Source organism: Psychrobacillus sp. PGGUH221 (assembly GCF_042055255.1).
In the GTDB taxonomy this organism is placed as follows: Bacteria; Bacillota; Bacilli; order Bacillales_A; family Planococcaceae; genus Psychrobacillus.
Window position 1 is genome coordinate 173,015 of the sequence record NZ_JAQMHQ010000001.1, and the last position, 57,671, is coordinate 230,685.

54 protein-coding genes, 1 riboswitch and 1 other annotated feature (2 of these 56 running past the window's edge) are annotated in these 57,671 nt (G+C 34.4%); of the genes, 13 read left to right on the forward strand and 41 right to left on the reverse strand.

Features of this window, described 5'->3' with window-relative positions; translation table 11 throughout:
* From PGC35_RS00860 to PGC35_RS00895, 8 genes are all read right to left on the reverse strand, one after another.
* Window positions 1-1,306: the 5' portion of a TrkH family potassium uptake protein gene (locus PGC35_RS00860; protein ID WP_053590199.1), read on the reverse strand. The gene continues 47 nt to the left of window position 1, outside the view; only the first 1,306 of its 1,353 coding nucleotides appear in the window; the start codon lies at window positions 1,304-1,306; its stop codon lies off the left edge, out of view.
* Between the two features lie 106 nt (window positions 1,307-1,412).
* Window positions 1,413-2,180: a TerC family protein gene (locus PGC35_RS00865; protein ID WP_275784407.1), complete on the reverse strand. Its 768-nt coding sequence runs from the start codon at window positions 2,178-2,180 to the stop codon at window positions 1,413-1,415.
* A riboswitch (yybP-ykoY riboswitch) is annotated at window positions 2,181-2,339 on the reverse strand. It lies immediately after the preceding gene.
* Between the two features lie 62 nt (window positions 2,340-2,401).
* On the reverse strand, window positions 2,402-3,490 hold the full coding sequence (locus PGC35_RS00870; RefSeq protein ID WP_375217824.1) for an SDR family oxidoreductase: 1,089 nt from the start codon (window positions 3,488-3,490) through the stop codon (window positions 2,402-2,404).
* Between the two features lie 446 nt (window positions 3,491-3,936).
* Window positions 3,937-7,002, reverse strand: coding sequence for an efflux RND transporter permease subunit (locus tag PGC35_RS00875; protein ID WP_375217825.1), 3,066 nt, complete (start codon window positions 7,000-7,002; stop codon window positions 3,937-3,939).
* Between the two features lie 344 nt (window positions 7,003-7,346).
* Window positions 7,347-8,921 (reverse strand): peptide chain release factor 3, encoded by a 1,575-nt coding sequence (locus PGC35_RS00880; RefSeq protein ID WP_275784416.1) that lies wholly within the window; start codon window positions 8,919-8,921, stop codon window positions 7,347-7,349.
* 167 nt (window positions 8,922-9,088) lie between these two features.
* Complete coding sequence (locus tag PGC35_RS00885; RefSeq protein WP_375217826.1) at window positions 9,089-10,138, reverse strand: M42 family metallopeptidase; 1,050 nt, start codon at window positions 10,136-10,138, stop codon at window positions 9,089-9,091.
* A 386-nt stretch (window positions 10,139-10,524) separates the two neighbouring features.
* Complete coding sequence (locus tag PGC35_RS00890; RefSeq protein ID WP_056827514.1) at window positions 10,525-12,717, reverse strand: sensor domain-containing protein; 2,193 nt, start codon at window positions 12,715-12,717, stop codon at window positions 10,525-10,527.
* Between the two features lie 231 nt (window positions 12,718-12,948).
* Window positions 12,949-14,337 carry an aldehyde dehydrogenase gene (locus PGC35_RS00895; RefSeq protein WP_375217827.1) on the reverse strand — a complete coding sequence of 463 codons (1,389 nt, stop codon included), beginning with the start codon at window positions 14,335-14,337 and terminating at the stop codon, window positions 12,949-12,951.
* Between the two features lie 316 nt (window positions 14,338-14,653).
* Here PGC35_RS00895 and PGC35_RS00900 point away from each other — a divergent pair, with 316 nt between their 5' ends.
* Window positions 14,654-14,797 (forward strand): hypothetical protein, encoded by a 144-nt coding sequence (locus PGC35_RS00900; protein WP_197275637.1) that lies wholly within the window; start codon window positions 14,654-14,656, stop codon window positions 14,795-14,797.
* Between the two features lie 56 nt (window positions 14,798-14,853).
* Here PGC35_RS00900 and PGC35_RS00905 read toward each other — a convergent pair whose 3' ends face one another.
* The gene (locus PGC35_RS00905; protein ID WP_375217828.1) at window positions 14,854-15,696 is read right to left on the reverse strand and encodes a DNA-3-methyladenine glycosylase family protein; all 843 of its coding nucleotides are present in this window, start codon (window positions 15,694-15,696) and stop codon (window positions 14,854-14,856) included.
* Window positions 15,697-15,742: 46 nt separating this feature from the next.
* Here PGC35_RS00905 and PGC35_RS00910 point away from each other — a divergent pair, with 46 nt between their 5' ends.
* Window positions 15,743-16,465: a thermonuclease family protein gene (locus PGC35_RS00910; protein WP_375217829.1), complete on the forward strand. Its 723-nt coding sequence runs from the start codon at window positions 15,743-15,745 to the stop codon at window positions 16,463-16,465.
* A gap of 628 nt (window positions 16,466-17,093) precedes the next feature.
* Here the strand turns inward: PGC35_RS00910 and PGC35_RS00915 are convergent.
* Window positions 17,094-17,681 (reverse strand): phosphatidylglycerophosphatase A family protein, encoded by a 588-nt coding sequence (locus PGC35_RS00915; RefSeq protein ID WP_053590209.1) that lies wholly within the window; start codon window positions 17,679-17,681, stop codon window positions 17,094-17,096.
* 167 nt (window positions 17,682-17,848) lie between these two features.
* Between PGC35_RS00915 and PGC35_RS00920 the strand changes: the two genes are divergently transcribed.
* Genes PGC35_RS00920 through PGC35_RS00930 form a run of 3 tightly spaced genes read left to right on the forward strand, consistent with a single transcriptional unit; the run spans window position 17,849 to window position 19,591 of the window.
* Entirely contained in the window at window positions 17,849-18,571 is a 723-nt protein-coding gene (locus tag PGC35_RS00920; RefSeq protein WP_053590210.1) for an alpha/beta hydrolase, read from the forward strand.
* Between the two features lie 60 nt (window positions 18,572-18,631).
* Entirely contained in the window at window positions 18,632-19,147 is a 516-nt protein-coding gene (locus PGC35_RS00925) for a YjcG family protein (RefSeq protein WP_053590211.1), read from the forward strand.
* 3 nt (window positions 19,148-19,150) lie between these two features.
* A complete protein-coding gene (locus PGC35_RS00930) occupies window positions 19,151-19,591 on the forward strand; it encodes a GNAT family N-acetyltransferase (protein ID WP_056827521.1) in 441 nt (146 codons plus the stop codon).
* A 446-nt stretch (window positions 19,592-20,037) separates the two neighbouring features.
* On the opposite strand, the gene PGC35_RS00935 is transcribed toward PGC35_RS00930, so the two are convergent.
* The 11 genes from PGC35_RS00935 to PGC35_RS00985 all read right to left on the reverse strand — a co-directional run bounded on the left by PGC35_RS00935 (window position 20,038) and on the right by PGC35_RS00985 (window position 28,107).
* The gene (locus PGC35_RS00935) at window positions 20,038-21,396 is read right to left on the reverse strand and encodes an arsenic transporter (protein WP_375217830.1); all 1,359 of its coding nucleotides are present in this window, start codon (window positions 21,394-21,396) and stop codon (window positions 20,038-20,040) included.
* A 274-nt stretch (window positions 21,397-21,670) separates the two neighbouring features.
* A complete protein-coding gene (locus PGC35_RS00940) occupies window positions 21,671-22,348 on the reverse strand; it encodes a hypothetical protein (protein WP_056827525.1) in 678 nt (225 codons plus the stop codon).
* A 204-nt stretch (window positions 22,349-22,552) separates the two neighbouring features.
* Window positions 22,553-24,244, reverse strand: coding sequence for a hypothetical protein (locus PGC35_RS00945; protein ID WP_375217831.1), 1,692 nt, complete (start codon window positions 24,242-24,244; stop codon window positions 22,553-22,555).
* 69 nt (window positions 24,245-24,313) lie between these two features.
* Window positions 24,314-24,790: a hypothetical protein gene (locus PGC35_RS00950; protein WP_053590216.1), complete on the reverse strand. Its 477-nt coding sequence runs from the start codon at window positions 24,788-24,790 to the stop codon at window positions 24,314-24,316.
* 212 nt (window positions 24,791-25,002) lie between these two features.
* Complete coding sequence (locus PGC35_RS00955; RefSeq protein ID WP_275784448.1) at window positions 25,003-25,317, reverse strand: hypothetical protein; 315 nt, start codon at window positions 25,315-25,317, stop codon at window positions 25,003-25,005.
* Window positions 25,318-25,401: 84 nt separating this feature from the next.
* Window positions 25,402-25,647 carry a stage VI sporulation protein F gene (locus PGC35_RS00960; RefSeq protein WP_082355238.1) on the reverse strand — a complete coding sequence of 82 codons (246 nt, stop codon included), beginning with the start codon at window positions 25,645-25,647 and terminating at the stop codon, window positions 25,402-25,404.
* Between the two features lie 31 nt (window positions 25,648-25,678).
* Window positions 25,679-25,822 (reverse strand): YjcZ family sporulation protein, encoded by a 144-nt coding sequence (locus PGC35_RS00965; RefSeq protein WP_082355239.1) that lies wholly within the window; start codon window positions 25,820-25,822, stop codon window positions 25,679-25,681.
* A gap of 68 nt (window positions 25,823-25,890) precedes the next feature.
* Window positions 25,891-26,256, reverse strand: coding sequence for a stage V sporulation protein AE (gene spoVAE / locus PGC35_RS00970; RefSeq protein WP_056827533.1), 366 nt, complete (start codon window positions 26,254-26,256; stop codon window positions 25,891-25,893).
* Between the two features lie 2 nt (window positions 26,257-26,258).
* On the reverse strand, window positions 26,259-27,266 hold the full coding sequence (locus tag PGC35_RS00975; RefSeq protein WP_375217832.1) for a stage V sporulation protein AD: 1,008 nt from the start codon (window positions 27,264-27,266) through the stop codon (window positions 26,259-26,261).
* Window positions 27,260-27,715 carry a stage V sporulation protein AC gene (spoVAC, locus tag PGC35_RS00980; RefSeq protein ID WP_053590220.1) on the reverse strand — a complete coding sequence of 152 codons (456 nt, stop codon included), beginning with the start codon at window positions 27,713-27,715 and terminating at the stop codon, window positions 27,260-27,262. The genes PGC35_RS00975 and spoVAC overlap by 7 nt, the downstream gene beginning before the upstream one ends.
* On the reverse strand, window positions 27,715-28,107 hold the full coding sequence (locus PGC35_RS00985) for a YhcN/YlaJ family sporulation lipoprotein (protein ID WP_375217833.1): 393 nt from the start codon (window positions 28,105-28,107) through the stop codon (window positions 27,715-27,717). Before PGC35_RS00985 ends, spoVAC begins: the two co-directional genes overlap by 1 nt.
* Before the next feature lie 130 nt (window positions 28,108-28,237).
* Between PGC35_RS00985 and PGC35_RS00990 the strand changes: the two genes are divergently transcribed.
* Window positions 28,238-28,753 carry a CotY/CotZ family spore coat protein gene (locus PGC35_RS00990; RefSeq protein ID WP_053590222.1) on the forward strand — a complete coding sequence of 172 codons (516 nt, stop codon included), beginning with the start codon at window positions 28,238-28,240 and terminating at the stop codon, window positions 28,751-28,753.
* Window positions 28,754-28,855: 102 nt separating this feature from the next.
* Here PGC35_RS00990 and PGC35_RS00995 read toward each other — a convergent pair whose 3' ends face one another.
* The 6 genes from PGC35_RS00995 to PGC35_RS01020 all read right to left on the reverse strand — a co-directional run bounded on the left by PGC35_RS00995 (window position 28,856) and on the right by PGC35_RS01020 (window position 33,643).
* On the reverse strand, window positions 28,856-29,245 hold the full coding sequence (locus tag PGC35_RS00995; RefSeq protein ID WP_056827539.1) for a hypothetical protein: 390 nt from the start codon (window positions 29,243-29,245) through the stop codon (window positions 28,856-28,858).
* Between the two features lie 60 nt (window positions 29,246-29,305).
* The gene (gene mgtE, locus PGC35_RS01000; RefSeq protein ID WP_275784802.1) at window positions 29,306-30,652 is read right to left on the reverse strand and encodes a magnesium transporter; all 1,347 of its coding nucleotides are present in this window, start codon (window positions 30,650-30,652) and stop codon (window positions 29,306-29,308) included.
* A gap of 199 nt (window positions 30,653-30,851) precedes the next feature.
* Window positions 30,852-31,751 (reverse strand): RluA family pseudouridine synthase, encoded by a 900-nt coding sequence (locus tag PGC35_RS01005; protein WP_375217834.1) that lies wholly within the window; start codon window positions 31,749-31,751, stop codon window positions 30,852-30,854.
* Window positions 31,748-32,554 (reverse strand): NAD kinase, encoded by an 807-nt coding sequence (locus PGC35_RS01010; protein WP_375217835.1) that lies wholly within the window; start codon window positions 32,552-32,554, stop codon window positions 31,748-31,750. Before PGC35_RS01010 ends, PGC35_RS01005 begins: the two co-directional genes overlap by 4 nt.
* Complete coding sequence (gene yjbM, locus PGC35_RS01015; protein WP_053590227.1) at window positions 32,554-33,231, reverse strand: GTP diphosphokinase; 678 nt, start codon at window positions 33,229-33,231, stop codon at window positions 32,554-32,556. The genes PGC35_RS01010 and yjbM overlap by 1 nt, the downstream gene beginning before the upstream one ends.
* A gap of 28 nt (window positions 33,232-33,259) precedes the next feature.
* Window positions 33,260-33,643 (reverse strand): UPF0738 family protein, encoded by a 384-nt coding sequence (locus PGC35_RS01020; protein WP_053590228.1) that lies wholly within the window; start codon window positions 33,641-33,643, stop codon window positions 33,260-33,262.
* A 98-nt stretch (window positions 33,644-33,741) separates the two neighbouring features.
* On the opposite strand from PGC35_RS01020, the gene PGC35_RS01025 reads away from it, so the two are divergent.
* From PGC35_RS01025 to PGC35_RS01045, 5 genes are all read left to right on the forward strand, one after another.
* On the forward strand, window positions 33,742-34,317 hold the full coding sequence (locus PGC35_RS01025; RefSeq protein WP_375217836.1) for a CYTH domain-containing protein: 576 nt from the start codon (window positions 33,742-33,744) through the stop codon (window positions 34,315-34,317).
* A 6-nt stretch (window positions 34,318-34,323) separates the two neighbouring features.
* Complete coding sequence (locus tag PGC35_RS01030; RefSeq protein WP_275784465.1) at window positions 34,324-34,971, forward strand: lytic transglycosylase domain-containing protein; 648 nt, start codon at window positions 34,324-34,326, stop codon at window positions 34,969-34,971.
* A 156-nt stretch (window positions 34,972-35,127) separates the two neighbouring features.
* A complete protein-coding gene (locus PGC35_RS01035) occupies window positions 35,128-35,526 on the forward strand; it encodes a globin domain-containing protein (protein WP_056827547.1) in 399 nt (132 codons plus the stop codon).
* Entirely contained in the window at window positions 35,523-36,338 is an 816-nt protein-coding gene (locus PGC35_RS01040) for a DsbA family protein (protein ID WP_375217837.1), read from the forward strand. Before PGC35_RS01035 ends, PGC35_RS01040 begins: the two co-directional genes overlap by 4 nt.
* 1,595 nt (window positions 36,339-37,933) lie before the next feature.
* Entirely contained in the window at window positions 37,934-39,283 is a 1,350-nt protein-coding gene (locus tag PGC35_RS01045) for an IS1182 family transposase (RefSeq protein ID WP_375217838.1), read from the forward strand.
* A gap of 161 nt (window positions 39,284-39,444) precedes the next feature.
* Here the strand turns inward: PGC35_RS01045 and pepF are convergent, their stop codons facing one another.
* From pepF to PGC35_RS01095, 10 genes are all read right to left on the reverse strand, one after another.
* Complete coding sequence (gene pepF / locus PGC35_RS01050; RefSeq protein WP_375217839.1) at window positions 39,445-41,265, reverse strand: oligoendopeptidase F; 1,821 nt, start codon at window positions 41,263-41,265, stop codon at window positions 39,445-39,447.
* A 62-nt stretch (window positions 41,266-41,327) separates the two neighbouring features.
* Window positions 41,328-42,482, reverse strand: a complete 1,155-nt coding sequence (locus PGC35_RS01055; RefSeq protein WP_375217840.1) for a competence protein CoiA — start codon at window positions 42,480-42,482, stop codon at window positions 41,328-41,330.
* 121 nt (window positions 42,483-42,603) lie between these two features.
* Window positions 42,604-43,272, reverse strand: coding sequence for an adaptor protein MecA (mecA, locus tag PGC35_RS01060; RefSeq protein WP_053590236.1), 669 nt, complete (start codon window positions 43,270-43,272; stop codon window positions 42,604-42,606).
* A 280-nt stretch (window positions 43,273-43,552) separates the two neighbouring features.
* Complete coding sequence (gene spxA, locus PGC35_RS01065) at window positions 43,553-43,948, reverse strand: transcriptional regulator SpxA (protein WP_053590237.1); 396 nt, start codon at window positions 43,946-43,948, stop codon at window positions 43,553-43,555.
* Window positions 43,949-44,339: 391 nt separating this feature from the next.
* Window positions 44,340-45,551 carry a putative glycoside hydrolase gene (locus PGC35_RS01070; protein WP_375217841.1) on the reverse strand — a complete coding sequence of 404 codons (1,212 nt, stop codon included), beginning with the start codon at window positions 45,549-45,551 and terminating at the stop codon, window positions 44,340-44,342.
* Window positions 45,552-45,666: 115 nt separating this feature from the next.
* Window positions 45,667-46,608, reverse strand: coding sequence for an ABC transporter ATP-binding protein (locus PGC35_RS01075; RefSeq protein ID WP_053590239.1), 942 nt, complete (start codon window positions 46,606-46,608; stop codon window positions 45,667-45,669).
* Window positions 46,608-47,672: an ABC transporter ATP-binding protein gene (locus PGC35_RS01080; RefSeq protein ID WP_056827556.1), complete on the reverse strand. Its 1,065-nt coding sequence runs from the start codon at window positions 47,670-47,672 to the stop codon at window positions 46,608-46,610. Before PGC35_RS01080 ends, PGC35_RS01075 begins: the two co-directional genes overlap by 1 nt.
* A 16-nt stretch (window positions 47,673-47,688) precedes the next feature.
* Entirely contained in the window at window positions 47,689-48,708 is a 1,020-nt protein-coding gene (gene opp3C, locus PGC35_RS01085; protein ID WP_375217842.1) for an oligopeptide ABC transporter permease, read from the reverse strand.
* Window positions 48,708-49,640 carry an oligopeptide ABC transporter permease gene (opp3b, locus tag PGC35_RS01090; RefSeq protein WP_375217843.1) on the reverse strand — a complete coding sequence of 311 codons (933 nt, stop codon included), beginning with the start codon at window positions 49,638-49,640 and terminating at the stop codon, window positions 48,708-48,710. Before opp3b ends, opp3C begins: the two co-directional genes overlap by 1 nt.
* Before the next feature lie 208 nt (window positions 49,641-49,848).
* On the reverse strand, window positions 49,849-51,552 hold the full coding sequence (locus PGC35_RS01095; protein ID WP_375217844.1) for a peptide ABC transporter substrate-binding protein: 1,704 nt from the start codon (window positions 51,550-51,552) through the stop codon (window positions 49,849-49,851).
* 336 nt (window positions 51,553-51,888) lie between these two features.
* Between PGC35_RS01095 and PGC35_RS01100 the strand changes: the two genes are divergently transcribed.
* On the forward strand, window positions 51,889-52,134 hold the full coding sequence (locus PGC35_RS01100) for a DUF3899 domain-containing protein (RefSeq protein WP_231687572.1): 246 nt from the start codon (window positions 51,889-51,891) through the stop codon (window positions 52,132-52,134).
* Window positions 52,135-52,186: 52 nt separating this feature from the next.
* Window positions 52,187-52,402, forward strand: a binding site (T-box leader).
* 44 nt (window positions 52,403-52,446) lie between these two features.
* Window positions 52,447-53,433, forward strand: a complete 987-nt coding sequence (gene trpS, locus PGC35_RS01105; RefSeq protein WP_375217845.1) for a tryptophan--tRNA ligase — start codon at window positions 52,447-52,449, stop codon at window positions 53,431-53,433.
* Window positions 53,434-53,709: 276 nt separating this feature from the next.
* Here the strand turns inward: trpS and PGC35_RS01110 are convergent, their stop codons facing one another.
* From PGC35_RS01110 to PGC35_RS01125, 4 genes are all read right to left on the reverse strand, one after another.
* A complete protein-coding gene (locus PGC35_RS01110) occupies window positions 53,710-55,569 on the reverse strand; it encodes an oligopeptide ABC transporter substrate-binding protein (protein ID WP_375217846.1) in 1,860 nt (619 codons plus the stop codon).
* Window positions 55,570-55,648: 79 nt separating this feature from the next.
* A complete protein-coding gene (locus PGC35_RS01115; protein ID WP_375217847.1) occupies window positions 55,649-56,548 on the reverse strand; it encodes an ABC transporter permease in 900 nt (299 codons plus the stop codon).
* A gap of 29 nt (window positions 56,549-56,577) precedes the next feature.
* The gene (opp4B, locus tag PGC35_RS01120) at window positions 56,578-57,540 is read right to left on the reverse strand and encodes an oligopeptide ABC transporter permease (protein WP_375217848.1); all 963 of its coding nucleotides are present in this window, start codon (window positions 57,538-57,540) and stop codon (window positions 56,578-56,580) included.
* A gap of 1 nt (window position 57,541) precedes the next feature.
* A protein-coding gene (locus PGC35_RS01125) for an ATP-binding cassette domain-containing protein (RefSeq protein WP_053590249.1) crosses the window boundary here: on the reverse strand, window positions 57,542-57,671 show its final stretch. The gene runs 818 nt beyond the window's last position; only the last 130 of its 948 coding nucleotides appear in the window; its start codon lies off the right edge, out of view; the stop codon is at window positions 57,542-57,544.

The following is a 57,671-nucleotide window of genomic DNA, read 5'->3' on the forward strand; positions in this document are numbered from 1 at the left end:
TACTCTTTCCACCTAATGTATATAAAAATGAGATCAGACCAACTCGTCCAATAAACATTAATATCATAATTGTTACCTTCCCAATAATTGATAGATCTCCAGTAATACCAAGCGACATTCCACAAGTACCGAAAGCAGAGGTTATTTCAAATAGTAAAGATGTAATTGGAATATCCGGTTCAGTTATAGAAAGTAGAATAGTTGCGGCAAACACCATACCTAGAGCTAAAATTATTACTGCATATGCTCGAAAAATATCAATTAAATGAATTTCACGATGAAAAATTTGAATATTGTCTTTACCTCTTGAAAAATTGATTAAAAATAATAGTGCAATGGCAAAAGTTGTCGTACGTATCCCGCCACCTACTGAGCTTGGGGATGCACCAATGAACATCAAAACACTAATTAAAAAATTTGTACCTTCTTGGAATAATGTAATATCTACTGTTGTTAAACCTGCTGAACGAGATGAAACAGAATGGAAGAAAGCTGTAAAAAACTTTTCATGCCAAGCCATTCCTTTCATTGAATTAAACATTTCAAGTAAAAGAATCATTAGTGTACCAAACATCAGAAGAATTGCATATGTGATTGTTGTCAGCTTTGTAAATAATGAAAAACGAAAATTTTTATTTTTGTTTGAAAGAAATTCTTTTACTTCAATTAAAACTGGGAACCCAATTGCTCCAAAAACAATTAACATGCTAGTAATTATTTGAACAAAGTAATCATGATGATACGGTATTAAAGATTCACCTGTTATATCGAACCCTGCATTGGTTGTGGCCGAAACAGACGTAAAGATCCCATGTACCATCGCTTCCTTGAATGTATCATAATATTGTGTGAAATATAAAGTTAATATAACTGCTCCTATAAGTTGAATTAACAATAAAATTTTAACAATTTCTTTTATTAAGTTCACTACACCTGATAATTTAGGCTGATTATGATCAACCATTATTAACTGTCTTTCGCGAAGCCCAATTTTTTTTCCCGAAACTAACCAAATAAATGTCCCTAACGACATAATTCCAATTCCACCTAATTGGAGAATCAGTAATAACATAAAGTATCCAAATACACTATATGTTTCAAGAATATTAATCGCTGTTAAACCAGTGACACTAACTGCACTTACTGCGGTAAATAAACTATCAATAAAATCCACATGAACCCCTGGCCTATGAACACCTGGTAAATTTAGAAGAATTACTGATACAGCAATAGCAATAAAATAATACGTTACGATTACTTGAGCTGGAGTAAATTTAAACTTTTGTTTAACTTGAAATGTTCTCATAAATAGTTTCCTTTCAATAAGCACATGCCTGTTTTCTCATTGTAAGAAAAAAAAGCATAAAAAGATAGCACTAACCACTATCTTTTCATACTTTTACAATTTATTACTACGCATCTTCTTTTTTGTTTTTAACTACTCCGAATATATATCCTAATAGAGCTATACCCAGCAAGACTGTCCAGAAAGTAATTTCCCATGGTGCAGAGTGTGGGAAATCATGAGGTAGAATTCCAACTTTGTCATGAGACATTGTCAATACTGCTAATTTTACCCCTACCCAACCAACGATTAAAAATGCTGCTGTTTCAAGTGAAGGGTACTTTTCAAGTAATTGAACAAATTTGTGCGCTGCAAATCGCATAATGATTAGACCAATGACACCACCTGCGAACATAACGGAGAATTGACCAGCATTTATACCACCTATATCAAAGTCGCCTACGTACGGTAAAGTAACTGCAATTGCTACTGCTGCAAGCATAGAGTCTATTGCAAAAGCAATATCTGCAAGCTCAACTTTTAATACTGTCATCCAAAATCCAGAACCTTTTTTTGGTTCCATTCCTTCTACATCGATATGTGGACCTGGTTTTTTGCGTTGATCATAAATATGTTTTATCGAAATGAATAGTAAGTAAGCTGCTCCTATTGCTTGAACTTGCCAAATATTCACTAAGAATGTAATCATGAATAATGCTAAAAATCTAAAGACAAAAGCACCTAATAACCCGTAAAATAACGCTTTTTTCTGTTGTTCTTTTGGTAAGTGTTTTACCATTACAGCCATCACGACTGCATTATCAGCTGCAAGTAAACCTTCTAGACCTACTAAAACTAGCAAGACCCATGCATACTCTAAAAAAACTGTTTCCATAAATATCCTCCTTTTTTGCAAATAAAAAGACCCATGCCTATTAAAAGGCAAAGGTCTTGCTAAGCAATTTTAAAAATTACTATCATAACCGATGGCTTACGCCATGTAATGACGATTATGAAATAGGTTTCCCTATAGCTACTCCCCTTTGACATATGTCAAAAGTATATCCATTTATGTTATTCATTATAACGATTACAAATTAATTTGTAAAGGTAAATCTACTTTATTTGAATGTGATACAATTTGTCGTCTTTATGTCCGTTATAAAATCCAATCATAGATGGGATAGATTCGATAAAATCTGGGCATGTAATGTTTCCTTTTTTTAATATACTATCAGCTACAGTAGTATCAAAGGAAGCATCCCATGTTAAATAATCTAATGTTTCCTTTTCTACTTGTAATAGCTTTCTAACTAGATATAAAGAAACAGATGCTTTTGCAAGAAATAATGGTATTCTCCCTTTTGGATATTTCCCTGTTATTTCTTTTACAAATGCACGATACACTTCTTCAACTGGATATGGTTTTGGATCAGTCAAATGCAACGTTTTTGAAAGGGCATCCTCACTAAAACAGCTATATATGGAAGCTTGTGTTATATAATCACTAGGTACAACATTAATAAAAGAATGTGACTTTCCTAAGTAAGGTAACACGGGCAACCATTTTAGATTAGTAATCATATTAATAAAGAAATATGGCCCATCAAATTTAATTGTTTCCCCCGTCACAGAATTGCCCCTTACAATTCCAGGTCTGATTATAGTGACAGGAACGGACTCTTTTAGTTGTTCTACTAGCAATTCCGCCTCATATTTTGTTTCTTCATAATAATTTTTAAAACCATCTGGTCTAATAAGCTCTGTTTCTAATAGTTTCCCTTCTCTTTTACCTGCAACATAGGCTGTACTAAAGTATATATATCTCTTTAGATTAGGAAATTGCACAACTACTTTATTAAACATGTCTGTTCCATGAACATTCACTTTCCAAGCGATATCTTTTGGAACTGCTAAATCATAAATTGCTGCTAAATGCCAGATATACTCTACTTTTTCTCGTAGCATGTTTAATGTTTCATTTTTCAATCCGGCATTAGGTTCTGTAATATCTCCTTCCACAATAATGATCTGTTGATTTGGTATTTCATCTTTATAGATTTCTGCTATCATTTCTTTCGCTTTATCTACTTGAACTGGAAGAACGAGTACGTAAATAGATGAAAAAGCTTTTTGAAGGCGAAGCTCTTTTATAATATTTTTAGCTAAAAAACCAGGAAAACCGGTTATTAGTGCGTTCGACATTTAGACCCACCCCTTGTATAAATATTAAAAAATGAGCCATCGAGAAGACCCTTCGTTTCTTAGAGAAGACACGAACACGGATGTGCGCTCGCCACACGCTACGCATGAGCCTCTGCAGGATGAGTCGCTCCTTTGCCGCCTCCCTCATCCTTTACGGGGTCTCATTCTTCGCGTTTCTGCGGCGTGTAAGGCGCACATCCTGGAATCATCGGATGAACTAAAAACAATTTAATGAAAGTTAAGCCTACATCCTGTTTTCAAGATTATTGATTAACACTTCATTTGAGTACTTTATTCCTTATCAAGCAGAATACACTGGCATTCGCCCTTGTCAGCCGCATGACGTGCAGTATGAGACAGCGAAGTTTACTTTGCGGTCAGCGCGAATGTCTATAGTTAGAGATGTATCCTTCCGAGACTATGCATAAGTAGTACTTTAATTTGGCCTAATCTTGAGTTGTCGCACGTTTTCTTGTTTCTTTATCAAACAAACTATAAATTACCGGAACAACATATAAAGTTAAAAAAGTAGAACTAATTAATCCTCCAATTACTGTAATGCCCATTGGTTGATTGATTTCTGTTCCTTCCCCAATACCTAGCGCAAGTGGTACTAACCCTAAGATGGTCGTTAACGCAGTCATGAGAATAGGTCTTACACGATCTCGTACCGAGGTTGTTATAGCTTCGTATGATGCCATCCCCTCTGCTTTTCGCTGATTAATATATTCTACCAATACAATTCCGTTATTAACTACAATTCCTACTAAGATAAGAATCCCTATTACTGCTGAAATACTTATTGGTGTATTTGTTGTAAATAATCCAAAGAATATTCCAATGACAATTAGGGGTACTGTAAACATAATAACAAATGGATACTTGTATGATTCAAACTGGGCAGCCATTACAATGAATACTAAAACAACTGCCAATAAAACCGCCAAGATCATATCGTTTGTTGCATTATCTAATAATTCCCGATCTCCACCAAATGAAATAGAAACATTGTTTGGCAATTGTGCTCTTTCAATTGCAGCATCTACTGAATCAGACATTTCCCCTAATGAAATATTAGAATCATATTTAACAGTAAATGCAACTGCCCCCGCTTGATTCACTCTACGAATTGTTAAAGGTCCCTCTGCAACCTCTATATGTGCTACTTCCTGTAAGGTAATGTATAGACCAGATGGTGTTCTAAGTTTTAATTGCTTTAGTTGGTCTACGCTATTTCGATAATCTTCATCATAATTAACATATACACCATATACTTCTTCTTGCTCTGAAATAATCTGCGTTGCTATAACTCCTCTTGTTATATTATTGACGGTTTGGGCTATTTGGGCTGGAGCAAGGCCATACTCAGTAGCTGCATCTCTCTTCACCGTCATTTGGACTTCATCAATTGTCTCCGTTAAATCATTTCTTATTTTTGTTATTCCATTTATCTTCTCTATTTCTTTTGTCACTTTATTTACCGCATTATTTAGCTGTTCTTTATTTGCTGAAGTTATTGTAAAAGATAGTGAGTTTGGTGCTGATCCAGCAGCCGTTTGTAAATTAAAGTTTACTTCGACATTTTCTCCAACTGCTTCTATTACCTTAGGTTGAACTTCATCTACAAAAGTAAAAATGGAACGCTCTCTTTGATCTAATGGTATTAGCTTAACAGATATTTCCGCCAAATTAGATCTGGAAGTCCCTCTTGACTGTCCCTCTTGATTGCCGCCTACAAAACTTACATATACTTCTACATCTTTTTCCTTTTGTAATTGTTCCTCAATTTTTTTTACTACTTCGTCTGTTGCAGCTATTGAAGAACCATTTTCTAGCCTAACGGCGATCGTAACAAACCCTTCATCTGTTGCAGGTAAAAATTCTGTTCCCGTACGGAATAAACCAACAGTTGATATTACTAACAAGATTGCCGTAATGGAAAGGATAATCGCTCGATGAGACAATGCCCATCCTACAGAACGCTCAAAGTTGTTGTATGCTTTCGACCGTCTTCTTTTTGCCTCCAGATTTCCCTTTGGCTTCTTCAGCATTCTACTTGCCATCATGGGAATAACTGTTATCGCAACTACTAAGGAAGCAAATAAACTAAAGGATATAGTGAGAGCAAACTCTGTAAAAATTTGACCTATTAATCCAGAAAGAAAGACAACAGGCACAAACACGGCGACAGTTGTTAGTGTGGAAGCAGTAATTGCTCCTATGACTTCTTTTGTTCCAACATAAGTGGCTTCCTTAGGATCTTTACCTAACCCTAAATGCCTTTCAATATTCTCTATTACTACAATGGAATTATCGACGAGCATTCCAATACCAAGCGCTAACGCACCTAGCGTCATAATGTTTAAGGAGAAGCCTGCAAAATACATTAAAACAAATGTCACTATGACAGAATAAGGAATTGCAACACCGACAATAATTGGACTTCTTATACCTTTTAAGAAGACAAATAATATTAACATTGCGAGAATACCGCCACTTATAAGCGTGGTGCCAATATTATCGATTGCAACCTGTATGTAATCTCCTTGGTCGAATAATAGATTTGCTTTAACTCCGTTAAATTCTTTTTTCGATAGCTGCTCCTCTAATGCTTGCTGAAAAGCTTTGGATACATTAGCCGTATTTGCACTTGATTCTTGGAAAACAGATAGTAAAACTGCTGGTTCATTATTCGCTCTTGTTTCAGTGTTTAAATCCTGTTCGGTCAACTCTACAGTAGCAACATCTGCAATAGTTACTTTTTTCCCATCAAGTGGATTAACTGTAATCACTAGATTTTTGATATCGTCTATACTCGTTAATGTACTAACTATTCTAGTTGTAAGTGATTTTTTATCATTTGTTTCCACTGGATTTCCAGGAAAAGAAATATTATTTGCTTGGATAAGTTGAACAATATCGTTTTGTGTTAGTCCTTTTTCTTCTAATGCATTCGGATTTAATAATATTTGTACTTCTTCCACGAGAGAGCCAGATATATTAACATTAGCTACTCCATCAGTACTGATCAATTCTTTTTCTAATTTTTCTGCGATTAAGCGAATATTGCCGTCAGCACTTGTCCCACTAAGTGACAACTGAATAATCGGAAATTGTGCAGGGTCAAACTTTAAAAACTGTGGTTTTAATGCGCCTTCCGGCATGGTAGTTAAATCAATACGTTGTAAAATATCTAATTCAATATCATCCATATCCGTAGACCATTCAAATTCCAATAAGATGAAATTTGCGCCTTCTTGAGAAGTGCTCTTTACTGACTTGATTCCCGGTAAAGTACTTAAAGAGTCCTCTAATGGTTTCGTTATTTTTTCATTTACTTCTACCGAGCTTGCTCCAGGATAACTTGTTACTACTACAGCAACTGGAGGATTTAAGTCGGGAATTAAAGTTACTGGAATTTTAAAGAATGAAACTCCTCCAAGTATAATAATAAGAAACATGATAACTGTGGTAAATACAGGTCTTTTTATGGAGAAATCACTTATTTTCATTTTTTAGGGACCACCTTCTATTTTGCTAATACTATCATATGCCCTACAAAGGCAGAGTTCAAATTTATAATAAACAAAATCTTTACGGAAAATGCGTTTGTTGTCTAGTTTTGGAATATGGAGGGAGGGTTGTGCGATTTAGAATATATATATTGCTTTTCAATGAAATTATATCGTGATTATGCAAGTTACCGTGGTATATATTCTTGAAGGATTATTCATGACTTCCGTCGCTCTCCTACGATTATTCGAGATATAACTTTCAGAGAATAGTAGAGTATGGTTTCTTTCATGTCCATAAAAAAAGAGGTCACTTTATTTAAAAAGTGCCTCCCTCTACGATATTAAAGAAGATTATACAATTTTATATGCTCGTATTTATCTTGGAACCATCTAGTAGCGAACTCGTTTTCAAATAAGAAAACATAGTTGTCATAGCGATCTCTCACAAGCATACTTCTAGGACCTGTCATGGATTCTTTCACATCTTCTTCATTTTCAATCCAACGTGCTACTTTAGATCCAATTGGTTCCATCCGAACTTCCACATTGTATTCATTTCTCATACGGTGCTCAAACACTTCAAATTGGAGCTGTCCAACTGCTCCTAAAATGACTTCTTCTGTATGAAGCGTTTTATAGTATTGAATTGCTCCCTCTTGTACAAGTTGGAGGATTCCTTTATGAAAATGCTTGGATTTCAACACGTTTTTAGCTGTTACTTTTACAAATAGTTCCGGGGTAAATTGAGGAAGTTTTTCATAATTAAATCCTTTTTTCCCTCCGACTACTGTATCACCTATTTGATAGTTTCCTACATCGTAAAGTCCAATAATATCACCAGCTACTGCTGTTTCAACAGTTTCTCGGTCATCAGCTAAAAATTGTGTGGACTGCGTCACTTTGAAGTTTTTACCAGTACGAGCTAGTGTTACATTCATACCTCTCTCAAACTTTCCAGATACGATTCGGACGAATGCGATACGATCTCGGTGAGCAGGATTCATATTAGCTTGAATTTTAAAGATGAAACCAGAGAAATCTTCGTTAATAGGATTAACTTCTTCCCCGTTATCCGTTTTACGCGGCTGTGGAGTAGGGGCAAATTGTAAGTAAGTCTCTAAAAATGTTTGTACACCAAAATTGGTTAATGCACTACCGAAGAATACAGGAGTTAAATCTCCTGAAAGGACTTTTTCTTTGTCGAAGTCATTTCCTGCTTCATCTAACAACATGATGTCTTCCATGGCCTGTGTATAATAAGAAGTTTGTTTCATCGAATGATCAACAGCAAGCTCCCCATCGTCATCTAATGGAAGGTATCGTTGGTCATCTTCCACCCGGAATTGTTCAATGCGTTTGTTATATCGATCGTAAATTCCTAAAAATTCTTTTCCCATGCCTATCGGCCAGTTCATTGCGTAAGATTGGATTCCTAAAACTTCCTCTAATTCTTCCATAAGCTCTAGAGGCTCTTTCCCTTGTCGGTCAAGCTTATTTATAAAAGTAAAAATCGGAATTCCTCTCATTCGACAAACTTTAAATAGTTTTAAAGTTTGTGCTTCAATCCCTTTTGCTGCATCGACAATCATAACCGCACTGTCAACAGCCATTAGCGTTCGATACGTATCTTCACTGAAATCCTGATGTCCTGGTGTATCGAGAATATTAATACGACAATTATTAAAGTCAAATTGCATGACAGAAGATGTAACTGAAATACCACGTTGTTTTTCGATTTCCATCCAGTCAGATGTTGCAAATTTTCCAGATTTCTTCCCTTTTACAGTTCCCGCGTCACGTATAGCTCCACCGAAATATAAAAGCTTTTCGGTAATAGTCGTTTTACCAGCATCCGGATGGGAAATAATCGCAAAGGTTCTTCGTTTTAATATTTCATCTTTTAATTGTAAGTCCATATATTTTGTATCTCCTTCTTATTTACTTTTTTATCATATGGATTTGAGCGTGAAAATACAAGTAAAAAAGAACCAGTCAACGGTTTTTCTGCATATTTTATCGCAGAATTAGTTGCTGATTCTAATCATTTTAAGAAACAGGTATTTAATTTATCTCTAAATAATTCTTACAATAGTTTTGAGTTTACATATGCAAATAAAAGTTTAGCAGTTTGTTCTAATGATTCCACATGCGTACGCTCATAGGCATGTGATGCCTCAATACCTGGTCCGAATAATGCATGCTTTACGTCAAATCCAGCTCGGATGGCAGCAGAAGCATCAGAGCCATAGTGTGGATAAATATCTAATTTATAATCAATATTTTCATGTTTAGCTAGATCTACTAGTTGTCTCGTTAACTCATAATGGTATGGACCAGAAGAGTCTTTCGCACAAATAGAAACAGTATATTCATCTGAAGCTTGCCCATCACCTATTGCTCCCATGTCAACTGCAATATATTCAGTTACTTGTTCTGGTATATTCGAGTTTCCTCCATAACCAATTTCCTCATTATTTGAGATATAAAAGTGAGTAGTGTTAGGGAGTGTCACTTTATTTTCTTGAATGTATTTAATCAATTGAAGTAACAACGCTGTGCTCGCTTTATCATCTAAATGGCGAGATTTTATAAACCCGGATTCTGTTTCTTCAAAACGAGGATCAAAAGAAACAAAATCACCAACTTCAATACCTAACTTACGTGTTTCTTTCGCATTTGTCACTTTTTCATCTACACGAACTTCTATATTATTTTCATCTCGTGGTAATCCACTAGCATTCTTATATACATGAACAGTAGTTTGGTGCATAAGAATCGTTCCACGTATTCTTTTACCATCCGCAGTATGAATTGTACAATACTCTCCTTCTACAGCATTCCAATTGAAGCCACCTACCATTGTAAGTTTTAATCTTCCACTCGACTTAACTTCTTTCACCATAGCTCCAAGTGTATCGGTGTGCGCAGTAAGCAAACGATGCTTGTAGTCATCTTCTCCAGTTATAGTAGCAATTAAAGCACCTTTATTTGTTCGTTGGTAAGTAACTTGTAAATCCGCTAATATTTTCTCCATAAAATCCATTATCTCTTTTGTATAACCGGATGGACTTGGTATTTCGACTAATTGCTTTAACAATGCAATAGTTTCTTCTTTCTCAAATATAAATGACATATATATCCTCCTTATTCACTCATTTATTTTAACAAAATTAATTATTTTCTTACACGACCAATTGAACACCTATTTTTGTTGTATGTACGTTTTTTTAATCGTACCATTTTGAGGAATTTTGTATTCTTACATTCAGTATACCATTTTAGATATTATTAAGTGAAAAGCATTACAAAGGAAGAGGAATCTATCCACTTCATAGATTATTGACTTAAAAGACTGCTTTGTTGATTCACTGTTGGCGGACGCTTTTCGCTGTCGGTCCGTTACCAACTAAATTTTTCCCTGAGCTTACAACGAAGTGCTAGCAAAATCTTTTGTTTGCGACGTGCTTTCCGAAGATGCAACGATGAATGCTATCGTTCGTCAACAGTTTGAAAGGACTGCTAATGAAGCAGTCCTCTTAGTTGAAAGTTTGGAATTTCCTCTGAATGTAACGGTTTAGAATAATAAAACCCTTGAACTGTATGGCAATCATGTAATTTAAGAAAATCAATTACCTCTTTTGTTTCTACTCCCTCCGCAACAACCTCTAATCCCAAGCTATGACCAATGCGGATAATGGATTCAACAATAACTTCGTCTCTATTTTCAACAATTCGATTCATAAACATACGGTCGATTTTCAGTGTATGAATCGGTAAATTACTTAGATATCGAAAATTTGAAAAACCAGAACCAAAATCATCCATCGCAATTTTAATACCAAGATCTTTCAAATCAATTAATAGTTTTGTTAAACGTTCAATATTTTTCATTAATACATTTTCCGTAACTTCAAGTTCTAGATAATGTGCTGGTAATCCTGTTTCTTTCAATATTAATTGGATATTTTGAAAAAAATCATTTTGTTCTAGTTCAGCAGGGCTTATATTTACCGATAAGGTATGAAACGATATCCCCATTTTTATCCATTCTACCGCTTGCTTACAGGCTTCTCTCAGCACATATTTACCAATAGGAATTATGAGTCCTGTTTCTTCTGCAAAAGGTATAAAATCATTAGGAGGAATCATTTCTTTTCCTTTTTTATTCCATCTAATCAACGCTTCAAAACCATGAACCGTCTCTGTTTTTAAATTGATTTTCGGTTGATAAACTAATATAAACTCTTTTTTCTCAAGACCTGTTCGTATGTCGCTTTCTAATTGAACTTTATTCACAAAACCTTCTACATGTGCTTGATCAAATACTACTACATTTCTCTTTCCACTTTCTTTTGAAACATTTAATGCTAAGTCTGCAGATCGATGTAATGTTTGATAGGATGTACCGTGGTTTGGATAAAAGGAGATTCCTACTGAACAAGATATATATACTTCCATTTCATCAATTAAGAATGGTTGCTCCATTTCTTGTATTAGTAATTCTGCACAACGAAATGGTGTATCTATTAGTTGATCATCGTCTAAAAGAAGAACAAATTCATCTCCGCCAATTCGATATAAAAGTCCTTCTCCTTTTTTCTGAATATATTTCTTTATTCTCGTAGTAACTTTTTTCAATAATTTATCCCCTGTGACGTGTCCTAGGGAATCATTAATATTTTTAAATCGATCTAAATCCATATATAAAAAGCTGAAAGGCTTATTTTCATTAATCTTTTTAATTACATCTCTTTCCAAAGCTGCCGCATTAAAGGTATTGGTTAAATGGTCAAAATAAGCAATTTCTGCTAATTTTTTTCTAGTATACTCTAACTCGGTAATATCGTTACCAAAACCTACTACAGCTGTAACTTTTCCTTTACGTTCGTAAGGTGAAAGTGTTATATAGATGCATTTTTCATCAAACCATTCTTTATACGATACCTCTTCTCCTTTAAACACATATTGGAGGTGACCTACTAATCTTTCGGTCATTTCTTCGGAAAAATATGCATCAATAGGTGTAGATAGTAATAAATTCTTTTCCAAAAATGTATCTCTTGAGGGTTGAACAGGCTCTAATCCTCGTTTAGATAAATATTCATGGGCTATTTTTCCGCTCAATAAAGAAAAACCAAAATTTCCGAAAGCATCGAGTTTTACTTGGAATACTAAGTTATTTACATAATTCGCTACAGTTGCAAAGGAAGATACTAAAGAAGATTGTAACAATTTTTCCTTCTCTTTTTCTGATGTTATATCAGTTCGGATACTCAAGAAATAAGATTCTTTTTCATTTAATTCAACAGGTAGAATATATGTTTTTACCCAATATAATTCACCATTTTTTCTTCGATTACATATTTCGCCTTCCCAAACTTCACCACTTAAGATTGTATTCCATATTTTTCGAAAGAAAGAAGCAGGGTGTACGTTGGAGTTCACAACTTTATGTGTTTTACCAACTAATTCTGATTTTGCATACCCAGATATCTCTACAAATCGATCATTCACATATAGAATTTGACCAGATTTATTTGTCACTGCTACTATCATTGTTTCGTTTAGGGCATAATCCATTAGTTCCATCTTGAAGAAAGCATCTTCTAGTTGCTCCTGAAGGATCATATCTTCAGCTAAAGACTCATTAAAAATCGCCTTTTTAACTGTATATAGCAGTTCATCTGATTTTGTATCGAAAATAGATCCCATAATTTCCTCTTTCTCCTTCTGATGAATTAGTTATATTGTCTCTGATAATTTACTATCGTTAGATATTTATGTTTAGTTCATCATAAGGAATAAGTAATGGTTTTCTTTTAATTTAACACATATCATCATAAAAAACTCTATAAATTTTAATATACACTTGCTTCTTTTATTAAAAAGTCCAAAATTTCAAAAAAACATCCACAGATTTGTAACAATCGTGGATGTTTTTTATTATTTTAAAAGACTTCTGACAAGCTTCACTTTATTTTTATAAGGAGGAAATACTAGGTCAATTGGTAATTTCGTATTCTTTTTAATAATAGACTTTTGATGTGTAAACAAAGTAAAACTTGCCTTGCCATGGTATGCATGTACTCCTGAGTTACCTACCCCACCAAAAGGTAAAAAAGCATTTCCCGCATGGGTAATTGTATCATTAATACAACCTCCGCCAAATGAAAACTCTTCTAAAAAATAATTTTGAGCCCGCTCATGCTCACTAAACATATATGCTGCAAGAGGCTTAGGCAATGTACGTATTTGTCGAATTATCGCTGGCAAATTGTTGTAGGAAATGATAGGTAAAATGGGACCAAATATTTCATCTTCCATAGAAGGACTTGAAAAACTAACACCATCTAATAAAGTTGGTTCTATATATAAATCATCTTTATCGGTACTTCCACCAAAAATAATATGATCCTTTTCTTCATCTAGTATTTTTTTCAAGCGATCAAATTGAGCTGCATTTACAATTCGCCCTAAATCGACACTATTTTGAATATTTTCTCCGTAAAATTGATGAATAGATTGTTTTAAAAGATCAACAAACTTTTCTTTTACACTTTCTTCTACCAAAACATAATCAGGAGCAATACATGTTTGACCTGAATTAACTAATTTTCCCCATATTATCCTCTTTGCTGCCACTTCCAGATTTGCAGTATGATCTACTATTACTGGGCTTTTACCGCCAAGCTCAAGAGCTATAGGCGTTAAACGTTCTGAAGCAGCCTTCATGACAATTTTGCCCACTTTAACACTACCCGTGAAAAAAATGAAATCGAATGGAGCGTGGATTAATAATGAAGTTTCTTCTTTTTCCCCTTCTAAAACTCGTATATAGCCAGGATCAAATGTCTCTTCTATAATCTTCTTAATGACTTCAGCAGTATAGGGTGTGGATTCAGAGGGTTTGATAATTGCACAATTTCCCCCACAAATGGCTCCCAAAAGTGGTTCCATCACTAATTGAAATGGATAGTTAAATGGAGCAATAATCAGGACAGTTCCATAAGGGTCATTTACTATAAAGCTTTTTGATGGCATTAATGCTAATGGGGTTTTTACTTGCATCGGTTCCATCCATTTTTCCAAGTTTTTTTTCATATAAGATATATTGTCATATACAAGTCCTATTTCAGTTGTATATGCTTCAAATTCACTTTTACGTAAATCATTATATAAAGCTTTAATAACTTCCTTCTCATATTTTTTGATTGATTTTTTAAGCTTGTCAAGTTGTTCTAACCTAAAATTAGCTGATCTTGTTTTACGAGAATAAAAAAAATTTTGATGTTCCTCTAAAATATTTTCCAATTGTTGGGCAGTAAAATTCATCATAACATCTCCTTTTTTCATTCAAAACCATATATACTAAACGTTCTTTATATTAGAATCATACAATTATTTTCTAGTCTAGGAAAGAATATCACATATAAGTTTTTTTCTGATATACATGATTCTTATCAAAGGTGGAAATACTCTTTTATGTAGAGAAAATTCTTTCCTTACACTTTCCACTCCATTAGTCTATAAGTCTTGCTTTGGTTGTGTGATATTTGATTCATTTTCTAATTAACAAGTTTGTTAACCAAACTTTTTAGGGTATGTATTGGTCAAATGGACAAACAGAAAATTAAAGGAGGAAATAGAAATGACAATAACAGAAACTTGGTGGGAAACCATTTTTACTGGAGCAATTGCAATGGGGATTAATAAGGAACGTATAGATGAATTGGATGAAGAATCGTTTTTATACTTCAAGGAAGTACAAGACGAAATGGAGAGCAATAATTGAATAATGTATTCACATAGAATCAGCTTCCTTCTTATTATATAAAGGAAGCTGATTTTTTATTCAATATTTCTCCATAAGTATAAAGAAGCATAGCTTAAATAAGGTGACCAAGATTCAAAATGGATAATAATTTCTTCTTTCGAAGGCTTTTTCTCCATATTCCACATTTGTTTTAATGAGTTTTGAAGTCCTATATCTCCTACCGGAAAAAGATTCTCTCTACCAAGGCCAAAAAGTAAAAAACTTTCTGCAGTCCAAGGACCTATCCCTCGATAGGAAGTCAATTTTTTCATAATCGTCTCATCAGTCTCATTAACGAGGGTATTCAATTTTAACTCCTCTGTTGCAATTGCTTTCGAAATACCAATTATATATTCCGCTTTTCTTGTACTAAATTGCATACCTCTTAGTGTGTCCACTTCTAGTTTTGCTATTTTATCAGCAGTAGGGTAGATCCATACACCATCTATCTGTTCACTAAATGTTTGCACAAATCTAGTTGTTAATGTTCTTGCAAAAGAAAGATTTAATTGTTGATGAATAATGCTTTTTATTATATTTTCGTATAAAGAAAAATCCGTAATGATAGGAGTACCTTCAAATTTTAAGAATAAATCCTTCAGATTTGTTTTTATAAAATGTGCATGAACTGCATCTAGACTGCGATCAAAATGAAAAATGGACAATATACGTTGAAGCTGTTCATCCGATTCTATTCCGGTTAGTATAAACTTCGGCTCTCGATGTGATCCAATACTTTTTACAGTAATAATGGAATGATCTAATGGAACTCTAACTATTTGATTGGCTAAATCTACAGAATTTAGAGGGTCTAATGATAATCTGCTGATTGCTTCATCAAAACGATAAGCAAATGGTAACTCTATTATATGTGTCAACAGTTTCTCTCCTTTATTTATATGCTAAACTAATGACGGTGATAAAATGAAAAAGTTATTATTAATAATTATTTCTTTGCTTTTTGGTTGTGAGGAAATTCCATCTAACGGTATTACTAAAACAAGTGGCTCTACTGATCAAATTCCAGTTGAATTACTTGAAGTAATTGACGGAGATACAATTAAAGTAAATTATAAGGGAAATACCGAAACAATTCGATATTTACTTATTGACACACCTGAAATAAATCATAAACAACTTGGAAAACAACCTTTTAGTGAAGAAGCAAAGAATCGTAACAAAGAAATACTAAGCAACGGAAATTTAACAATTGAATTCGACGTAGGAAATCGATTGGATAATTACGGTCGCATGCTTGCCTATATTTACATAGATGGAGTAAGTGTTCAAGAAACTCTTTTAGAAGAAGGTTTAGCACGTGTTGCTTACGTATTTCCGCCAAACACAAGGTATTTAGACGACTTTGAAAAAGCATCTAATATTGCGGAGAAAGGGAAAGTTGGAGTATGGGAAACCCCCAACTATGTTACTTCACGTGGTTTTGATTCTTCTGTGTTAGTCGAAGATAAGGATTCTTCCAGAGAGCCAATTGGTAAATGTTTGATTAAAGGAAACATTAGCAAAGAAGGCAAGAAAATTTTTCATGTTCCTAGTGGAAATAATTATGATGTAACTAAACCGGAAGAATGGTTTTGCACAGAAGAGGAAGCAATTAAAGCAGGCTTTAGTAAAGCTAGAGAATATTAAAGCGCTTATATTATAAGTTAGTTGTGTGTTTTTACAGATAATAGGAGAAGCACAAAGTCGCGTCCGAAGATACAATTTCGGACGCGACTCTGTTATTTTATTTGTTATTGTTGATAATGACCCTGGCAGCTTTGTTGTTCAAATTTTGCATTTTTAAAAGACTTTATAGAAACGAATGGTACTGTATCTCTGATATTTTTCAGGGTGTGCACCTTACACCTGCAGGCAGCACGAAGGGCACTAAAAAACTTACATTATAAATGACGTAATTGTTTTTTGAATATAAAGTGCCTTATTTCTCTTTGTCATTTTATTAAATCACCATATATCGGCTTAAATTGAGGGTTTCTTGGGTTGTATTATGGGGATTAACTACCTGCAATTACTTAAATTTAGAGGTTCAGACAAAAAACGAGTATGTGAATGAAATGACGTTCACATACTCGCTAAAAAAATATCTTGATTAGTTTTTCAGTGCCCTCAGTAGCACGAAGAAAGCCCTCAATTCAGTAGCGACTCCTCCGCGGAGGCACATGCTTAGAGAGCGACAAGCGGAAGTTCGGTCAGCACTAATGCCTATCGATTAGTACAGTGCCCTTTCATTCTTTAAATATCTATAATGAACTATTTAAGTTCGAGATCCTTTAACCTTTGTTTCAGGTGCAGTTTCTTCTGGAGGGATATCCTCAAATGTTTCGTTTGCCTCTGCTAAATCACGTGTTCGATGTGCTAAACGAGAAGCCGCGCTTGCAGCAATACTGGCAACTATATCATCTAAAAATGTATGGATAGTGCCTGTCTCTGCCTTTGTGTCCAATTTTGAAATAATACCGATTTTATTTTTATCTAAATGACCAAAAGTTGTCACTGCAATACTTCCATACGTATACACTGCTCCCAGAGCAATCGTTTCATCTATACCAAATAACCCTTCGTCTGCTTCTACAATCTGTTGCAATGGCTCCGATAATAACTTTTTCTCAGCTAGTTCATCTAGTTCAATCCCAACTAAAATGGCATGCTGCATTTCTCTTTTCTTTAAAACACTTTTAATCGACTCGATACAATGCTCAATTGTTAGACCTTTATTGTATGGAAATTGCATTTCATAAACGATTTTAGCAATCTCTTCGATTGTCACACCTCTTCGAAGTAATGCATCATTTGCAGCTTTCTCAACAGTCCGTGAATGTACTTTTGATGTCTGTCTGTCCAATTTAATTAACCCCTTTATTTATCTGATTTATTTTGAACTCAGCGCTGTCCCATATTCATAACCATCGAAATAATAATCTTTCAAATTTTCTAGTTGTTGTTCATTATACCTCTCTTCATGTATATGTTACAATTTCTATACAACATGATTATTGTAGGAGGTTCTTTATGAATAAAGGAGTTGTAAAAGATCTAACACTTTTTAGTGAATCTTTACAAGAAGAAATGCAGTTACTTATATACTTACCACCAAATTATTCGCCATTATATAAATACAGTGTACTTATTGCAAATGACGGTAAAGACTATTTTCAATTGGGAAGAATTTCTCGAGTGGCTGACGAGCTGTATGAAGAAAATGAAATTGAAAACCTTATTATTGTTGGTATTCCATATAAAAATGTGAAAGATCGTAGAGCAAAATATCATCCAGACGGAGAAAAGCATAAAGCGTACATACGTTTTTTAGCGCATGAACTCGTTCCTTATATTGATGCCAATTATCCTACCTATCAAATGGGTTTAGGCAGAGCACTAATCGGTGATTCACTTGCTGCTACAGTATCCTTACTTACGGCTTTACAATATCCTAATACATTTGGCAAAGTTATTTTACATTCTCCTCTAGTAAATGAGTATGTATTGAATCAAGTTGAAAAACATAAAGAAATACATGCATTTTCACTTTATCATGTCATTGGCTTGGAAGAGACAGATGTTAAAACAGGAGATGGACTAATCACAGACTTTGTCACACCAAATAGATCTTTGCATAATTTATTCATAAAAAAAGGATTTACGACATTTTATGACGAATTAGATGGAAACCACACTTGGAAGCTTTGGCAACCAGATATAAGGCGTTCACTAAAAAACAATTTCGGCTTGTAAATATTTTTTTGTTATAATGATAAGGTGATCTGTTACAAAAATTCGAGGAGGTAATGAAAAATGAAATACGGAATAGTTGCTTTCCCATCAAAAAAAGTGCAAGATTTTGCTAATTCTTATAGGAAACGTTATGACCCGCACTACGCACTTATAACACCACATATGACGATTAAAGGTGTATTTGAAGCAGACGAAAAGGAAATTAAAACAGTGGCTGAACAAGTAGCTCAAGTGGTTAGTAAGCATAAGCCATTTACATTAAAGACTTCTAAAGTGAGTTCTTTTGCTCCTGTAACAAATGCTATTTACTTTAAAGTAGAGCCTACAAATGAGCTATTAGCACTTCATGAGGATTTAAATGCTATTGAATATAACGATGAAGCAAATTATACGTTTGTACCTCACATTACTATTGCTCAAAAAATGAATTCTAGTGAACATGACGACATTTATCCGCAGTTAAAAATGATTGGTGCGGAATTTGAAGAAGAAATTGATCGACTTCATTTACTTTATCAATTAGAAGACGGTTCTTGGACTGTTTATGAAACATTTAGATTGTCTGGAGCTGAATAATCCTTGGTTTATGCAAAATTAGTTGAAACAGAAAAAGAATATCAAGATGCCATACTCATTAGAAGAAAAGTTTTTGTAGAAGAACAAGATGTGCCGCTTCACATGGAATTAGATGAATATGATCAAACCGCTACTCACTTTGTGGCATATGATGGAGAAACACCTTTTGGTGCAGGAAGAATTCGTACAGTTGAATCTTCTATTGGAAAAGTAGAACGTGTCTGTATACTCCCTAAATACCGAGGAAAAAATTATGGTAACTTGATGATGCAATGTATGGAAGAATACGCGCAATCGAAAGAATACGATAAACTAAAACTAAATGCACAAAGTCATGCTGTACCATTTTATGAGAAAAGAAATTACATGATTACATCTCCAGAATTTTTAGAAGCAGGAATTCCTCATCGTGCAATGGAGAAGAAACTAATTAAAAACAATTGATTTTAAAGCGGGATGATTATTCATCCTGCTTTTTTATGGATTTGATTTCAATAATCAGTAGCATTTTCACCTAGTTTCACATATACATATTAAGAACGATTAAACAATAAAACTGTGTATTTAAATTGATGCTCATTGAAAGTATATATAAATTCCACTGCTTTTTCTTGAATCTTTGGGCTTTGCTATAATACAAATTCTGATTGATCGAATGCCTTAACTACAAATTTAATATTCACTCATATAGATTCTTTTTAAACGCATCTAATCAATGTTTTGAAAGGATCTTTTTTCATTGAACAAAGAGATTAGCAGGAAACTTTTTTAGAATTTCCTGCTTTTCTACTTTATATTGCCCCTCAGATAACGTATTCTTTTAGAGATAATCCCTAGGATTAAAATAAAATTATTAGTAAATACAGTCTCCAACCTTCCAATTTAAGATTTTAATTAGAAAATACCATTTGTACCCAGAAAAATAAAAGAGCAAGCGTTACAATAGTGGTTATTGGTATAACGATAATCGTTACGCTTAGATAATCTTTCCAAGAAACTTTAATTTTATTTTTTCTTAAAATATGCATCCAAATAAGGGAAGCGAGTGTACCGATAGGTAATAATAACGATCCCATATCACTACCAATGATATTGGCAAGATAAATTGTCTTAAGGGTGATTCCATCCAGTCCCATTTCTGTTAATGAAATTGTTCCAATCATTAAAGCTGGGTGGTTATTAAACAAGTTCGAAAGCACTGATACAAGGCCCCCCATGATAAAACTTGCTTGAAATAATCCTTGATTTACAATTGGTTCAAACCACTGAACTAACAATGCTGTTAACCCTACATTATTCAAGCCATATATTATCACATACATGGAAAAAGCAAAAATTAGAATATGCCAAGGAGTCTTTTTCAAAATATCTACTGGGTTCGTACGTAAATGATACCATCTCCAAATAAGTAGTATTACAGAGCCAAGAACTGCAACGACTTCAATTGGTACGTTTATATAAGATGCAACGAATAGTAGACAACGCATAATAAACACAAATAGTAATAACTTTAACATAAATTTAGTGCGCTTGCGCTTTGTTTCTACAGGGATTTTCGTTTTTAAAGGATGAAAATTCTCTGTAAAAAATGTTTCTTCTATATCAATAGCGGAATCTGGTAATCTTCTCGGCAAATTTTTTCTCACTACTAAATACATCAAGTAAGACATAAATAATAAACCTAATGTAGCGGGCACAAACATCATCGCTGTATGCATCCAAAGTGTCATATGAACTATCTCTAGAGCGATCAAATTAACGATATTGCTTACACCAATTGGGGCACTAGAAGCTGTTGCGATAAGTGCACCACTTAATAAATAAGGAATCTGTTGTGATGGTTTTAGTCTTAAATTTTTCAAGAGCAATATTAGAATTGGGGTGGTTATTAAAATACTTCCATCGTTATTAAATAATAGAGTCATTAAAAAACAAAGCAACTGAATATACCAGTATAAACGGTGACCAGAACCCCTTGCTAAATTCGCCAGTCTTGCAGCTGCCCAGTTAAAAAATCCAAAACTTTCTAATATTACTGCCATAACTATTGTTGCTATTATAGTAATGGATGCGCCGCCAATTTTATTGAGAATGTCCATAATGTCCGCATGAGAAACGATACCTACAACTAATATAATCGCTGCTCCTATAGATGCTGGCCATGCCTCATTCAGTCCTTTAGGTCTCCAAAAAATGACTAGCATAGTAGTTAGGAATACCAAACTGGCGACTCCAACATGAAAACTCATACATATCCCATTTCCTCTCGTTGTTTGTTTGTCCGTTCCTTGTATGTATATTCACCTCGTCCTACTAAGATAGAGGTGTATGTCCTTATTGAAAAAAACTAATTTTTTGTCTAATAAAAATAAAAAAATTGTCTATCCATAATTGGTTAGACAATTTTTTATGTATACGGAGCATATATTTTTTTCAAGAAGCATGAAACATTTCATGCTTCTATAGTTTTTGTATTTCTTTATTGTTCTCTTCATAAATCAAGTACTTTAGTCTATCCATCGTTTACACCTGGTGAAGAGTTTTAATATGATCCAGGTTTAGATAGATAGGAACTATTCTAGCAGTTTTCATCTCAATAATCTGTTTTTCCACATTGTTTATTTTACCAACATGACTATGTTTACCTCCAATGTTTAGGACGACAATCGAACTTTTCAACTTTTCAACTTGAGCTTCAAACGTGTTCTCTAAAGAATCTTTGTCCGTTTGCAAGTTGCCTTCTTCTTTAATCTGGCCATAAGGGTTTTCATTTTTTACATAGGGTATTAACCACTTCAAATGATTAATAGCAATGTACATCTTTTTATAAATAGGTGAATAAAATTCAAAATAGTCATTTTTAATATGTGTAATATAACCATGTAGAGACTGATCATCTGTTATATAAATCTCCACATATTTTCCTTTTGCTTGTAATAGTACCTCATTATAAGATAACTCATCTTCAGTTTCTCCAGAGAATATGCTAGGAGAAACTGTCGGGGGCTGTATTTCGTATTCCTCATTACTACCAATATCTAAACTCTGGATATGATGTAAAGGGATGTACATAAAATCTGCTCCATTAAAAAGAACCACTATGTCGCTGCCTAAATCAATCAAAGTACCATTAATTTGCTTCTTCCCCGAAACTTCGATTTGAACAACTTCATTGATTAGACTTTGAATAATTTTATTCAAGGTCACATCTCCTTTTATTTTATTATAATAACTATAGATAAAGATTGAACAAACAAACGATTATGTCTATTGGAAAAACATGAAATGATATTTTAGCCAGCAACACATATAGTTTTAATGCATCTTGGTTTACTAATACTCAAAATATCGCCAATTAAGTTCTTAGACATATTTTTTTCGCCGTTCATAAATTAATATTCTTAATCAAAAATCTCTTATTTGACGATACATCTTTGCAGCATGCCTCATCAATGAATAAAATTGATTTTCTAACACTGCTTTTTCTTCTTTTAGACTTTCCGATACATAAGAATTCTTTAATTCCTCAAACTCTGGTTTATTGTTTACCTGATAATCTAAAGTTGGGTACCGTACAGAACGATATTCCTGGTTAGCTGAATTATTCTCTGCATGTTTCATTAATGCATAGTATTGTTTAAGCAACATCGCTTTTTTTTCTATGGGACTTATTGGATCTGCAGTAAAAAATACTTCAGAATGCTCTGGTGCAATAACCAATTTACCATGCTCCTCTGTTGTATTATTTTCATGCATCTCTTCAACAAATGATTTTTCATGGTCTGAAGCTAAATCTACAACAACTGAACTTGTTTTATGAGTAGGAGATTCGCTTTCTACATTTTTTTTGGGGGGAATAGTAATTGAATTTTGGTCTAGATTCATTTTACTCCATGCAGTTAAAAGTATTCTTTTTTCCTTGTTTTGAATCTCAGGTTCTTTAGAAATAATTTGTTCTTCATTAATAACGCTACTCCTTGAATTGTAAGGATCTAAATAATCTGCTTCTAGGTCTTCTCTATTCGGAAGATTTTGCGTTTCTTCTTGATTTAATGAAATCTTCAGTTTATCTATTAATTCCATTGTTTCTTGAACCTCAACTTCTTGACTTATATCCACATGGTTCTCATTTTCGTTATACATATTTAATAATTCATCATCTGGCACAGATAACACTTGATTGGTTTTTATTTCTAGTACATCATTATTGGATTCAATATTATCAACTAAATGAGATACCGATTTTAACAGTTCTGAATTGTTTTCTTTCATCGTTGAATTGAAGCCTAAAGCTGAGTAATGTAATTCAGAAATTAAATTTCTTAGATTTTTCGCTTCGTTTTGGTCATCGTTATTGGATTTGATACTCCATTCTTTTGTTAAAGGAATATCTTCTACACTATGCAAACTTAGAACATCTGGAACTTCATTAATAGCTTTATTTTTCTCTTCCGTCTGCTCTTCCATAATAGGCACTTTAACAAATTCTTCATAATTATTGTATGTTTTAAAACGTTCAGCGAGAATTTGTTCCTGATGCTCATCTTTTTGCTGATTTTCATTCATTGCGACGTTTGTAAATTGTATTAGTTCAGCATTTACACTAGAAACGGTGTCTTGAATAACTAATTCATTACTGATTTCTGTGGATTGCTCATTAATTTTATTTATCTCCATCTTGGATATACCTTTATGAATACTTGATATATAAGATTTTGGGATATAGTATAGATCCTGATTATTTATTAAAATGATATGATCTTCCACAATGCTCGTGAGTACTCCAACTAGCGCCTGATTACTCAAACTATTAATAGTAACCCAGTTGTATTTCAATACTTTCAAAACATCTGTTAAATCATTGCTTTCTGGATAGGAATCAGTTTTGGGGTAGACGCTATAGTCCTTAGCATTCTTAGATATAGCTCCAATATGTTCAAATGCGAAATAGAATACTTTTCCATTGACATCAACAGCAAGGTGATCTTGTTTGACGTCTAATAAAATACCTTCTACAAATTTACTGTTTCGTAAATACAAACCAATCTTCATATTAATAAGGGCGCATAAAACTTTTTTAATATTGTCCTCTTGCAAGATAAGAGCGCCTCCTTCATAGAATATTCGTCGCTTCGGATCAACAGAAGCGACGAAAACATCATTTATTTATTCACTATCTTTTTTAGATTCATTTTTATTTTCTGCTTCATCTTCTTTTGGAAGTTTTACTCCGTAGCTAATGTTTCGGATATGGAATAAAGAAATCCGGATTATTTCTTCGTTTGAGACAATCGTTATATAATCATCATCGACATAGTCCATTACTCCTTCTAACGTTTCAGGTCCACCACGATTAATTTTTACCCATCGAAGTGTTAAATTTCTTAAAACGCCTTTGAAGTCATCCGCTTGTATGAATTCAAAATCCTCTGGTACTTCAATATTAACTTGATCCTGATTTTTCGTATTAATTGTTAAGCTTTTAATATGTTGTGTATTGTAATAAATGATTCCATCGTTATCTGTAAGTAGAGTTAAGTGATCATCTTGAACTGCAAGTAGTTTACCTATACGAGACTCCGGACCACCTCTATCTACTTTTACTACTCTATCTACTAGTGAAAGTATCATCTTCTTATTCATATTTTCTAACCTCCTTTTATAGTATCCTAATATTTATATGTATCTTGGGTCAGCTAAGCATTGGCCAAACGCCCATTTTATTTTAATTGTACAAACCAACCTAATAATCCATTTTTTATTTAGATTAGTGCAGAAAAAAAAATGCCGATTTTAAATCGGCATTTAAATTTAATCACTTTATACATTTAATTATTTATTTATTTATTAATTTATTAAATATACAAATTAATTGAATTTCCCTTACCACTTATTTGTGCAATTTTAGGAGATAAATTTACTGGATTGGGTTGGATAAAAGATTTAAATAAAGGCGGATTAGTTGGATACTTATCAAACGATGATGATTTCTCATCATTATCTTCATTTTCTTTAAGTACCTGTTCCTGGTCCTCAAGATGTTCATCAAAAGTTGATTTCATCTTTACTCCATTAATATTGCTTACATAAGCAAAATTATAATCATCCATCGACATACGATTAGCATAAATTTGCGACTGAATTGGTTGAACTGGTATGATGTATCCCATTTCCTCCACCTCCGATTTATTTATCACTCTATACCCTATGTCTCCAAGTATTAAACCTATTACTCTTAAAATCTTTTCTTACTATTACAACAACTTTTCGATATCAGATAAACTTAACGAATTTCCACTTTTTAAAATGGAATTCGTCAGTTCATCTTCTAGCTGTTGAGAAACTGGTTTATTTGCTAGCTTGCCAACTTTGCGTACAATTTTACGAACTTGTTTTTCATCCGTAAAATCAGCATGCGAGATGGCATTGGCAAGCGTAAAAAGATCTTCCATCGAAACACCAGTTTTATTTTCTATTGCTTTAAAAAATGAATTTTGCACTAATTTTCCTCCTCACATTAATTATTTATGATTAATGGAGAAAGCTTGCTCCTACAATTATTAATAAGATAAATAAAACAACGATCAATACAAAAGTTGAGCTTTTATTTCCGCCATAGCCTCCGCCATAACCGCCGCCGTAACCAGGGTATCCTCCACCACAGTAGCCGTACATAATCTTTCCCTCCTCTCCTCTTCAACATATAGTATGCAAAGGCAAGAAAAAGAAAAAGGGCTAATCAACTAGTAGTGAGTTTTCTGTTTTTGAAAAATAAACGCTCCAATAATTCCAAACAAAATAGCAGAACTAATCCCTGAGCTTGTAACCTCAAACATCCCTGTAACTACTCCTATTAGACCGTGCTTTTCTGCTTCTGCTAAAGCCCCGTGTGTTAGTGAATTACCGAAAGATGTTATTGGAACAGTAGCACCTGCTCCAGCAAAATCAATTAACGGCTCATATAAACCAAATCCATCTAAAATAGAGCCACTAACTACAAGGGTACATAACGTATGTGCTGGGGTAAGCTTAAAAACATCCATTAATATTTGTCCGACTACACAAATAAGACCTCCGACAATAAATGAAACTAATAATGATGAAATCATTTTTATCCTCTTTTCTCCATACGACATTCAATGGCATGAGCAATACAAGGGATTGTTTCACCTTGTTGAAAAGTTAATGGTGATAATAATGCGCCAGTTGCGACTAGTAATACCCGTTTGTATACGCCACTTTTTAATTGATTAAATACGTGACTGAAATAAACAGCAGCAGAGCATCCTGCACCACTTGCTCCTGCCTTAAAAAATTCATCTTCACCATAAAATTGTGCACCAGCATCTTGCAGGATTACTCCACTATTTTCATCTTGAAACATTTCTTTTAATATAGACAAACCTATTTTCCCTAAATCACCGGTCATAATTACGTCATAATCTGCCATCCTACTATTTGTATTCGTTAAATGCCTTTCAATTGTATCTCTTGCGGCTGGTGCCATTGCAGCTCCCATAAAAAGTGGGTTCTTTTGTCCGCCATCCACTACTCTTCCAATGGTGGCGTGCGTAATAATAGGGGCATTTTTTGCATGCTTTTGTAGTAGTGCAAAACCTGCAGCAGTGACAGTCCATTGAGATGTTCCAGGTCTTTGTGCTCCGTATTCAAGAGGATATCTAAACTGTCTCTCCACACTCGGATGATGGCTAGAGGCGCCAGCGAGTACAGATTTTGCATTTCCTGATTCCAGTAGAAGACTTCCCAAAATAACTGATTCTACAGAACTTGCACATGCGGAAAAAACTCCTAAAAATGGAATCGCTAACTCGCGAGCAGCAAAATTAGTAGGGGAAAGTTGATTTACTAGGTCTCCTCCAATAAATACATCTACATTTTCAAGCTTTTCATGCCCTTTTCTCAAAGTTTCTTTACAAGCTTTTTCGATAAAATGGGTATGCGCTTGTTCAAAGGTTTCACCTTTTTCATTCTCTAAAAGAAGAACTTCATCAAATGATTCAGCAAAAGTACTCTTCTTTTCCGTAGGACCTACCACAACACCCGTACTTGCTATACTTGGATTTTCTTTAAATTGTATTGTCCCAGACTTTATTACCATGAGAGCACTCCCATTTTAACTAAAATTGTTTTAATCAAGGCTACTATAAAAGCGGAAAGTACACCAAAAACAATAACAGAGCCGGCTAGTTTAAACATATTTCCACCGACACCTAATACGTACCCTTCTGTTTTGTGTTCTAAAGAAGCAGATATTACAGCATTTCCAAAGCCAGTTACTGGAACAGCCGATCCCGCTCCACCTATTTGAGCAATCTTTTTATATAGTCCTGTACCCGTTAGGATCATTGCAATAAAAACCAAAGTTGCTACAGTTGGGTTTCCTGCTGTTTTCTCTGTAAATGGAAAAAAACGAATATAAAAAAAAGTAATAAGCTGTCCAATAGCACAAATAATGCCCCCAACTAAAAATGCTTTTAACATATTCATAAAAAGTGGTGTTTTCGGTGTTTGATTATCTACTATTTTTTCGAATTGTTTTTGATCCATTATGTCTCTTCCTTTGATAAAGATTTTATATCTTCAATTGATTTAGTTAGCTTTTCGGATTTTAATTTCTGGTCAATTATTTTTTCAATTTCCCATTTTACTTTTAAATCACCTGTGACTAGCACTTCTTTCTCCGGAAATTTTTTCTCTAATTCTTTTGTTATTTTTTTTTCTATTTTTTCTTTATTGAACCTACTCATTCTTTTTATGTCGATTGCCACTAACACATTATTATTGTCAGTTACACTCTGAAATCCTTTGACCGAATCATGGTGTTTTATTTCTTCCTCTATCTCAGGTGAAGTATTGGAAGGATAAACGATGTGCACAGATTCATCAGAACATGCACTTAAGAGAAAAAACAGCAGAAGGACAGTAATAATTTTATGCATAGGATTCATGGCCCCTTTTCGAGTTAGTATGAGCATGAGAAAAAGAAATATACGAAGAGCATTAGAGATATTTGCCCTAACCTTTATGAAGAAGCTACATAAGTTAGATAGAGAAGAGGAGGTGAAATCAATGGGTTGTGGAAGAGTTGAAGATATTGCAGATGTAAGAAGAAATGAAGGCTGTGTTTGTGACGTTGTTCGTGCAATCAAAGATATTCAAGATCAAGCAACACGTGACGATTGTCCAGGATGTCCAACAAGTTGTTTCTTAGAACCACTAGGTGGTATCGTTAGTCCAGCACGTAACCAAGCGGACACACGTGTATTTATGCTTTTGAATAAAGACGGTACTCCATTCAAAGCATTTTTCCGAGATAGAGATAGATGCGATAATGATTGTTTCTCCGTATTTTTCCGAGTGGAAGATATTTTTGATACATGCTGCGCAACATTACGCGTATTAGAACCGCTAGATAGAGAAAGAAATGAAGTTGATTTGTTAAATGATGATGGTACAAAAATCGACTTAAGACAAATTTGTAAAGTTCGTAATTGGAGATTGACTGGTAGCTGTGTAACAGTCGATTTAAATTGTTTCTGTGCAATCGAATGTATAGCGGACGTATTTTTAGATGTATGTGACTGATTAGTTTCCTCCTCGCAATGTCTACTCCGTTCGGGATATCCCGAACGGTTTTATCGTTTATACAGAAAAAAAAAACTACCCTTCATAGGATAGTTTTTTTGTTCATTTCATTTCTACGCCACGCCACACTATTTTTTCTACTTTATTTACTGGGTAAGTAACAATTTCACCTTCTCCAATTATTAAAGTCACTACATCATCATCTACATCTACTACCTCACCTTGAAGGTATATACCACCTTCCATATGAAAAACTAGTGGCCGATACGCTTTTCGTTGAAACGGCTTAGAAAGAAAGTGCAATTTTTCTAATATAGCAAGTGTTTTTTTTGACATTGTTGTTCTAATTTCGTATATGGAAGTACTTTCATCTTGGACTTCTTCTACAGCATCCATTTGGACTTCCACCGGTACGCTAACTTTAACGTTTGGTGGTAAATGGAATACAGGCGGTGCTTTTATAAATAATAAAGGATCATTGAAAGAGTTCACAGACACATCCTTTTTTGCTTTAATTTATGCTTCATTAGATGAAATGGTGAAAATACCTTCTCACGATAAGGAGGAAATAAATAATGTAGCAAGTCCAAGATAGATTAAAATACTTACTACGTCATTAATCGTAGTAATAAATGGACCAGATGCAACAGCAGGATCGATTTTCATTCGATGGATTAGCAAAGGAATAAATGAACCTCCAAGTGTAGCGACAAAAATAGACCCAAAAATTGCAGCTCCAACTAGTAATCCTATTAATAAGTCATGTTTCCAAAAGAAAACTATGCCTACCACTATCAAACCACATAATAGACCAGTTATTAGTCCCGTTCCAGCTTCCCTTAGTAATATTTTAAATTTGCTTTCTTCTTCAATATCTCCTGTTGCAATACCTCTAATCGCAACAGCTAATGCTTGTGTTCCACTATTACCTGCAGTACCTGCTATTAGCGGAATAAAAACAGCAAGCAAAGCAACCTGTTCCAAAGTTTCTGTAAAAATACTCATTAAATTTGCAGTCATCATACCTAAAAATAATAATACGATAAGCCAAGGTAATCTCTTCTTAGCAGCAGTGAAAGGACTTTTGTCAAATGTATCCATATCAGAAACTCCGGCAAGTTTAGAATAATCGTCAGAAGCTTCTTCATCTAATACATCTATGACATCATCGACAGTAATAATTCCAAGTAGATGTTGTTCAAAATCTACTACCGGTACTGCAAGAAAATCATAATCTTTTATAGTACGAGCAACCTCTTCTTGATCTTCACTTACTAAAACACTAACGACACGTTCATTCATTATTTCTTTAATCAATGTATCTTCATCAGCTATGATTAAATCACGAAGAGATATAACCCCTGTTAATTTATGGAAATCATTAACAACAAATAAATAATAAATTGTTTCGGCGTTTGGAGCCTCATTTCTCAAAATTGTCATCGCTGATCTACATGTAGATGATTCTGGAATTGCTACATATTCAGTAGTCATGATAGAACCCGCAGTATATTCTTCATAATGGAGAAGCTCTTTAATTTCTTGTGCAGATTCTTCGTCCATAATACTTAAATAACTCGCTACTTGGTCTTTCCCTAATTCGTTCAAGACGTCAACAGCATTATCTGCATACATATAAGAGAGCATGTCTGCAGCGTATGTGGTGTCCATTTCTTTTAAATAAAATTCATATTGTTCCTCTTCGAACTTAGTCGCTTCAAAAATTTCCGCCAATTCCTTTGGAGAGAGATAGTGATATATTTTCTTCCTTATTTCAGGCTCCACCTTCTCAAAAAATAACGATTGATCATATGGGTGAAGTTGCATAAATTCATCCCTGAACTCATCCATTAAATCATTTGAGAGAATGTCAATTAACTGGGATTCTTCTAATGCAATTGGATTCAATTCTTCTTTCACATTTCTCACTCCTTTCTGCGGTTATCCTTATTCATTGTATGAGGTTTAACGATATTAAGCAACATCCGTAAAGTATGTTTTATAAAATTATTCCCTGGGAAATTATCTTAAAACTAATTTAATATATAATAAAACAAATCCCTCCATAATACCTTTTAGACAGGTAAAATAAAGGGATTTATAATAAAATTTGATACATATCTTTAGGGAAAGGCGCTTCTATAAGAAGATTTTCTTTTGTAAAGGGATGAATTAACTTTATCGACTTTGCATGTAACGCTTGTCGATCAATTAGAAAACGACTCCCTCCATACAAATCATCGCCAATCAATGGATGACCAATTGACATCATATGTACTCGAATTTGATGTGTTCGCCCAGTATGAAGATTTAATCGCACATGGGTAATATTTTCTTCTTGAAATGTAAAACGCTTAATTACTTGGACCGTTGTTTTTGCATACTTACCTTCTGAAGTAATGATTCGTTCAATGATACTTCCATTTTTACGACCTATTGGTGCTTCAATTGTAAAAGAATCTTCCATCACATGTCCATGCACAATCGCTTCATATGTCCTATAAATCGAACCTGTTTTTTGCATTTCACTTAACAAATGATGAGCATGTCTATGCTTAGCAATACAAATAATTCCTGAAGTATCCTTATCTAATCTTGTAACAATATGAACTGTAGAAGCAATTCCTTTTGATTGATAATAGCCTGCAACTTTATTGGCTATCGTTCCATTTGGATGCTCTCTAGAAGGAATTGTACTTATTCCTGCTTCTTTTAAAATTATTAGTATATGATTATCTTCAAAAAGAATTGGAAAATCACCAAATTCGGGGATAAGTCCCTCACTTTTTTTCTCTTCTGGAAAAATAAGGGATACAACATCTCCAACTTTTAGTTCATGTCTTACAGTCTTTTCTTCCCCATTAACTAAAATTTTTCCACCTTCATATTTAATACTCGTCAAAGCTTTTTTTGAAATACCATACTTTCTGATTGCATCTCTAAGTAGTGTATGATCTTCCTTCATTGTAAATGTTAGCGTTAATTTTGTGTTTTTCATTCTTTCAAATCACTATCAATAAACGAATCATGCACACGTTGCCAAAATGGAAATGAACGAAAACGAGCAAAACGTATTTTTTCATTGGCAACTCGATACATAATAGATTGAACATCTTTATGCAAAAGTTGCAAATGATCTACTGTTACCATAAAATCTGGACCTTTTACTGGTTTTAATGAACACGAATGATGCTTCGGTAATACAAGGGGTGAACCAACCGTACGGAAAACACGGTTATTAATAGAAGCAATTTCTGCTAATTGCATCGCCTCTAACGATGGATGAACGATAGCACCACCAAGTGCTTTGTTATATGCCGTACTTCCAGATGGAGTAGACATACACAATCCATCACCTCTAAAACGTTCGAAGTGCATACCGTTTAGCTCTACGTCCATTACTAAAGTAACGTCAGGAGATTTTACGGTTGATTCATTCACCGCTAAATAAACCGAGCTATCTTCTTCATGACGATAGTTAATCGTAACTTCCAGTAATGGATATTCTATTACATCGTATTCTTTCTTAGCAATACTAATAACTAACTTTTCAATTTCAACCGGTTTCCAATCCGCGTAAAATCCTAAATGTCCAGTATGAATACCAACAAAAGCTACGGAAGATGTTAAGTGCTTATACTTATGAAAAGCATGTAATAATGTTCCGTCACCACCAATGGATAAAACGATATCAGGATTTTCTTCATCAAATGTAAGACCGAAATCCACTAGATACAATTTTGCATCTTCCATTAACTTATTGGAAAGATCATCATTTCGAGACTGTATGAAAAATTTCATTATTCACGAGACCTCTCTTCTGTTTGGTTTAGATGTAGTTTTGGATTGGACAATTCTTTTATTTCGCTAAAATATTTTTGAGCTTCTTGAATTTCTCCTCTGATTAAGGACATTTCTTCATCTAAGCGAAAGGCCGCTTCTGCTGCGTATTGTAATCTTTTTTTAATTTCTTCAGGAAATACGCCTTTGTATTTATAGTTTAAAGAATGCTCAATAGATGCCCAAAAATTCATTGCAAGCGTACGAATTTGAATTTCAGCTAATATGTTTATTTCTCCATGGATTGTTTGAACTGGGTATTCAATTATCATGTGATACGATCTATATCCACTTTGTTTTTTATGAGAAATATAGTCTCGTTCTTCTACAATTGTTAAGTCATTCCGTGCACGTAATAAATTAACGACAGTTTCAATATCATCTACAAATTGACACATCATCCTGACCCCTGCAATATCGGGTATTTCTTTCGCTAATACATCAGAAGGCACGAATACAATTCCTTTTTCTAACGATTTATCATATATACTTGCTAATGGTTTAACCCGTCCAGTTACAAATTCAATCGGGGAGTTTATATTTTCTATTTCATATTGTGTACGCATTCCCTTTAGCTTAATTTTCAGCTCTGAAACTGCTTGCTTGTACGGCTCTAAAAAACGTTCCCACTGCCCCATAAGCGTGACCTCCACTCCACATGACTTTCTATGCTTTAAGAATCTCGTTAAATGCTTCCTCTACCGCACTTGAAAATTCAACACCATAGTTTTCATTTCCTTCGATATTGAAAATTAGCATCTCAAGTTCTTCTCGAAACATATCTAACACTAATTCATCCTCACCATATTGCAAAGTTGGATCTTTTGTTGCTTTTAATGTAGTAACTAAAAGCGGCCATACATCTTGTCCAAACTTAACATAATGATATCCTGTTTCATCTTCTAGTAAATAAACAAATGCTAACGAATCTGAATCCGTTATCATTTGACCGCCTGCTTTTATTTGTGGATTTATTGGATTGTCATCTAAAATAAATCTGATATCATTTTCTAATTGCACACCACTGTGCACATTATAAGTAATAGGCAAAGTATATCTTCCTCTCTATCCATTCTTCCCCTATTTTATCATATTGAATGTCGTTGCAAAGCGTCTATAATAGAAATAATAAGAAAGGTTGTGAATTCATGCATACTGAAAAAGAAATCGAATTTAAAAACTTATTGACTAAAGATGAATTCGAACAAATGCTCGCTCATTTTCAAGTAGACTCAGATGATTTCTATACACAAACTAATTACTATTTTGATACCTCAAGTAATTATTTTAAAGAAAAGAAAATGGGCTTTCGCTTGCGAGTAATGGACAATAAAAATGAACTCACATTAAAAGTTCCTGAGAAAGAGCATATTATGAACGAAACAACATATCTACTAACGGATAGTGAAAAAGAAGAGATTTTGCAGAACCTCCATTTTCCAGATATTCCAATTATAAATCAAATAAAGAATGAAGGAACTCTCACTTGCATAGGAAGTATGCAAACTAATCGGGCTAATAAAACCTTTGAAAATGGAATGCTCTTTTTTGATCATTCACTTTATAGTCAAACAGAAGATTTTGAAGTAGAATATGAGTGTGATAATGTCGAAAATGGAAAAAAAGTATTTGTAAATTTATTGGAATCGCTTCAGATACCCATAAGAAATGCCGATAAAAAGATTGCACGACTAATAAACTATAATCATACCTTGAAAGGTTGACACCTTGTGGATATACAATCATTAAAAACATTATTAGAAATTAATGCTATGCAAACCCTAGGATCAGTACAAAGTTCTCAAAACTCTAGTAATTCTTCCTTGTTTTCAGATTTACTTGGAGAAGTACTTCAAGATAGCGGAAGTACTGCGAATTCCAATACTGCTAACTCTCTTTTTTATAATGGGAATGCTCCAGTATTTATTCCATCAAGTATTTCTATTCAAAATGACAGTCTAGCAACAACTTTATCGTCTTTCACATCACAAGGCGTTGCTTCTTCTAATTATGATGAAATTATTCAACAAGCTGCTTCAAAATACAATTTACCTGAAAAGCTTATTTCATCCGTCATTAAACAAGAATCGAATTTTAACGCCAATGCTGTAAGTACGGCAGGTGCTTCTGGATTAATGCAATTAATGCCTGGTACTGCAAAATATTTAGGAGTAACTAACATTTTGGATCCTTTAGACAACATAATGGGCGGCGCAAAATATTTACGTCAGATGCTTAACCAATTTGATGGGAATATTGAAACTGCTCTTGCTGCATATAATGCCGGACCAGGAGCTGTTAAGAAATATGATGGTATTCCACCATATAAAGAGACGCAAAACTACGTAAAAAAAGTGATGAATTACTTCCAAGCTTAATTCGTCACTTTACTGACCCCTACATGATGCATAATGAAACGACCTCATTTAGTGGTCGTTTTTTTATGGCTCTAACTTTAGAGACAGTCTAATTGTTTGAGATATTTGATGCAGATTGATAGAATATAAATAGAGCTAAGCAAAGGAGTCAGAAAGATGACAGAAAAACCAATTCTTCCTTTTGATGAAATCGGAGCAGAAAAATTATCAGAGTTAGTCGATGCATTCTATAGTAATGTAGCAAAACATCCTAAGCTGAAGCCAATCTTCCCAAATGATTTAACAGAAACTGCAAGAAAACAGAAACAATTTTTAACTCAATATTTAGGTGGCCCTAATTTATATACTGAAGAACACGGACATCCTATGATGAAGATGCGCCATAATCCGTTTCCAATCACACCCGAACGTGCAGAAGCCTGGCTTGCTTGTATGAGTGATGCAATGGATAAAGTGGGTCTAGAAGGAAAGTTCCGTGATAATTTTTTTAGAAGACTTGTACTTACTGCCAACCACATGGTCAATCAAATGAGTCATGAGGAGGAAAAAATGTGACAAGAATACAAATTCCGGCTGAAACGATTGCACATTCTTTAATAAACAAGCCAATTGAAATGTATATTTTTCTTGATCCTCTTTGTTCAGCTTGTTGGGATTTGCAACCAATCATTCGGAAATTGCAAGTGGAATATGGACAGTATTTTACAGTTCGCACAGTACTAAGTACTCAAATTAGTAAATTGAACACTGTTTGCAAAAAACCAAAGGAACAGATACTAAAAACAGAATATGATGTATCTGAAATAGAGCACCCTGTTTTCCCTACAATTGCAGTTAAAGCTGCAGAGTTTCAAGGAAAAAAAGCAGCAATACGTTATTTTAATAAACTACAAGAACATCTCTTTCTAAAAACTAAAAACGTAACCTCCTTCTCTGTGCTTCAAGATTTAGCAAATGAGGTTAAAATTGATGTGAAGGAATTTACAAATGATTTTCAGTCAAAAGAATGTGCTCGTTCTTTTCAAAATGATTTATCGATAACAAGTGAAATGGAAGTAACTTCTTTTCCAAGTATCGTTTTCTTCAACGAAAATATAGAAGACGAAGGCATTAAAGTGTCCGGCATTTATCCTTATGAAATTTATGTACAAATATTATCGGAAATGCTTTATGAAGAACCTAAGAAACAACAACCGCCGACCCTAGAAAAGTTATTTGACTGGTTCCACTCAATATCAACTAGTGAAATAGCTTGCTATTATAATATATCTGAACAACAAGCCGAGCGTGAAATGAAAAAACGTCTATTATTACAAGAGGTGGAAAGAGTTTTCATAGAGGGCAACGTTTTGTGGCAATTAAAATAAATAAAAGCAGTCTAACATTTCAGTGTAATAAAACTAGAATGTTAGACTGCTTTTTAAATTGGTCTATAATTCTTGTTAGGAGCATGAAAAAAGAACAAGAGGTGCGTAGGAGAGGTGCAACCACCGCGAACAGTACAAGCTGAAAATCCATCCCCCCCCGAAACGTAGCAAAAATCAAAGCCTTCGCAAAAAAGAGTGCTGTGAAATTGTCTAACCAAAATCACTACACCTCAACATCTGACTTAGATTCTTTAAATTATAATTTGTACTTTAGACTTACATAAAAATAAAGGGAAAAGAAAAAGCCCATTCCTCCAATTGAGGAAAAGGCCTTTTCTTTTTACAAAGGGGATGGGAGAAATGTTCACGTTCAAACAAAGGGGTGTATGTTATCTTGTGATTTATTTCACACTCTTACTTTAACATGTCATTTTTAAAAATACAATATATTAGATACTCTTTTCACAAAATCGTCATACATAGGACGTCTAACCTTTATTAATTACTTAAACAATACCTTTATCCGCATTGGTCATCACAACCAGCACCTGCCAAATACACGGATGTGCGCTTGCTGTACAGTACGCATTCGCCCCGCAGGATAAGTCGGATCCTTCGTCCAATCCCTCATTACTTTACGAGACTCCATTCTGCTCACTCCAGTGGCGTGTTGGGCGCACATCCTGATAACTTCTGAAAGATGACCATTTTAATTAGGATAATATACGTAGGATCCCTTATTCAGAAAAGTAACCTTGTGACATAATCCCAATCACAACTCCCCTACCGTATAAAACAAATAAATGAATGTTCCATTGCCGCACAGCAACGCAAGAGCCTACGTAAGATGATTCCCCCTTGCGTTCTGAAATACACGCATCAGATAACATTCGATTAAATAGATACAATTCAATGAAAGAAGTATGCCAAATTCAGTTTTTCAGTATTATTTATTAACATTCTTGCTGAGCCATCTGATTGTATACGTGGCCCGACCGATTATTGAGACAAACCATCCGATTATCTAGAAGAACCAACCGATTATTGAGACAAGCCATCCGATTATCTAACCGAACCAACCGATTATTGAGACAAACCATCCGATTATCTAACCGGACCAACCGATTATTGAGACAAGCCGTCCGATTCGACCGGATAAGCATTTTTTCTGACCGGATAGAAAAAATTGTGTCCGGATAAACGTAAATATGACCGGATAAAAAACTTTGTACCCGGATCAATTACTATCTGTCTGTTCAACATCTTTTCTATATTAAAAATGGACTAATTATAAAAAAAGACTGACATAAAAAATGTCAGTCTCAGACTGTAGACAAACTCAAAGAAATTTGAAATTGTCTATAGTCTTTTTTTTATTTACAATACATAGTAAGAAATCGTCGATTTCCGTTTCAGGCGCTACGCTTTCCACGGGCACGGCCTCAGCCTTCTCCCTCGCTACGCTCAGTCCGGGTGCTTCGGCTCGTGCTGTTCCCGTAGGAGTCTTCGCGCCTTCCACTCCAATCGACTAGTGTTGGATAATTTAAAAAGTGTTGAGTTTCTAAATCTTCTAAGACGTTGAGGTGTTGAATATCATGATGACTAAAAACCAGATCAATGAACGTGAACAACTTGAAATGCTAACGATTGAGCAGCTTGTACCGAAGGACCATTTGGTCCGTAAATTAGATGCCGCGATTGATTTCCATTTCATTTATCCATTAGTAGAACATCTTTACTCTGCTACTGGGAGACCAAGTATTGATCCCGTTGTGTTATTTAAAATGACGTTTATTCAATATACATTTGGCATCCGTTCGATGCGCCAAACAATAAAAGAGATTGAAACGAATATGGCGTATCGCTGGTTTTTAGGATTTGGTTTTCATACAGAAATACCACACTTCTCAACCTTCGGTAAGAACTACGCACGTCGTTTTCAAGAGACCGACATCTTTGAACAAATCTTTTACCACATCTTAAAAGAGATTATGGACCGTGGTCTATTATCAGAAGACCATGTATTCATTGATTCAACTCATGTGAAGGCGAGTGCCAATAAACGCAGGTATAACAAGAAGATCGTAAGGAAAGAAACACGTGCCTACGAGGAAAAGCTTCAAGAAGAGCTGAATCTAGATCGTGAAGAAAACGGAAAAAAGCCGTTCCCCCCTGAGAAGTTCGAACGTGATGAAATGAAGGAAATCAAGGAGAGTACGACAGATCCTGAGAGTGGGTACTATGTGAAAGATGAACGTACAAAACAATTCGCCTACTCTTTCCATGCGGCGACAGACGAAAAAGGATTTGTATTAGGCACCTTTGTCACTCCAGGGAATATACACGATAGTCATATGCTTCAGCCATTAGTCGAAAAGGTCATTGAACATGTTGGAAAACCGATAGCTGTGGCAGCCGATGCTGCATATAAAACACCTGCGATTACGAATTTCTTGTTAGAGAATCAAATGTTACCTGTATTGCCGTACACTCGTCCGAAAACAAAGGAAGGTTTTTTCCGTAAACAGGAGTATGTTTATGATGAGTATCACAATGCCTATATCTGTCCAAATGATCAGCCACTAGCGTACACAACGACAACGAAAGAAGGGTATCGCCAATACAAATCCAAACCAACGGTTTGTGTAAATTGTCCTTTCTTAACACAGTGTACAGAAAGTAAAAATCATACGAAGCTGATTCAACGACACATTTGGGAAGAGTATGTGGAGGAAGCGGAACATCTACGACATCATGTGGAAGTAAAAGAGATATATGCTAAACGCAAAGAAACAATTGAACGTGTCTTTGCTGATGCGAAAGAAAAGCATGGTATGCGTTGGACAACCTTACGGGGCCTTAAAAAATTGTCTATGCAAGCGATGCTTACTTTTGCTGCGATGAATTTGAAAAAGCTCGCCACTTGGACATGGCGAGCTGCCTAATGCGAGTTGAAAACGTCTCTTAGAGACGACTCACACATAAAATTCAGGGGAAATTTGAAATCAAATACCTTCAAAATTTGACAAAGTACCTCGAGAGACGAACTCTCGGGATACTTTGTCTACAGTCTGAGACTGACATAAAAAATGTCAGTCTTTCGATCTTATTCTCCTAAAAGCAGCTGCTCTAGTTCATTTAGTTTTTCTTCGAACACACGACATGCTTCCTCAATTGGAGCAGCGGTATTCATATCTACCCCAGCCTTTTTCAACACTTCAATTGGATAATCTGAGCATCCAGCTTTTAAAAATTCATTAATATAGCGATCAACTGCTGGCTTGCCCTCTGTCAGTATTTGATTGCTAAGCGCAGTAGCAGCACTTAATCCTGTTGCATATTGATACACATAATAATTGTAGTAGAAATGTGGAATGCGTGCCCATTCTAGTCCAATTTGCTCATCAATAATAATTTCATCACCAAAATACTTTTTATTTAAATTGTAATATTCCTCTGTCAGCTTATCTGCAGTAAGGGCTTCTCCGTCTTGATCTAGTTTGTGAATGATATGCTCAAATTCAGCAAACATTGTTTGACGGAAAACTGTCCCACGGAAACCTTCTAACCAATGATTTAATAAATATATACGTTTTTTAGGATCTTCAATTGTTTTCAACAAGTAATCATTTAACAATGCTTCATTACTTGTTGATGCAACCTCTGCAACGAATATAGAATAATCTCCATAAACATATGGTTGATTTGCTCGAGTATAATAACTGTGTATACTATGTCCAAACTCATGTGCTAACGTGAATAAATTATTCACGTTATTTTGCCAGTTCATTAATATATATGGATTTGTTCCATACGAACCCGAAGAATATGCTCCTGACCGTTTTCCCTTCGTTTCTACAACGTCCACCCAACGATTTTCCAATCCTTTTTTCACTAGGGATACATACTCTTCCCCTAGTGGTTCAAAGCTCTTTAGCATTGTATTGCATGCTTCTTCATACGTGTACTCCATATCTACCTCTTTAACAAGTGGTGTATATAAATCCCACATATGAAGTTCATCTACACCTAACACTTTCTTCCGTAATCCTACATATTTATGAAGTAAATGCACATTTTTATTAATCGTACCTACTAAATTATCGTATACACTTTCCGGAATATGATTTTGGGACATTGCGGCTTCACGAGCAGAAGCATAATTTCTAATCTTTGCGTTTACATTGTCCCCTTTCACATTACCACTTAAAGTGGAGGCAAACGTATTACGAAACTTACCATAGGTGTCATACATCGCTTTGAATGCATCCTCGCGTACTCTTCCATCTTCACTTTCTAATAAGCGAGTATATCTGCCGTGTGTAAGTTGTATTTCATTACCATCTTCATCATTTATAAATGGAAATTCTAAATCAGCATTATTTAATTTACCAAATGTATCGGCAGATGCACCAGCTATTTCGGAATATTGAGCAAGGAGTGCTTCTTGTTCTTGTGAAAGAACATGAGGGCGTTCCTTATTAATTTCTTCTAACAACTGGTTGTATAATTTCAAATCATTATTCTTTGATAAATAACTCGAAATGATTGCTTCATCTATAGATAATATTTCAGGAACTAAGAAAGACAATTCAGTGGAAACCTTTACAAAAAGGGATTTGATACGGCTCTCCATTGCTTGATAAGTGCTATTTGCTGTATCTTGATCATGACGCATATGTGCATACGTATATAGTTTGCGTAAACGTTCCGTTAGTTCATCTCTATATTTTAAAACAGCTAATAGTGCGTCTGCTCCATTATTAATGGTTCCTTTGTATGAAGCTGCTTGTTTAGATAGCTCTGAAACTTCCTTGAACTCCTTTTCCCATACATCATTAGAAGCAAAAATATCTTCTAATTTCCATGTTAAATGCTCATCAACTTCTTCTCGTGATAAGATTTTGTTCTTTGTTTCTGCAGTCATGATGAACTCCCCTTCCATTTGCTTCGAATTTCGAATCACTTTTTATTTTCTCAATTTTCTAGTTAATATGCAAGAAAATCACTGTACAATAGTTTAACCATTTTAGGAAAATTGATATGACCATCATAACCATCTTCCCCAATTTTAAGCATACTTTCATTTAAAATATTTATATAAGCTTTTACAGCTAGTAGCTTTTGTTCATCTCCCGCTAGTCCAATTGGTCGGATTCGAATAAATTCCTTAGCATGCGAAACGTTGGCAGAGTCAATTGGTACATTTATTTCTTTTAAATAATCAAGAAGTTGAATTTGCCATTCCACTGCATGGACACCAAATACTTCTGCATATGCAGTTGGAATTCCAATAAACAACGGGAGTTTTAATGGAGATATTCTCCATCTATAACATACTTGTAAAAAGGCAGATTGGATTCCTCTTCTATTATAGTAATACAAGTGATTAATATGCTTTAACCTATGGTTTTGATATAGACAAAGATATTTTTGAAATTCTTCCATTGATATGCGCTTTAAAACCGCAAATGGCCATGTTTGATCGTTTATAGATAATTTTTTCGTTTTGATAATATAAGTATTTGCTTTAATATGAAGCATATTTGAAATATATTGAAATTGTTTTGTACGGGGACAGTAGGTGATAATGGTTTTTCCATCAGTAGGATATCTAACAAAGAAGTGTTTTTTAAATGCGGATAACTTCATGATACCAATGTCATTAATAGGGAGCTCAGTCATAGGGGGAGTTCTTAGTATCCATAATGGTGTTATGGATTGCTTCTTATAGCCTTTTGACCGATCAATTACAAGAGAGGTAGGTATTTGACTACATTGAAATTCAATAGCGATGGACTGCTTCTTGTCTTTGATTAATATATCAGGTCTCTGTTTAATTGAAGGTATATATCCCTCTAAATAAGCTTGTACTTTTTTCTGTTGAAAAAATGAAAACAATTGAAGTTTACCGTTTAGATGATCTTCGGTTTCTCCTTCAGAAAATGAGCTGACACAATCCGAACTACTTCTGTGAGCAAAATGCGGGATATTAATTTGTCCATTTTTTAATATGACTTCTTCTCTGCATTGTAGACAATAAAAAGTTGTATGCTTCTTACATTCCGATAGATGTTCTTTTGTATAGTGTGCTGGCACAAAAATCTTTCCATGTTTTGTAATTGCGGTAAGAAATTTAAACACCTCCTTACTCAAAGTTACGAATATTCAGATAAAAAGTCAAGTCCATACAATATTTTGTATTGTACAGACTTTAGTAGAAAATAGTTCTCAAATAAAAAAAAAACCTTCTATTACAGAAGGTTTAAAAATGTTTGTTTAGTTCTTGAAATGCATCGTTTGCTATTATTTCTTTCCCGTATTCTTGAATTATATGAATTGTTTTATTTGTTTTATTAGCAAATTCTGATATAACACTTAGCGTATCCAGAATAGATACCAGTTCATTCATATCAAAGTTAAAGTGTACATTCAAGTAATATTTATCTTCATAATAATATAACGAAGACTGGGTTATTTTTTTATCCATTTTTTTAGCCAGAGGGAGCAAGTCATCAAAATTTTCAAATACAAACGTATAATCTGATGGTAATTCTTCTAAATCGTCCATATAGTTTGGAAAGTCTTCAAACTCATGGGGACCTATAGAACTTGATACACCGTTTTTGAAAATTTTTCCTGATTGATCTTCCAATTCAAAACTTGATTCTGATCGGTCATTTCCTTTAGTCATTTCCGTTCGAGTAACAATTACTTCCAAACCTTTTTCCATCGCATGAACTTGAATCCATAATGGGCCATCTAAATCGTCAAAATGATCATCATCATGAACCTCATCCATCATCTCCCAAAAAAGCTGCTCGCTCTTATCTTTGTTAAACCATATTTCATCTCGGCTGAAGCCTCTTTCTTCAATGTCGATGTATGAAATGTATACTTTGAAAGTGTTATCATTGATACGCTCGATATCCATTTAACACATCTCCTTTCGCTTCTGACCGTTTCTTGCTGCAATGTCTACTACTATTGTATGTTGTTTAATAAAAAAAGAAAAGGATTCATGCTCACCTTTTCATAATAATAAGTAGACTATCTGCATTGTAAGAAAATTTAGGTAACAATGCAAGTACTAAAATAAAAACGCAAGACAATTTTCAGGCAAATGCCTAAATTGTCTAGCGTCTGTTCATTTTATAATTAGAATTAAGTTAATAAGATAAATGGTAATTACCTTAAAATAATACAGATTGCTATTAGTTTACAAGTCGTTGAGCTTCAAGCAATTGATACGCTCGAACTTTTCTCGGCAAAAATCGACGAATTTCGTCTTCGTTGTATCCAACTTGTAATCGTTTTTCATCTAAAATGATTGGACGGCGTAATAATCCAGGATACTCTTGAATTAACTCATATAGACGTTGAAGTGGTAAGCTTTCCACATCAACATTTAATTTTTGGAATATTTTAGAACGAGTTGAGATAATTTCATCAGTCCCATCCTCTGTCATTCGTAAAATCTCTTTTATTTCACTTATGCTAAGTGGTTCAGAAAAAATGTTACGCTCTGTATAAGGAATATCATGCTCTTCTAACCATGCTTTTGCTTTTCTACAAGAAGTACAACTTGGTGAAGTAAATAATGTAACCATCAATAAAAACACTTCCTTTCAATTAGTGATTGTGTTATATGAAGTAGATTATAATTAGTTTAATGTAAGAACTTTACTTTTAAAGTATACACCAATTTTATATTAATTAAAATATGTTTATAAAAATTTTTTTACTATTTATATACCTAGACACAAATTCGTTGAAAATATAAGCTCTTCTTGCTATTAAAGGACAAATTACTCTATGTTTACCTTATACCCATCTCTTTTCTTATTTAAACCTACTTAAAAATATTTTTTGATATTATTCTCAATTAGAAAAGTCAAATTGAAAATGCCTGTTATACTTAATAGTACGTTTTTGATGAAAAAAGGTTTCAAAAAATAAAAAAAACACAAGATTTTCATCTTGTGTTTCTTCATAAATGCTTCAATTTGGTGTGTAATCCACCCCTGGAGAATACTTATTGCCAGCATTCCAAAGTAAAAATTCTTTAATACCTGCTTCATTTAACGCTTTAATTTGTGCTTCTACTTCTTCCTTACCATACGTTTGATAATTGCCAGCACCTAAATAAGAAGCAGTAAAATCCTGTAGCCAAGGTCGTGATATTGGTGGATTTTTCAGTTCTCCCAATTTAGCATTCTCTACCTTAGCATATTCCTGAACTAATCGATAAGGTTCGAGATCTGGTTTAGCAATCCCAAAATAAGATGTCCAATGACTTGGATATATCATAGATGAAATGACATCTACGTTTGCCGATATTTTAGAAAAGTTTTGTCCAATGCCTGGTGCTTCAGGAAGTGTTGCAGAATAACCAAAAATATCTACAGATACTTGTGCTCCGTAAGGTTCCAATTTTTCCTTAGCATAGGCAACAAAATCTGTAACGGCTTGTACTCGTCTTTGCACAGGATCAAGCTCTGAAGTTTCATAGTCCCCCATGTTGTATTTGAGCGTGCTATCTCTTTTTTCAAATCCCTCGGGGAAACGTACGTAGTCGAATTGAATTTCTTTAAAACCCATTTTAGCAGCTTCAATTGCAATTTGGACGTTATGATCCCATACTTCTTGTAAAAATGGATTAACGAATGCTTCACCTCTTCCATTTTTCCACACAGAATCTCCTTCCACAAACGACCATTCTGGTTTCATTTCAGCAAGCTCTGTATCTTTAAAAACTACTACTCGAGCAATCGGATAAATTTGTTTCTCTTCCATTGTTTTCAACATTGCTTGAGGGTCCTTTATGTATGGTTTGCCAATTTCATACTTTGCTAAAGATGAATCCTCCTTTGGTATGTATGTTAAATTTCCAAAGTCATCTTTTATATCTATTACCATAGCGTTTAGTTCAGTGGAGTCCATCAGTTTTACTAAATCGTTAAATCTAGAGCCTCCTGCGGAATGACCAGTCACATATACCCCTCTTACTGCATCTGGATATGCAAATTTAAGCCCAGAATCATATATGAATAACTTGGAAGTGGAAACGAGAGACTCGTCAATTGCTTGAAAGCTATATTCTTTAGGTGAAAAGCTTTCCGAGAACAAATTGCCTTCGGCAGACACAGAAGTAGGAATAATAAGTGTAGTTGCAATGCCAAATGTTGTTAACAATCTTAAAGAATTCTTCATATGTTATAGACTTCCTTTCTGCTTTATTTATTCATTCTATCAGTAGTACTTATAGATTGAAAGAATATATATAATAAAAAACGGCCATTCCAATTAGAATGACCGTTTAAACAAACTATAAACGTGCGCTTGCAGCTGCCTTTAATGCCACATATTCTTTTTCTGAGCAATAAACAAAATGCCCAGGTGTAATTTCACGCATAGCTACTTCTTCTCCGTCTTGATAGTTATGAGAAGAAGGATCATATGATTTACGAACACGAGTGCGTTCATAATCAGGATCCGGAAGCGGAATAGCGGATAATAAAGATTGAGTATATGGATGTAGAGGATTGTTATATAAATCCTCCGCAGGAGCTAGCTCGACCAATTTACCAAAATACATTACACCAATTCTGTCTGAAATGTATTTAACCATCGATAAGTCATGGGCTATAAACAAATACGTCAATCCTTTTTCTTTTTGCAATTCCTTTAATAAGTTAACAACCTGCGCTTGAATAGAAACATCAAGAGCTGAGATAGGCTCATCGGCAATAATAAACTCAGGATTTACTGCAAGTGCTCTTGCAATTCCTAAACGTTGACGTTGACCACCAGAAAACTCATGTGCATAGCGATCAGCATGTTCACGATTTAAACCTACTGTCTCTAATAATTCCACTACGCGTTCTTTACGTTCTTTTGGATTTTTCACTAGACCATGAATATCTAAACCTTCTGCAATAATATCCAATACTTTCATACGTGGATTTAATGAAGCATAAGGGTCTTGGAAAATCATTTGCATTTTGCGATTAAATATTTTTAAATCTTGTTTAGATTTTTTATCGTGAACATTTACACCATCATAAATTACTTCGCCATCTGTTGCATCGTAAAGACGAATAATAGTACGACCTGTTGTAGATTTTCCACAACCCGATTCTCCAACAAGACCTAGTGTTTCACCTTTATAAATATCAAAGCTTATATCATCTACCGCTCGAACTTCGTTTGGCTTACCTGGATTGAAATATTGCTTTAAATTTTTAATTTCTAGTAATTTTTCAGCCATTAGTAAGTACCTCCTTCAGTTCCATTATAATAGCGGCTTCCCGGGAATTTTTTCATTCGCTCCACAATTGATACAGGTGGTTCTACTTGAGGCGCGTCTGGATGTAATAACCAAGTTGCTGCATAATGTGTATCACTTACTTTAAAGAATGGTGGTGCTTCTTCTAAATCGATTTTCAATGCATAGTCACTACGTAATGCAAATGCATCTCCTTTTGGGGGATACAATAAATCCGGAGGAGTTCCTGGAATTGCATACAGTTTTTCTTCCGTCACATCTAGAGAAGGCATAGAACTTAATAGTCCCCATGTATATGGATGTTGTGGATTATAGAAAAGTTCATCAACCGTTCCAATCTCTACGATTCGTCCACCGTACATAACCGCCACTCTATCTGCTACGTTCGCTACAACTCCTAAATCATGTGTAATGAATATAATTGATGTATCAATTTTCTTCTGAAGATCTTTCATTAACTCTAAAATCTGTGCTTGAATAGTAACGTCCAGTGCAGTAGTAGGCTCATCTGCAATAAGTATTTGTGGATTACAAGCCAAAGCTATTGCAATAACAATACGTTGACGTTGTCCCCCAGAAAATTGATGAGGATACTGTTTAATACGTGCTTCAGGTTTCGGCATTCCTACTAAACGTAATAGGTCTACAGCAATTTTACGAGCTTCGGTCTTACTAACTTTTTGATGTTTCAAAATAGGCTCCATAATTTGTTTGCCTATTGTCATAGTAGGATTCAAGGATGTCATAGGATCTTGGAAGATCATTGAAATATCTTTCCCGCGAATCTTCTGCATTTCTTTATCCGTTAATTTAGTTAAGTCTTTCCCGTTAAAAAGAATTTGACCATTTTTAAATTCTGAACTATGTTCAGGTAATAAGCGCATAATTGCTTTTGTTGTAACTGACTTTCCAGAACCAGACTCTCCAACAATTGCAAGAGTTTCCCCTTTTAATAAGTCGAAATTAACGCCACGAATAGCTTTAACTTCTCCTGCAAAAGTATGGAAGGAAAGCTCCAAGTCTTTTACTTCTAATATTTTTTCCATCTCGGCTTTCCTCCTTTTAGTCTTTCATCTTCGGATCAAACGCATCACGTAAACCATCACCCAATAAGTTAAATGCTACCATCAATAAGCTTAATATTAACGCAGGATACAATAAAATATGTGGTTGGAATTTAATTAACTTGTAACCATCATTTATTAATGTCCCCAATGATGCATCAGGTGGTTGTAAACCTAATCCTATAAAGCTTAAAAAAGCTTCAAAGAAAATGGCAGTTGGAATAGTAAACATTGTATTAATAATAATAACACCCATTATATTAGGTAATATATGTTTGGTAATGATTCTACCATTGGTTGCTCCTAGAGTTCGTGATGCAAGGACAAATTCCTGATTCTTGAATTTTAAGACTTGACCACGAACAATTCGAGACATTCCGGTCCATCCTGTTAAAGTAATAGCGATAATAATCGCTGTTACACCAGGTTCCAGGAATAGTAGCATTAGAATGACAATTACTAAATTTGGAATACCAATAAGGATTTCCACAATCCGTTGCATAATATCATCAATACGGCCTCCATAATATCCGGAGATACCACCGTAAGCAACACCAATTACCACATCAATCAAAGCAGCAATGAATGCAATGAATAATGAAATTTGAGTCCCTTCCCACACACGTGAAAAAGTATCTCGCCCAAGACCATCTGTACCAAACCAATAGTACGTATCTACTTTTTTCATTTCATATAAATCTACTTCTTTACCTGCTAGAGTACCAACACCATCCATTATTCCTAGTTTTTCAATACCTGGAACTTTAGGTGGTAAGTTTGCATGTGTAATTGTCTGTGTTTCGGCATCATGTGGACTTATCATAGGTCCCACAAAAGACATGATAATAATAAATACCAAAATAAAAATACTAACAATCGCAGCTTTATTTTTGCGTAATCTTAACCAAGCATCTTGCCAAAAACTCACACTAGGTTTAGAAATTCGCTCAGCTTGGGTACTATCAAGATGAACCCTTTCAAAAGCATCAGCAGGTAGGTTTTTTATTTCTTGACTCATTATTTATTACCTCCTGATAAACGAATACGTGGGTCAATAATTCCATATAGAATATCTACTATGAATATTACGACAATTAAGAACGCAGAGAAGAACAATGTTGTTCCCATTATTATAGAAAAGTCATTGGACATAATCGATTTAACGAATTGCTCACCAATACCTGGAATAGCAAATATTTGTTCAATAACAAGAGAACCTGTAAGTAATCCTGCGGCTAATGGTCCTAATACTGTTACTAATGGAATTAATGCATTTCTAAAAGCATGCTTAAAAGCAATTTCAAAACCACTAGCACCTTTAGATTTCGCAAGAGTTATATAATCCGAACTTAATACTTCAATCATTTCTGTTCGGATAAAACGAGAAGCCGTAGCAAGTGGTCCCATTGCAAGAGCAATTGATGGTAGCACACTCGACATCCAACCATCTTTCCATAAAGCTACAGGGAATATTTCCCACTTGACACCTAACCAATACTGAAGAAAAGTCGCAAAAACGAAAGATGGAATGGAGATCCCGATAATAGCTATTAATGTACTACCGTAATCCCAAATTGTATTTTGTCGCAATGCGGCAATCATACCTAACATTATTCCAATAGCAACACCTAATATTAAACCTTGTGAACCAAGAAGAAAAGATGGTCCTAATCGATTTATTATTAAATCGGTGACATTTGCATTTTTGAATTGGAAAGAGTTACCTAAATCACCTTGAGCTAAGTTTAGCATGTATTTACCGTACTGGACTGCTACTGGTTGATCTAATCCATATTTCGCTTCTACTATCGCAAGTTGTGAAGGGGTTAGTTTAGAAGCAGAACTAATTGGGGAACCTGGAAGCGCCTTCATTAAGAAAAACGTCGCCGTTGCAATTAAGAAAAATGTTATCAAGGCATAAACCACTCGTCGAAAAACATATTTGGCCATCTTAGCACCTCCTAAATAGAATTTTTTAATAGATTATAATAATCTATTATTATATAAACAGATAAGTCTAGTAATTGTCAAAGTCGAAAAAAATAATAAAATATTTGGTGAATTCTGATTCATTTAAAAAGAGAGTATATGATCCAAAAAGGACACTATATACTCTCTACTTATGAGATTTTAAAACTCTAATATTCTTAAATGATTATTAGTTTTTACCTTCAATATAAGCCCATTTGTAGCTATAGTCTCCACCGAATGAGTGAGTAACAATACCTTTAACATATGGTTTTTGAAGTGCCATTATACCGCGTTGGTAAATTGGTCCAATACCGAAATCTTGATCAATAACTATTTTTTCAGCATCAGCCATTGCTTGCCAACGAGCAGCAGGATCTAAAGCTAATTCATTGTTTGCAGCATTTACAAGTTTATCATATTCAGGATTAGAGTATGACATTTGGTTATTTCCGCCACCAGTTAACCATAGGTTCATGAATGTGTAAGGATCTTGGTAATCTGGTCCCCATCCTGCAACTTGAATCTCGTAATCTTGGTTTGTATCAAGATCTAAACGTACGTTGAAAGGAACTTCTTTAAGAGTAACAGTTAAACCAGGTAGGTTTGTTTCAAGTTGAGACTTGAAGTACTCATCCATTTTTTTAGAAAGTTCAGTGTCTCCACCAAGAATTTCGATAGAAAGTTCTTTAACGCCTAGTTCTGCTAAACCTTTTTCCCATGCTGCTTTAGCTTCTTCTACATTGTAAGTAGCCATATCGCCGTTTACATCACGGAAGTCATTACCATCTTCATCGAAAGTGAAGTCTTTTGGTACTAAGTAGTTAGCTGGTACAGAACCATTAGCTAAAACTACATCTACTAAATCTTGTTTGTTGAATGCTTTTGAGATTGCTTCACGAATATTTACGTTAGCAAGTGGAGTTTTTTCTCCATTACGTTCTTGGTTATATTTGAAATAGAATACAGTAGCTTCCATTTCTTTTACTACTTCTGGATCATTAGCATATTGAAGAGCATATTCACCAGAAAGTGTTGCACGATCTTTTTCACCATTTGTATAAAGGTTTACTCTAGTAGCATCTTCTTTAACTACGTCGTAATTGATTTCTGTAAGTTTAACAGTATCTTTATCCCAGTATTGCTCATTTTTAAGTAATTGCCAAGAAAGACCTGTTCCGTCCCAGTTAGCAAGTGTAAATGGTCCATTGTATAAAACTGATTCTGAGTTTTTCGCATAGTTTTCACCTTGCGCTGTAACGAACTCTTCTTTTTGTGGTAAGAATGTTCCAAATGACATAAGTGATAAGAAATATGGAGTTGGTTTTTCAAGCGTTACTTCTAACGTTTTTTCGTCAAGAGCTTTAACACCTAATTCAGTGTACTCAACCGCTCCTTCTGAAATTTCAGTAGCGTTTTTAATAACTCCACCCATCATGTATGGACCGTATTCAGATGCAGTATCTGGATTCATAGCACGTTTCCAGGCAAATTCAAAGTCATTCGCAGTTACTGGAGTTCCATCAGACCAATTAGCGTCACGTAATTTGAACGTATAAACTAATCCATCTTCAGAAACTGTTGGCTCACCCTCTGCCATTGCAGGGATAGGAACGTTTTCTTCATTCAAACGATATAAACCTTCGTTTACATTGTTTAGTAGATCAAATCCAACTGCATCAGTTACTAAAGCTGAATCCATTGTTGGAATTTCAGCAGTTTGAATTAAATTAAGAACTTGCTCCTCATCTACTGTTACTTCTTCTGTTGTTGCTGGATCTTCTTCTTTTTCTGTAGTTGTAGTAGCACCTTCTTCTTTGTCGCCACAAGCAGCAAGGAAAATACTAAGAACTAACAGAAGGCTAAAAAGCCATAAAAACTTGCTATTCTTCAAAAGAATAACCTCCTTTAAATAGTCAGAAAAAATTCATTACATTAATTATTATACATTTTCAGAAAGACTTGTACAGGTTTTTCGGAATTTTTTTTACATTATTGTAACAAAATCATTACATTGTCCTAACAATTGTGAATCTTTGGTAAAAGATTTGCGAGTTTTTTACAACTATTTCTCTAAAATTTTGATTAATTCTATTAAATCTTCTATAATCAAATCTTGTAGAGGTGAAATATGAAGACAAAAATTGTTTACTTTTTAGGATTACAACTCCTAATTTTCATTCTTATTATCATAGTATATGGAAAATTAAACCTAGTTTCATATGCCAATATGTCTTTCTATGTTGGAGGAACCATAACGTTTTTTGGATTTCTGACATATGTTGTATCAGGAGGTTTTTTTGACTTCTTTACAGAAAGCACAAGGAAGGTATTCACTCCTAAACATTTTAAAAAGCATGCCAGTGAAATGCGGTTACCATCAGAAATTTTCTCCTTTCCACACAAGCCTATTATCGCTTTAGGATTGTCTAGCTTATTCTGTATGTGTATAGCTCTGTTCGTTTATTATAGTTAAGTTTTCAGCTTGATTTTTGAGTTTCTTCTATACTATAATGTTCAAAACACTATAATATGCTTTGACGAAGAAAAGTATATTTGACTTGTATGTTTAGAGAGTCTGCGGTTGGTGCAAGCAGAACATACATCAAATGGAATGGGCTTCTGAGCAGTATATGTGAACTTGAAGTAGCATATACCGTCCCCTTCACGTTACGAAGAAGAGTGGCTAATTTACTTTTAGCAAACTGGGTGGTACCACGGATAATACATCATTCGTCCCTTTTTTAGGGATGTATGATGTTTTTTTATTTTAAGGAGGAAGAAGAAAATGAAAAAGTTATTTTCAGGTGTGCAGCCAACAGGAACCATTACTCTAGGTAATTATATTGGTGCGTTCAGACAATTTATTGCACTCCAAGATGATTATGATTGTGTATTTTGTATCGTCGATCAACATGCAATCACTGTTGCCCAAGATCCACAAGAATTAAGCAAACATATTCGTTCACTTGCGGCATTGTATCTTGCCGTAGGGATCGATCCAGAAAAATCAACATTATTCATACAATCAGAAGTTCCTGCACATGCACAAGCAGGTTGGATTATGCAATGCATTTCCTATATTGGTGAATTAGAAAGAATGACACAGTTTAAAGATAAATCCGATGGAAAAGATGCTGTATCAGCTGCGTTATTAACATACCCACCATTAATGGCTGCAGATATTCTTTTGTATCAATCAAATATTGTCCCAGTTGGCGATGACCAAAAACAACATGTCGAATTAACTCGTGATTTGGCAGAACGATTTAACAAACGTTATGGTGAAATTCTAACTATCCCTGAAATACAATTACCGAAAAGTGGAGCTCGTATTAAGTCACTTCAAGACCCATTAAAGAAAATGAGTAAATCTGATCCAAATCAAAAAGCAACCATTCGTATTCTTGATACACCAAAAGAAATTGAAAAGAAAATAAAAAGTTCTGTGACTGATTCTGAAGGAATTGTTGCATTTGACCCGGAAAACAAACCTGGCGTTTCAAACCTATTATCAATTGAATCCGCATTAACGGATGTTTCAATTGAATCGCTTGTACAAAAATATAATGGTAAAGGATATGGAGACTTTAAAGCATCAGTTGCTCAAGTCATCATCGACCATTTTGCTCCAATTCAAGCCCGCTACGAAGAGTTATTAAACTCTTCAGAACTAGATGATATCTTAGACCGTGGAGCCGATAAAGCAAATAAGCTTGCAAGAGAAACACTTTCTAAGATGGAATCCGCAATGGGCCTTGGTAGAAAACGATAACCGTTAAGGAAATAAGCGAAAAGCAAAAAATGATAAAGTCATTTGTTTGGAAAATATACATGATGACAGAACTGAAAGAGTATCCTAGAGATAAAAAGTTTAGATAGAGCACTAGATTGGAACAGGTGATTATTGCTATTCCATAACTGATTAAAAAAAGTAAAAGTCTAATTTTTATCACTCCTTATTTAACCATATGAAAAACCGTTCCTAAACTTTCGTTAAGGAACGGTTTTTTATATTATTTCGTATGCAGCCTTCTACGCTTTTCAAGAATTATTTTGTAGATTTAACACCTGTATCTGATACTAGTTCAACCTCTTGCAAATTACTGAAAGATTCATTAGTATAATCAATGCTCCAGTTTTTCACACGTTTGTTAACTGGTACTAACTCATAACGATACATAGTCGGAATAACTGGCGCTTGTTCAGCCATGTACTCTTGCCATGCACGGAATTCTTTCGCGCGGTATTCTGAATCGAATGCCTTTGGTGAGTCGATATTAGTTAACGTTGTTTCTAAGAAATCAGAAGAATAACGGCTAAAGTTATATTGAGCAGTTTTTGAGTATAATCCTGATGGTGATGGGTTTGTACCTGTACCCCATGCTGCCATAAAAATATCGATTTCTGGATCGTCTGCCTCAACTTTATCATAGAAGCTATTGAACTCAATCGTACGACCTGTAGTCAATGTTACGTTTAAACCAACATCTTTCCAGTTTTGTAAGTAAAATTGAGTGATGTCTTCTGCAATATCATCGCCAGCCATAGTAGCAAATTTAATTTCTAATGGCTTACCTGCTTTGTCTTCGCGAATTCCATCGCCATTTGTGTCCTTGTATCCTGCTTCATCTAACAATGCGTTTGCTTTGTCCGGATCGTATTTATATCCTTCTAAAGAAGAATCATAGAATGATTCAAATACTGGAGGGATTAAAGAGTTCGCACGTTCACGTAATCCACCATAAAATACTTCTGCAACTTGTTCAACATCGATTGCGTAACCCATTGCTTGACGTAATTTTACATCTCCCATTTTAGAACCTTCAATATCAGTTACTACTGTGCTATTTTCAAAATCGTATTTACCAAGTTTGAAACCAAGGTAAGCATAGTAAAGCTCTTGACGACCTAATACTTCGATATTATCAAAGTCTTTGATTTCTTCCATTTTTGAAGCACTGAAACTTGAAGCAATATCATACTCACCTTGTTGTATTGCTACTGAAATTGAGCTTGTTGGTACAATTTTCACTAGAACTCCGTCTAATTTCGGTTTACCTTTCCAGAAGTGTTCATTTGCTACAAATTGTACTGATTCTCCAGGTACAATTTTATCAAATTTGAAAGCACCTAAAGTAACTGGATTTTTACGAACTGCATCACTCTCTACAAGTTCTGCAACTGGAATATCTTTAATAATATGGCTTGGCTCAGCGTAACCCCAAAGTCCATCCCCACCACTAAAGATAGCCGGAGATAATTTATTAAATGAAATTTCTAATGTTGTTTCATCTACTTTCTTTAGACCCGAAATTGTGTCTGCTTTACCATCATGGTATTCAACAGCACCAATAATATTTTGGAAATCCACGTCATAACGCACACCAGTATAATCTTTATGTCCGATGATTAAGTAGGGTTGGATTAAATCCTCGATCTTAAGTGGTTCCCCGTCAGACCATTTTACACCCTCGCGAATTTTTATTGTAGCTTTGTTGTTTTCTTGATCTACAGTCATACTTGCAATACCTGCATCAGTTATTAAAAAGTCACCGTCTGTTTCGAAAAGTGAGTTAGATGCGAATTTCATAATATCATCATCGTAAGCATCCTCGTATAATACATAAGAGAATATACCTTGGAAAGGCTCATCTTTAGCCATAGCAACTTTTAGTGTACCACCTGTAACTGCATCCCCATCATTTGTTACATCTAATGGAAATAATGCTGAATCATCAGCTGCTGGCTCTTCCCCTTCTTCTGTATCTTCTTCTTTACCATCTTCAGTTTTTGAAGTGTCTTCTGTTTTTGTACCTTCAGAGCCTTCTTTTGTATCCTGATTACATGCACCAAGGACTAGCATAAAAGCTAAAAGAATTGCAAGTAAAGCCCAAAGCTTTTTATTCATTCTGTTTCCTCCTTATTATTCTCTTTAATTTATATATCAAACGTTAAACGTCTAATACCACTACATACTTTGGTTGGGTTTAGCCTAGTCGTTGCTTCGCATCAGCTGAGCGGCGTAATGCTTGACCTACATAGTTGATTCCAAGCATCATTAACAATATAAATAATGATGCAGGTAACCAAACCCACCATTTTTCTTGCAATACAAGCGGATTATTTGCATAGCTTACAAGTGTTCCTAAGCTTGGTGTTTGAGGTGGTAATCCAAATCCAAGAAATGATAATCCTGTTTCTATACCAACATTACCAGCAAAATTTAGAGTTAACTCAACTATTAAAATGGAACTTAGATTTGGCATGATTTCTTTAAAAATGATAAAGAATCCTCGAGTACCCATTGTTTTTGATGCGTTTACATAATCTCGCCTACTCTCCGATAAAGCTTTACTTCGAACTAGCCTAGCTGTAGATGTCCACAAAAAAATACTCATGATTAGAATGAACACGGGCACTGTGTATTTAGGGACAATCGTAACAAAAACTATAATCAGCATTAAAGAAGGGATAGTAATAAAGAAATCAATGATACGCATAAAAATGTTATCAATCCAGCCACCGAAATAACCACATACCAGACCAATAATTACTCCAATAACACCTGTGATCAGTGTAATCGAGATAGCAATCGCAATACTATTTCTAGCTCCAATAACTAACTGTCCCAGAATATCTTTGCCGCCCTGGTCAGCTCCTAAAAAGAATTTGTCTCCTGGTGCAGCATATTTATCTCTTAGGCTTACACGCATTAAAGTTTCTTGGTCAATAAGCCAAGCCCATATAAAAACTCCGATAATTACAACGATGAGTGATATCAGTGAAAACATTGCTAATTTATCTTTTTTAAACTCTCTAAAAATCACTTGTATACCTGTTGGAGGAGAGTTTAATTCTATTAATTTGTCATCTGCTAATTTTTCCATATTATTCACCTCTCCTTAACATAATTCGCCTATTCTATCCTAATTCTTGGGTCAACAATACTCATGATAATATCGGACAGTAGACTACCTAATAATGTTAAGAAGCCGTATAACATAACAAGCGCAGTAATTACACTGTAATCACGTGATTGAATAGATGAAATAAACAACTGTCCCATGCCTGGATAACCGAAGATTGTTTCAATAAAAATCGAACCACCCAATAATCCGGTAATTGTGAATCCGAAGAAAGCTGCAATAGGAAGTAAAGAATTTCTAAAAATATGTCTAGAATACACTTTACTTATCGGAATTCCCTTACTTCGTGCAGTACGCACATAATCCAAGGCCTTAGCGTCAATAATTTCAGAACGTAAATATTGAATAACGCTAGTTGTACCTAGTATCGCTGTCGTAATAGCAGGTAAGAGCATGTGATAAAGCTTACTCCAAAAGTATCCAAAGGTCCCTGTATCATATTTAATATCTACACTACCTACTGTTGGAAACCAGTGAAGCTGATAGCCAAAAATAAATAAGAAGATTAATGCTAGAACGAATGTCGGAATCGCATAAGTAACAAAACTATACAATACGACCGTTTTGTCTAAAAAGGTATCTTGGTAACGGCCTGCTAAAACCCCTAAAGGAATAGCTAGTAAATATAACAAAATGACACTTACTAAAGATAACCAAAATGTATTTAATGCCCGTTCTCCTATTAAAGTAGAAACTCCAATTTTATACGTGTAACTTTTTCCTAAATCGCCTTGTACAGCATTGGTAATCCACGTAGTATACTGTACGTACCATGGATCATTTAAACCTGCTTTTTCGCGAAGTTCCTCAATCCGAGCTGGATCTGTATCTGGTGTAATCATCCCAGTAAAGGGATCACCAGGCATAAATTTTGCCATAAAAAATATTAATAAACTTAAGACTAGTAACTGTGGAATCATGATTAATACTCGTCTTACGATTGTTTTCCACATATTAAATGCCCCCCTTTTCATGAGCATTCATCGCTACTTGATGTGATTCGTTTAATTGTTTTAAATCATATACTTTCCCATTTTCATCGTAATAACTTCTATGGTTTACAACATAATCTGATTCAACTTTA

Coding starts and splice junctions, on each gene's coding strand:
- PGC35_RS00990 (WP_053590222.1), top strand. CDS start 28,238: ATGGGTTGTGGAAGAGTTGAAGATATTGCAGATGTAAGAAGAAATGAA.
- opp3C (WP_375217842.1), bottom strand. CDS start 48,708: ATGAGTCAAGAAATAAAAAACCTACCTGCTGATGCTTTTGAAAGGGTT.
- spxA (WP_053590237.1), bottom strand. CDS start 43,948: ATGGTTACATTATTTACTTCACCAAGTTGTACTTCTTGTAGAAAAGCA.
- PGC35_RS00880 (WP_275784416.1), bottom strand. CDS start 8,921: ATGGACTTACAATTAAAAGATGAAATATTAAAACGAAGAACCTTTGCG.
- yjbM (WP_053590227.1), bottom strand. CDS start 33,231: ATGGGGCAGTGGGAACGTTTTTTAGAGCCGTACAAGCAAGCAGTTTCA.
- PGC35_RS01010 (WP_375217835.1), bottom strand. CDS start 32,554: ATGAAATTTTTCATACAGTCTCGAAATGATGATCTTTCCAATAAGTTA.
- PGC35_RS00910 (WP_375217829.1), top strand. CDS start 15,743: ATGAAAAAGTTATTATTAATAATTATTTCTTTGCTTTTTGGTTGTGAG.
- PGC35_RS00955 (WP_275784448.1), bottom strand. CDS start 25,317: ATGGGATACATCATACCAGTTCAACCAATTCAGTCGCAAATTTATGCT.
- PGC35_RS01045 (WP_375217838.1), top strand. CDS start 37,934: ATGATGACTAAAAACCAGATCAATGAACGTGAACAACTTGAAATGCTA.
- mecA (WP_053590236.1), bottom strand. CDS start 43,272: ATGGATATCGAGCGTATCAATGATAACACTTTCAAAGTATACATTTCA.
- PGC35_RS01025 (WP_375217836.1), top strand. CDS start 33,742: ATGCATACTGAAAAAGAAATCGAATTTAAAAACTTATTGACTAAAGAT.
- PGC35_RS00890 (WP_056827514.1), bottom strand. CDS start 12,717: ATGGGATCTATTTTCGATACAAAATCAGATGAACTGCTATATACAGTT.
- PGC35_RS01110 (WP_375217846.1), bottom strand. CDS start 55,569: ATGAATAAAAAGCTTTGGGCTTTACTTGCAATTCTTTTAGCTTTTATG.
- PGC35_RS00985 (WP_375217833.1), bottom strand. CDS start 28,107: ATGCATAAAATTATTACTGTCCTTCTGCTGTTTTTTCTCTTAAGTGCA.
- opp3b (WP_375217843.1), bottom strand. CDS start 49,640: ATGGCCAAATATGTTTTTCGACGAGTGGTTTATGCCTTGATAACATTT.
- opp4B (WP_375217848.1), bottom strand. CDS start 57,540: ATGTGGAAAACAATCGTAAGACGAGTATTAATCATGATTCCACAGTTA.
- PGC35_RS00885 (WP_375217826.1), bottom strand. CDS start 10,138: ATGTCATTTATATTTGAGAAAGAAGAAACTATTGCATTGTTAAAGCAA.
- PGC35_RS00935 (WP_375217830.1), bottom strand. CDS start 21,396: ATGAGTTTTCATGTTGGAGTCGCCAGTTTGGTATTCCTAACTACTATG.
- trpS (WP_375217845.1), top strand. CDS start 52,447: ATGAAAAAGTTATTTTCAGGTGTGCAGCCAACAGGAACCATTACTCTA.
- PGC35_RS00950 (WP_053590216.1), bottom strand. CDS start 24,790: ATGAATAAGAAGATGATACTTTCACTAGTAGATAGAGTAGTAAAAGTA.
- PGC35_RS00925 (WP_053590211.1), top strand. CDS start 18,632: ATGAAATACGGAATAGTTGCTTTCCCATCAAAAAAAGTGCAAGATTTT.
- PGC35_RS01115 (WP_375217847.1), bottom strand. CDS start 56,548: ATGGAAAAATTAGCAGATGACAAATTAATAGAATTAAACTCTCCTCCA.
- PGC35_RS00895 (WP_375217827.1), bottom strand. CDS start 14,337: ATGAATTTTACTGCCCAACAATTGGAAAATATTTTAGAGGAACATCAA.
- PGC35_RS01005 (WP_375217834.1), bottom strand. CDS start 31,751: ATGAAAAACACAAAATTAACGCTAACATTTACAATGAAGGAAGATCAT.
- pepF (WP_375217839.1), bottom strand. CDS start 41,265: ATGACTGCAGAAACAAAGAACAAAATCTTATCACGAGAAGAAGTTGAT.
- PGC35_RS01080 (WP_056827556.1), bottom strand. CDS start 47,672: ATGGAAAAAATATTAGAAGTAAAAGACTTGGAGCTTTCCTTCCATACT.
- PGC35_RS00920 (WP_053590210.1), top strand. CDS start 17,849: ATGAATAAAGGAGTTGTAAAAGATCTAACACTTTTTAGTGAATCTTTA.
- PGC35_RS01075 (WP_053590239.1), bottom strand. CDS start 46,608: ATGGCTGAAAAATTACTAGAAATTAAAAATTTAAAGCAATATTTCAAT.
- PGC35_RS01100 (WP_231687572.1), top strand. CDS start 51,889: ATGTCTTTCTATGTTGGAGGAACCATAACGTTTTTTGGATTTCTGACA.
- PGC35_RS00975 (WP_375217832.1), bottom strand. CDS start 27,266: ATGGTAATAAAGTCTGGGACAATACAATTTAAAGAAAATCCAAGTATA.
- PGC35_RS00875 (WP_375217825.1), bottom strand. CDS start 7,002: ATGAAAATAAGTGATTTCTCCATAAAAAGACCTGTATTTACCACAGTT.
- PGC35_RS00900 (WP_197275637.1), top strand. CDS start 14,654: ATGACAATAACAGAAACTTGGTGGGAAACCATTTTTACTGGAGCAATT.
- PGC35_RS00865 (WP_275784407.1), bottom strand. CDS start 2,180: ATGGAAACAGTTTTTTTAGAGTATGCATGGGTCTTGCTAGTTTTAGTA.
- PGC35_RS01070 (WP_375217841.1), bottom strand. CDS start 45,551: ATGAAGAATTCTTTAAGATTGTTAACAACATTTGGCATTGCAACTACA.
- PGC35_RS00965 (WP_082355239.1), bottom strand. CDS start 25,822: ATGTACGGCTACTGTGGTGGAGGATACCCTGGTTACGGCGGCGGTTAT.
- PGC35_RS01035 (WP_056827547.1), top strand. CDS start 35,128: ATGACAGAAAAACCAATTCTTCCTTTTGATGAAATCGGAGCAGAAAAA.
- PGC35_RS00870 (WP_375217824.1), bottom strand. CDS start 3,490: ATGTCGAACGCACTAATAACCGGTTTTCCTGGTTTTTTAGCTAAAAAT.
- spoVAE (WP_056827533.1), bottom strand. CDS start 26,256: ATGATTTCATCATTATTAGTTTCATTTATTGTCGGAGGTCTTATTTGT.
- spoVAC (WP_053590220.1), bottom strand. CDS start 27,715: ATGGATCAAAAACAATTCGAAAAAATAGTAGATAATCAAACACCGAAA.